Here is a 55,758-nt window from a genome sequence, read left to right on the forward strand (position 1 = left end):
GGTCCGGGCTCAGGGGTGGCGCGCCGCGTGCGCCGGGTGGACGAGGTGCGGGGGCAGGCCGACGGCGGGGGCGCGGCCCGGGCGCGAGGCCAGCCGGGCGGAGACCGTGTCGGCGCACGCGCTGACCGCCCGGGTGGCACGGGCGACGGCCCGACCGGTCATGCGTCGGCCCGGGGCGACGGCCACCGATCCGATCGCGCGGCCGTCCGCACGCAGGACCGGTGCCGCGATCGAGGCCACCGCCAGGTCCGCGGCGGCGTCGAGCTCCGCGTTGGTCACGTCGAGTTCCGACAGCTCCACGAACAGTTCGGACACGCGGTCACGGACCAGGGCACCGATCCCGGACGCCTCGAGGGAGTCGGCCATCCGGAGTAGTTCGCGTCGTGCGGGGGTCAGTCGCTCGATCGACCACCCGCGTCGCGCGATCTGCGGCAGGACAGTCTCGAGTCGATCCCGTGCGGCGGGGGTGAGCCCCGCGGAGTCGGCGAGCCAGCGGCGCTGCTCGAACACGGGGAGGCGGGCCGCCAGTTCGCGGGCGAAGGGCGCACGCACCGGGACCACATGACCGACGGGCATGGCCTCGCGGGAGGCGGTGCGCATACCGGCACCGACCGAGTCGACGACCTCGGCCATCCCGTCGCGGACCTCGAAGACCACGGCCGCGATGCCGGTGGAGTCGACCAGGGCCTCGAGGGGCTCGCGGGCCGCCCGGACCAGATCGACCTCGGCGGCCAGCGCCGTGCCCACCTCGCGCAGTCTCGGCCCGGCACGCCACCCGCCGCCGACCTTCTCCGCCCAGGCCTGGGACTCCATCTCGGAGAGCACCGCGTGGAGGGTCGATCTGCTGGCGCCGGTGACGCGGGCGATCTCGGCCAGGGGCAGGGGAGGGCCGTCTGTCGCCAGGGCCTCGACCACCGAGAGCACCCGACGGGTCGGATCGTGTCGCATAGTCGTCATCCTATGTCAATTAGTCGACAGTTGCCCGTCAGTTGCGCTCTCCGAGATGTAAATTCCTCGATGGCAAGCGCACGATGGTCCGGATGCCCGAGGACAGACAGATCTGTCTGCCCTCAGCCGACCGGGACCCCGGCCGGCCCACGACACTGGAGGTCGCATGACGACGAGGTCGGCGGTGACGCTCTCGCATCTCGACGCGCTCGAGGCAGAGTCCGTCCACATCTTCCGCGAGGTAGCCGCACAGTTCGAACGCCCGGGGATGCTCTTCTCCGGAGGCAAGGACTCGGTGGTGATGTTCCACCTCGCCCGCAAGGCCTTCTGGCCCGCGCCGATGCCGTTCCCGCTCATGCACGTGGACACGGGACACAACTTCGACGAGGTCATCGAGTACCGCGACCGGGTCGTGGCCGAGACCGGCGTCCAGCTGCTCGTCTCCCACGTCCAGGACGACATCGACGCCGGCCGCGTGGTCGAGGAGACCGGACCGGGCACCAGCCGCAACCGCCTCCAGACCACCGCGCTGCTGCGCGGCATCCAGGAGAACCGCTTCGACGCGGTCTTCGGCGGGGCCCGCCGCGACGAGGAGAAGGCCCGGGCCAAGGAGCGCGTCTTCTCGTTCCGTGACGCGTTCGGCGCCTGGGACCCCCGCGCACAGCGCCCCGAGCTGTGGAAGCTCTACAACGGCAACCACCGCAAGGGCGAGCACATCCGCGTCTTCCCGCTGTCCAACTGGACGGAGCTGGACATCTGGCAGTACATCGAGCGCGAGGACATCGACCTGCCGCCGATCTACTACGCCCACGAGCGTGAGGTCATCGAGCGCGACGGCATGCTCCTGGCCAACACCCGGTTCCTCGAGACGCTGCCCGGCGAGGAGGCCCGCACCGAACTGGTCCGCTTCCGCACCGTCGGCGACGCCACCTGCACCGGCTGCGTCGAGTCCGACGCCTCCGACAACGCCGCCGTCGTCGCCGAGGTGGCGGGCACCCGCGTCACCGAGCGCGGCGCCACCCGGGCCGACGACCGGATCTCCGAGGCCGGCATGGAAGACCGCAAGAAAGAGGGCTACTTCTGATGAGCACCCCGACCACCGAGACCCGGCACGCCGCGACCGACCACGGCCACACCGACCACGGCCACACCATGTCCGACCAGGCCCAGTTGCTGCGCATCGCCACCGCCGGCTCCGTCGACGACGGCAAGTCGACCCTGATCGGCCGGCTGCTGTTCGACTCCAAGGGCATCTTCGAGGACCAGCTGGCCTCCATCGAGGCCACCTCCGCCAAGCGGGGCGACGAGTACACCGACCTCGCGCTGCTCACCGACGGGCTCCGGTCCGAGCGGGAGCAGGGCATCACGATCGACGTGGCGTACCGCTACTTCTCGACCCCGCGGCGCAAGTTCATCATCGCCGACACCCCGGGCCACGTGCAGTACACGCGCAACATGGTCACCGGCGCCTCCACCGCCGACGTGGCGATCATCCTCGTCGACGCCCGCAAGGGCGTGCTCGAGCAGACGCGCCGCCACGCGTTCCTCTCCGCACTGCTGGGCATCCCGCGCCTGGTCGTGGCCGTGAACAAGATGGACCTCATCGACTACGACGAGGCCACCTTCGAGGCCATCCGGACCGAGTTCACCGACTTCGCCGCCAAGCTCGAGGTCCACGACGTGACGTTCGTGCCGCTCTCGGCGCTCAAGGGCGACAATGTGGTCGACCGCTCGGAGGCCATGCCCTGGTACACCGGCCCGGCGATGCTCGACCACCTCGAGAACGTGCACATCGCCTCGGACCGCAACCTCACCGACGTCCGGTTCCCGGTCCAGTACGTGATCCGCCCCCAGCGGGCCGACGGACTGGATCACCGCTCGTTCGCCGGCACCGTCGCGGGCGGCATCATCAAGGTCGACGACGACGTGGTGGTCATGCCGTCCGGTCGGCAGTCGACGGTCAAGGCGATCTGGGGCCCGGGCGGGGCGGAGCTGGACGAGGCCGCCGCGCCCGCCGCGGTGACGATCGCACTGAACGACGAGATCGACATCGTCCGCGGCGAGATGATCGCCCGTCCGGGCAACCGTCCGCACCAGGGCACCGAACTCGAGGCGATGGTCTGCTGGTTCGACGACGCCACCACGCTGCAGCAGAACAAGCGCTACGTCATCAAGCACACCACCCGCGACACCAAGGCGATCGTCACGGGGATGGAGTACCGGCTCGACGTCAACACCCTGCACCGCGACCCGGATTCCACAGAACTCGACCTCAACGAGATCGGCCGCATCGGACTGCGCACGCAGACCCCGCTGATGTACGACGCCTACCGGCGCAACCGCGACACCGGTGCGTTCATCATGGTCGACGAGATCACCGGCAACACCGTGGGCGCGGGCATGATCATCGGGCCCGCCACCACGGGGTCCAATGTGGTCTGGCACGCCGGGGCCGTCCAGCGCGGGGACCGGGGGCAGGGCCGCACGCTGTGGCTCACCGGTCTGTCGGGCTCGGGCAAGTCCACGATCGCCTCCGAGGTGGAGCGGCTGCTCATCGAGTCCGGGCACCCCGCCTACATCCTCGACGGCGACAATCTGCGGCACGGCCTCAACGCCGACCTCGGGTTCTCGGCCGCCGATCGCGCCGAGAACATCCGCCGCACCGCGGAGGTCGCGGCGCTGTTCGCGGACGCCGGCGTCGTCGTCGTCTGTTCCCTCATCTCGCCCATGCGCGCCGACCGCGACGCGGCGCGCGAGGTCCACGCCAAGGCCGACCTGCCGTTCACCGAGGTCTTCGTGGACACCCCGCTGGCCGAGTGCGAGGCCCGTGACCCCAAGGGCCTGTACGCCAAGGCCCGGTCCGGTGAGATCCCGGAGTTCACCGGGGTGTCGGCTCCGTACGAGCCGCCGCTGACCCCCGACCTGCACATCCGCCCCGAGGACGGGACCGCGGAAGAGGTCGCGCAGCGGATCCTCAGCTCCATCCTGGGAATCTGAGCCGGTGCCCGAGGCCCTCTGGACCTACGATTCGCTGGGGCTGCTGGTCGTCAGCGCCGTCATCGGCGTGGTGATCGGTCTGACGGGGATGGGCGGCGGCGCCCTGATGACGCCGGCGCTCATCCTCGTGGGCATCCCACCGACGGCGGCGGTCGCCAACGACCTCGTGGTCAACGCGGTCAACAAGGTCATCGGCGCGGGCGTGCACTGGCGGCACGGCAAACCCAATCTCAAGATCGCGTTCTGGCTCATCCTGGGATCCGTGCCGACGGCCTATCTGGGGGCGTGGCTCGTCCACGCGATCGGTGCCGACGACGTGCAGGGCCTGCTCAAGAAGGCCATCGGTGCCACGCTCATCGTGGCCTCGACGGCCTATTTCCTGCGGGCCTTCTTCGAGATGTCCGGGCGCATACGCACCGGTGACGACCCCGACCCGCCCGTCAAGCCGCTCATCACCCTGCTGGTCGGGGTGATCGGCGGCCTGATGGTGGGCATCACCTCGGTGGGCTCGGGCACGGTCATCATGATGTGCATCATGCTGCTGTACCCGACCCTGGCGGCGCTGCGGCTGGTGGGCACCGACCTGGTGCAGGCGGTCCCGCTGGTCATCGCGGCGGCGATCGGGCACGTGATGGTCACCGGCGTCGACTGGAACCTACTGGTCCCGCTGCTGATCGGGGGTGCGGTCGGCACGTTCTTCGGTTCGAAGTTCGCCAGCCGCGTCCCCCAGGGGCTGATCCGTCGAGGTATCACGATCGTGTTGGCCGTGACCGCCTCGGCGATGTTGGGTGCGTCCCCGCCCCTCATCGGCGTCATCACGCTGGTGCTGGTCGTGGCCGGGCCGCTGGTGTGGAGGGTGCTGGTGCGCCGGTTCTCGGTGCACCGCGACGAGCACGCGGAGCCGACGGTCGCCCGCACCTGACGGGGCCGCGACCGCCTCCGCTTCTCGGGAGGGCTCGTGTTCCGGTGGCGCGTCGACCCCCCGTGGGGCCACACTCCTGCGGTGGCCAACACCGACCTCATGTTCGCGGTCATCGGGGCGGCGTTACTCGTCGGCTCACTCCTTCCGCGACTGCTCCGCGAGCGGGTCCTGTCCGCGCCGATCGTCGTGGTGGCCGTGGGCATGCTCATCGGCTGGCTCATGCCCAACGAGTCGCAGCTCGTCGACGTCATCGAGCACGCGGAGCTCGCCGAGCGGATGGCGGAGATCACCGTCATCGTCGCGCTGTTCGGCGTCGGCCTGGCGCTCGACCGTCAACTCACCTTCCGAGGCTGGAGCACCACCTGGCGCCTGCTCGCCATCGGGATGCCGCTGTCCATCGCCGGGGTCGCGGTCCTGGGGTGGTGGGTGCTGGGGGTGACACCCGCGGTCGCGGTGCTGCTCGGTGCCGTACTCGCCCCGACCGATCCGGTGCTGGCCTCCGACGTGCAGGTGGAGGGCCCCGGTCACGGGTCGGGGGAGAAGGTTGACGACGAGCACGACGAGGCGCGCTTCGCCCTCACCTCGGAGGCTGGCCTCAACGACGCGCTGGCGTTCCCGTTCGTCTACCTGGCGATCTTCCTGGCCACCAAGGGCGCGCCGAGCGAGTGGGTCTGGACCTGGCTGGCGTGGGATCTGGTCGGCAAGACCGTCATCGGGGCCGTGGCCGGGTGGGTCATCGGCCGGCTGGTGGGGGCGGCCCTCTACCGGGTCCGCATCGGGGAGCACCGCCTCGTCGGATATGCCGAACCCGCGGCCGCGGTGGCCACGTTGCTCCTGGCATACGGTGTCGGCGAACTCGTGGGCGGATGGGGATTCCTGGCGGTGTTCTGCGCGGCGCTGGGCGTCCGCGCGGCGGAGCGTCACGACGAGAAGCACGCCCGGGCTCACGAGTTCATCGAGTTCACCGAGCATCTGCTCACGCTTCTGATCCTGCTGGTGATCGGGGCGTCGTTCATCTCGGATGCGGTCTTCCGGTTGGAGTGGTCGCACGCCGCGGTGGCGGCCGGGGTCCTGTTCGTGATCAGGCCGCTCACCGCCTGGATCGCTCTGCTGGGCGATCGCAAGCTGCGGCGCCCCGAGCGACTTTTCGTCGCCGCCTTCGGTGTCCGGGGCGTCGGGTCACTGTTCTATCTCTGCTACGCGATGGGCTACTTCTCGAAGGATGACGGCTGGTCACTCTGGCCCGCGGTGTCGCTGGTCATCGTCGCCTCCATCGTCCTGCACGGCGCGGCGGCGTCTCCCGCCGTGGCCTGGCTCGACCGCCACCGCGGGCGCGAGCAGGCGACCTGAGTCCGGCGGGAGCGGACCGGGCGGCGGAACCGGCGTCCGACTAGCGGGGCTCCCACGCGTCGGTGTCGAGGGTCAACTCGTGGACCTCGCCCGGCAGGTGCCCGGCGGCCAGGTCGGCGATCGTCACGGCGTCCATGACCCGGCGCAGGGCCGCGCGCGAGGCGATCCACACGTGCTGCAGGATCGCGGCACGGTCGTTGTAGACCACCGACTCCGGGCGGACGTCGTAGACGCTCACCAGGGGGCCGTCGACGGCTCGCAGGACATCGGCGACCGAGATGTCCCCCGCCTCCCGGCCGAGGAACCATCCGCCCGTCTTGCCCCGGCGACTGGTCACGATCCCGGCCCGCCGCAGATCCGACAGGATCGCCTGGAGGAACCCGTGCGGGATGTCCTGACGCCGCCCCAGCTCTTCGGCGCTCAGCGGATTGTCGCGGGGATCGTCGTCGGGGCTGGCGAGCTGGGCCGCCGCGAGTTCGACGAGTGCGCGCAGCGCATAGTCGGACTTGGCGGTGACCCTCATGCCGACAGTCTCCCAGAGGGGCCGCCTCACCGGGCGTCGGCCCGGATCAGCGCTGCGCCGGGGCGGATTCGGCGGCCGCGGCAGGGGCGGGTCCGGTCCCGCCGGTGCCCACCTCGTCGTCGTCGCCGCCGGAGGCCCTGCGCTCGGCGAGCACGGCCCACGTGACCAGGCCGATCCACACGGTGACCAGGGCCAGCAGGATCGGGGTGGTCGCCGACGAGGGCACCTCGGCCCACACCAGCAGGGTGCGGGAGTTGGTGACGACGATCAGGCCGCCGGCCGCCGTGCCGAGCACCCGGGCAGGCAGGTGCTTGACGAGCCACGCCGCGAGCGGTGCGACGAGCACACCTCCCACCAGCAGCGCCAGCGCGTAACCCCAGTTGATGCCGGCGGCGCCCAGGCCCACGAGGAAGCCGAGCGACCCGCCGACGGCCACCACGAACTCGGAGGTGTCGATGGAGCCCACGACCTTGCGCGGCTCGACCCGGCCCGAGGACAGCAGGGAGGTGGTGCCGACCGGGCCCCAGCCACCGCCGCCGAGGGAGTCGAGGGTGCCGCCGACCAGTCCGAGCGGGACGAGGAACCCGGTGCGGACCCGCCCGCGGAACTCGGGGCGACGGCCGCCGAGTGCGAGGAACCGGTACAGGACGTACAGGCCCAGGCCGAGCAGGATCGCCCCCACGACGGGCTTGGCGACGTCGGCGGGGAGGCTGGACAGCAGGGTGGCGCCGACGAACGCCCCGATTGCGCCCGGCACCGCGAGGATGCGCACGATCCGCCAGTCGACGTTGCCGAGTCGGTGGTGGGAGATGCCGGAGGCGAGGGTGGTGCCGATCTCCGCGAAGTGCACGGACGCCGATGCGGCGGCGGGGGCGATACCGGCCGCGACCAGCAGGGTCGTGGACGTGACGCCGTAGGCCATGCCCAGGGACCCGTCGATGAGTTGGGCGATGGCGCCGACGACGCCGAGCACGATGAGTGTCTTCACGAGCATCCCTCGAGTAGTGAGTCGAGTAAGTAGATCGATACAGTAGACATAAGGAAGGGACGCTGTCTAGACCGACCTGTCCAGTGGGGGCCGGGTGCGATTCGATCGCCCGTCCAGGACTGGATCGGGCATCGCTGAGGTGGGGCGCCGGACGCAGTGATGTTTTCGTTGTCCAGTAGTAAAAATTTATGACACAATAGCGATCTACGTGCCGGCTGGAGGTTGGCGCAGTTTCTCCCGGGGGGAACGATGAACGAGGTCGGACAGCGGCAGTGCTACGTCGAGGAGACGGCCGACGGCGCGGTCTGGGGCTGTCACCGCTGCGACGCCCGCAGCGGTGTCCTGCCGTCCCGGGGCGCGGCCCGGGTCGCGGCCGACGCGCACCGGTGTCCGGACGAGCCCGCCCGCGTCGTCCGCCAGTACGGGAGTGGCCGGCGCCGGGGGCTGCGGTCGCGCCGTCGGTAGGCGTCCCGCGCCGCGCCCGGAGTGCGCCTCCTAGGCTGGGGGCATGACCGCCGCCACACGTACCCCGGACCAGCAACTCGCCGTCGACCTCGCCATCGAGGCCGGGAGACTGCTGGTGGACCTGCGCTCCTCCGGCCCCACCGGACGGGAGCTCGGCGACATCGGCGACCGCCGCGCCAACACGCTGCTCCTCGAACGGCTCGCCGCCGCGCGCCCGGACGACGCGGTCCTGTCGGAGGAGTCCGCCGACGATCTCGCCCGAGTGGACGCCGACCGCGTGTGGATCATCGACCCCGTCGACGGCACCCGCGAGTACGGCCTCGGCGACCGGCCGGACTGGGCCGTCCACGTCGCCCTGTGGGAGCGCGCGGGGGACCCGGCGTTGTCGCGACTCACCGCCGCGGCGGTCGGGCTCCCGGCGCTCGGAGTGGTGCCGGGGGTCGACGACGACGAGGTCTACGCCGCACCCGTGGGCAACGGCGGGGTCGACGGGGGTGGCCTTCTTCCCCCGCGAACGGGCTCCCGACCGCGGATCGTCCTCTCGGCCTCCCGCCCGCCGCGATTCGCGGATGCGGTCGCCGAGGCGGTGGGCGGGGATCTCGTGCCGCTGGGGTCGGCCGGGGCCAAGACGGCGGCCGTCGTCCGCGGTGAGGCGGACGCCTACATCCACGCCGGCGGGCAGTACCAGTGGGACTCCGCGGCGCCGGCCGGGGTGGCGTTGGCCCGCGGGTTCGTCGCGGTGCGGATCGACGGCACCCCGCTGGAGTACAACGTGTCCGACACCTACCTGCCGGACCTCGTCGTGTGCCGCGCCGACCTGGCGGACGCGATCCTCGGTGCCATCGCGGACGAGGGCGCGGCGAAGCGCTAGTTACGACGCGGCGGGCCTGTGCGGGCGGTCGTCAACGGCGGGCCCGCGTCTGTCAGGGGAGGCGCCTGACGTCGACGGGGCCGCCGCGGCGCAGTGAGGCCAGCGCGTCCCGCAGGGTCCGCGGGCGCAGGGGAGGGGACGTTCCTGCCCGTCCGGCGGCGATGGCGTCGACGAGTTCGCGCAGGGCCTCGTCGGCCGCGACCGTGGGGTGCCAGCCGAGCTCCGCGCGGGCCCGGGTGGTGTGCATGAGTGGGACGCCGAACGCGAGGTCCACCCAGCCGATGCTGAGCGGTTGGAGGTGGAGCAGCCAGCTGACGTGCACCAGCCTCCGCAGGATCCCGAACGGGAGCCCGACCGGAACGGCACCGAGCTCGCGGGCGATCATGTCGCGCGTGACGGGCGGTTCGGCCGCGATGTTGAACGCGCCCTGCGCGCCGGTCGTGGCCGCGGCGGCGAGTGCCGAGGCCATGTCGTCGCCGTGGACCAGGGGGACGGTGAGGCGACGGTCCACGGGCAGGACCGGCAGGGCCCGGATCAGCCGGACCGGTGCGAAGGCGGGGCTGAAGTAGCGCACCAGGCCCGAGGCGGCCTCGCCGTGCACGATGAACGCGGCCCGCATGCGGGCGATCGTCGGGGTTCCCGGATGTTCGCGCTCATGCTGGTCGAGCAGGTGCTCGGCGGCGGTCTTGTGGTGGTTGTAGGCGGCGGTCGGAACGCCACCCAGCTCGACGCCCTCACTGACGCGGGTGTCCACGGACACCCCGGGGCCGCCGTCGGACACCGGGGCGTAGGCGCCCACGGAGGACTGGTGCACGAGATGCGGCACTCCCGCCAGGCGGCAGGCGTTGACGACCGCGGCGGTCCCCCCGACGCCCAGTCGGCGGTGGTGGTCGACGTCGCGGGTCGGTTGGAAGCCCCAGGCCAGGTGGATCACCGCGTCCGCGCCGCGGAAGACCTCCACCAGGTCCTCCGCGCGGGCGTACGACAGGTCCACCCGATGCCACCGCGCGCCGTCGTAGGGCGGCGTGGCCGGGGGGATCCGGCGGCACAGTCCCACCACGTCGTGCCCGTCGGAGAGCAGACGCCGCACGAGCGGGGTGCCGACGTTGCCGCTGGCACCGGTGACGACTATCCGCATCCGGCGGGCCGGGGTATCGGATTCCGGGTTCTGCGTCATCGCACCATGGTCGGCGACCCGCGTGGGCCGCGCATCCGGTCCGGGGTGCGTGTGGCAGGTGTCCGCGCGTGTGCCGGGAACGCGCGTGTGCCGGGAACGCGAGCGGCCCGGCCCCGCGTGATGCGGGACCGGGCCGTCGCGCCGGCAGGGCCGGGTGCCGTAGCGCCGGCAGGGCCGGGCGCCGTGGGGGCTCGTGCCCGCCGGCGGGGGAGGCTACCGGTCGGTGACCAGTGCGCCGGCGATGGCGGCCATGAACGCGTCCTTGGCCAGGGACATGCCCTCCTGGCTGGGGCGGATGCCGTCGGCCTCGGTCATGGTGGGGTTGCGGAAGTACATCGCGAGCAGGCCGGCGGAGAAGACGCCGAGGGCGGCGCCGGCGATCTGGCGGGGCACGACCGGGGTGAGGAGGGCGGCGCCGATGCCGATCTCGGAGTAGGCGACGAACTTGCCGAAGGAATCGGGATCCATGTTGTTCACGGCGGGAACTCCCGTCGCGGCGAAGCCCTGTAGACCCTGGGCGGCCTCGGTCGGCATGCCGCGCTTGCTCAGGCCGGAGTTGAGGACGAAGGCCCCGGTGACTCCACGGAGGATGGCGTTGGACAGACTCACTGTGTTTCTCCTTCTGGTGCGGTGACGGTCGAGGAAATCGAAGTTGTTGATACGACACTTTGGTGACGTGACATCAAAGAGGGTAACGCACAGAGCGGCGTCCGTAATCCCGCGGGGGGACGGCCGGGCCGGATGCGGGGGAGGCCCGGTGGTGGAAAGGTGCTTGGTATGAGTACGAGCAGCCGCGACATCACCGACAAGCCCCACACGGATGCCGACCCCGACACCGGCAAGCCCGAGTCGCCCACCAAGCTCACCGGCGGAGCCTGGAAAGTCGGCCTCAAACGCGCCGCAGGGGAGTTCTCCAAGGACAACTGCACCGACCTCGCGGCGTCGCTCACCTACTTCGCCGTTCTCTCGTTGTTCCCGGCGCTTCTCGCCGTGGTCTCGCTGCTCGGTGTGTTCGGCCAGGGGCAGGCCACGGTCGACGCGGTGATGGGCCTCGTCGAGGGTTCGGTACCGGAGCAGACCCTCAACGAACTCCGCGGGCCGATCGAGGGACTGGTCAACACTCCGGCCGCCGGGATCGCCCTGATCACCGGTATTCTCGGCGCGCTCTGGACGGCCTCCGGATACGTGGGCGCCTTCGGTCGCGCCATGAACCGCATCTACGAGGTCGAGGAGGGGCGCCCCTTCTGGAAGCTCAAGCCGCTGATGATCCTGCTCACCGCCGTGCTGCTGATCCTGGTCGCCCTGGCCGGCGTGATGTTGGTCGTCAGCGGGCCGATCGCCGAGTGGGTGGGGGACCTCATCGGTCTCGGCTCGACGGCGGTCACCGTCTGGGGCATCGCCAAGTGGCCGGCGCTGGTCCTCGTCGTCGTCGTCATCCTCGCGGTCCTCTACGGGTTCGCCCCCAACGTGAAGCAGCCCAAGTTCCGCTGGATCTCGCTCGGCGCGGTGGTCGCGCTGGTGGTGTGGGGCCTCGCGACCGTCGGCTTCTTCTTCTACGTGTCCAACTTCGGCAGCTACAACGCGACCTACGGTTCGCTGGCCGGCGTCATCGTCTTCCTGCTCTGGCTGTGGATCACCAACAACGCCTTCCTGTTCGGTGCCGAGGTGGACGCCGAGATGGAGCGCGCCCGTGAGCTCCAGGCGGGCATGCACGCCGAGGAGACCATCCAGCTCCCGCCGCGCGACACCACTGCCAGCGACAAGGCGGCCGAGAAGCAGCAGAAGGCCATCGACGAGGCTGCAGACGTCCGACGCGAGGCCCAGGTCGACCAGGCCCGCCACCGCGACTGACGCCCGCCCGGCCCGACTGGCCTTCGGCCCGGCTAGCCCGGTTTCAGGGGGGCAGGGACGGTGACATCCCGGTGGTAAACCACGCCCAGTGCGAGTTCTTGGTAGCGGTGGACGATCTCCTCGACCGCCAAGTCGCCGTCCGGCTCGTACCAGTGGGCGATCGCGTTGCACATGCCCAGGATGGACCGGTAGGAGTCCTCGGGGAATCGGGTGCAGAACTCGCCGCTCGCGACGCCGTCGGCGACCGCCTGTCGCAGCGGCTCACTGGACTGCCGCTGTCGCTCCCGATAGGCCGCGAGGTGCTTCGGCTCGAGGTTACGGGTTTCGGTTTGGACCAGCTGGGACTGTTCCTGCTCGAGCGTGCGGAACCGGACCAGTGAGGCGACGAAGCCCAGGAGCCGGCCGGTGGGGGTCGAGTCCTTGGCCTCGAACTCCTCGGTCACGCGCCCCTCGAAGGAGTCCATCCCCGCGTTGAGCATGGCCGCCAGCAGCTCCTGCTTACTGGCGTAGTGGTAATACATCGCCGACAGGCTCACCCCGGTCTTCTGTGCGATCGACCGGATCGATGCGCCCCCGTAGCCGTGTTCCACGAACTCCCGGCGGGCGACCGCCAGGAGGTCGTGCTGCACCGTGCCACTGGTCATCGTGTCGGTCCTCTCAGGTCGCCGTCCACCGTGGAGCCCGCTTCTCCTTGAAGGCGAGCGCCCCTTCGCGGGCGTCGTTCGACGACCGGACCGGGAGGTAGATATCTCTCATCTTGTCGAATTCCTCCTCGGAGTTCCACTCGCGCGACCGGGCCATGATCTCTTTGGATGCCCGCACGGCAAGCGGGGCGTTCGCGGCGATCGCTTTGGCCAATTCCACGGCGGCGGCGGTCGCCTCACCCGCCGGGACGAGCCGGTTGACCAGGCCGGCGCCCCGGGCGGTCTCGGCGTCGATCGGTTGGCCGGTCAGGGCGGCTTCCATCGCCAGCTGATACGGAATGCGTCGGGGGAGCCGGAGCAGGCCGCCCGCGCCCGCCAGGAGACCACGCCTGACCTCGGGGAGGCCGAAGGAGGCGTTCTCCGACGCCACGACCAGATCGCAGGACAGGACGATCTCGAAACCGCCGCCCAGCGCCGGACCGTCGACCGCCGCGATGAGCGGTTTTGCCGGGGGCTTCTCCACCAGGCCCGCGAAGCCGAGCTCGGGTAGTGAGACGTTCTCCCCAGCGATGAAGGCCTTCAGGTCCATCCCGGCACAGAAGACGGATCCCGCGCCGGCGATCACTCCGGCGGTGAGGTCGTCACGCCGGTCCAGCTCGGCCATCGCCGCAGCGATCGCCTCCGAGGTGGCCCGGTTGATGGAGTTACGCGCGTGCTGGCGGTCGATGGTCACCACCAGGACGCCGTCGGTCTCCTCGACGTGAACCCGGTCCACCACGGTCGCGCTCACCTGCGGGCCGCTCACTTGGGGGCCATCCGGATCGCGCCGTCGATGCGGATGGTCTCGCCGTTGATCATGGCGTTGTCCACCACGTGCAGGGCGAGCTTGGCGTACTCGTCGGGCTTGCCGAGACGCGAGGGGTGCGGGATCTGCGCGGCCAGACCCTCGACGAGCTCCGCGGGATGGCGGTCGAAGATCGGGGTCTCGAAGATGCCGGGGGCGATCGTGTTGACGCGGATCTGGCGGCGGGCGAGGTCGCGGGCGGCGACGATCGTCATCCCGACGATGCCGGCCTTGGACGCCGAGTAGGGCATCTGCCCGATCTGGCCCTCCCATGCGGCCACGGAGGCGGTCATCACGATCACGCCGCGCTCGCCGTCGGTCGGTTCGTTCTTCGCCATCTCCGCCGCGGCGATCCGCAGGACGTTGAACGAGCCCAGGAGGTTCACGCGGACGACGAGCTCGAAGTCCTCCAGCGAACCCGGCTCGCCCTCGCGGTCCACCACCCGGACGGTCCGGCCGATGCCCGCGCAGTGCACGACCGCGCGCAGGGGGGCGCGCTCGGCTGCACTCCGGACAGCCGCGGTGACCTGCTCGGGATCGGCGACGTCGGCGGGGGCGAACGTGACGAGGTCACCGAACCCGTCGGCCACCTGCTGCCCGTCGGAAGACGGCAGGTCCACCAGGATGGTGGGGACGCCGGCGTCGACGAGACGGGCGACGGTGGCCCGGCCGAGGCCGGAGGCCCCGCCGGTCACCAGGGCGCTCGCATTGGTCAGATTCATCGGTCTTACCTCTCTCTACAAGAAAAGGGGGTCACAAGGAGAAGGCGGTCAGAGCGCTTCGACGACGGTGGCGTTGGCCATGCCGCCGGCCTCGCACATCGTCTGGAGCCCGTAGCGTCCGCCGGTGCGACGCAGGTGGTGGATCATCGTGGTCATGATGCGGATCCCGGAGGCTCCCAGCGGGTGCCCGAGCGCCACCGCGCCGCCGACGGGGTTGAGCTTGGCGTCGTCGGCTCCGAACTCGTACCGCCAGGCCAGGGGTACCGAGGCGAACGCCTCGTTGACCTCGTAGGTGTCGAGGTCGGCGACGGTCATCCCGGCGCGGTCGAGAGCTTTGTGGGTGGCGGGGATCGGGCCGGTCAGCATGAGGACGGGGTCATCGGCGACGACGGCGGAGGCCACGATCCTCGCGATCGGGGTCAGTCCCAGGGACTTCGCGACGTCCTCGTTCATGATGAGCATCGCGGCTGCGCCGTCAGTGATCTGGGAGGAGTTACCGGCCGTGACCTTCCAGTCCACGTCGGGCCGCTCGGCTCGAGCGCTCTCGGAATCGAATGCCGTGCGCAAGCCGGCCAACTTCTCGGAGGTGGTGCCCGGTCGGATCGACTCGTCGGTGTCCACGACTCCCGCCGGCGTGGTCACGGGCACGATCTCGTCGTCGAACCATCCGCCTGACCGCGCGGCGTCCGCGCGCTCATGGGAGCGGGCCGAGTAGTCGTCCAGCTGCTCACGGGACAGCCCCCACTTCCCGGCCACGAGTTCGGCGGCCACGCCCTGATTGGTCAGGCCCGGGTACCGCTCGTGGACGACCGGACCGTAGGGGTCCTTGTCGAGCTTGTTGACCCCCATGGGGACGCGGCTCATCGATTCCAGTCCGGCGGCGATCACCACGTCATAGGCGCCGGCGACCACACCCTGGACGGCGAAGTCCACGGCCTGCTGGCTCGAGCCGCACTTGCGCTCGACGGTGACGCCGGGGACGTGCTCGGGGAAGCCCGCGGCGAGGGCGGCCTGACGTCCGACGGTGCCGGACTGCTCACCGACCTGGCTGACGACGCCCACGATGACGTCCTCGACGAGTGCGGTGTCGAGGCCGGTGCGTTCGGCGAGCCCGGAGAGGATCTGGGCGAGGAGATCGACAGGGTGCAGATCGGCGAGGGCGCCGCCGGCCTTGCCGCGGCCCATGGGGGAGCGGACGGCGTCGATGATGACTGCGTTCGGCACGGAATCTCCGATTCGGATGAGGGTGAGGGTGGGGCGGGCAGGTCAGACGGAGGCGTCGAGGCGCCCCTTGACCAACTTCCCGGTCTGGGTGCGGGGGATGACCTCGGTGAACGCCACCGTGCGAGGGCACTTGTAGCGGGCGATCCGGTCGAGGCAGTGCTGTTTGATGGCGTCGGCCGTCGCATCGGTCGGTTCAACACCCGGGGCGAGCTGGACCACGGCCTTGACGGTCTGTCCCATCACCTCGTCCGGAACGCCGATCACTGCGACGTCGATGACGTCCGGGTGCACGGCGATGCAGTTCTCGATCTCCTGCGGGTAGATGTTGACCCCGCCCGAGATGATGGTGAACTTGGCGCGGTCGGTGAGGTAGAGGAAGCCCTCGTCGTCGACATGTCCGATGTCGCCGAGGGTGGTCCACTCGGGGTGGTCGGGGTGCCGCGTCTCGGCGGTCTTCTCGGGATCGTTGTGGTATTCGAAGGCGTAGTCGTGCCGTTCGAAGTAGATCCAGCCGGTCTCCCCGGCAGGCAGTTCGCGGCCCAGTTCGTCGCAGACGTGGAGGATGGCGGGGGACCCCTTGCCCACGCGGCCGACGCTGCCGGGCTTACGCCGCCACTCCTCGGGGGCGATCGTGGTGGTGCCGTTGGACTCGGTGGAGGAGTAGTACTCGTAGACCACCGGGCCCCACCAGTCCAGCATGGCCTCCTTGACCTCGATCGGGCACGGGGCCGCGGCATGGATGGCCACCTCGAGTGACGAGACATCGTAGGCCTCGCGCACTTCCTCGGGGAGGCGGAGCATGCGGATGAAGTGGGTGGGCACCCACTGGCTGTGGGTGACGCCGTACTTCTCGATGGCGGCCAGGCAGTTCTCGGGGTCGAAGTGGTCCATGAGGATTACGGTGCCGCCGTGTGCCTGGGTTCCGGTGGCGTAGCGCAGCGGGGCCGCGTGGTAGACGGGCGCTGGCGAGAGGTACACCGTGTCCGGGTTGAAGTCGTAGTTGATCTTCATCCGGGCGATGACGTTGGGGCCGGGCTCGTCGCCCACCTGTGCGCCGTCGAGGGCCGGCTTGATGCCCTTGGGGCGTCCGGTTGTGCCCGAGGAGTAGAGCATGTCCGCGCCGCGCGGTTGATCTGCCGGCGGGGTGCTGGGCATGCTTCCCACGGCCGCCTCGTAGTCGAGGTGGCCGGGGATCTCGCCGCCGAAGGCCAGCCGGTGCTCCACGTGGGGCGACTGTTCGACGATCGCCTCGCCGAGCTCGGCCAGTGGTGCGGACACCACGAGGACCCGGGCGCCGCTGTCGCCGACGATGTAGGCGACCTCGTCGGTGGCCAGGTGGGTGTTGACCATCGTGAAGTACAGGCCGCAACGCATCGCGCCCCAGTAGAGCTCAAACACGGTGGCGTCGTTGACCGAGAGCGCGGCGATGTGATCGCCCGGCTTGAGCCCCTGTGCCAGGAGCCAGTTAACGAATCGGGCCGATCGTTCCTCGAGCTGGGCGTAGGTCATCACCCGACCGGTGGCGTCCTCGATGACTGCGGGCTTGTCCGGAGTGGACGCGGCCCATTTTCCTGGATACATAGATGTCCTCCTGTGGTGTCCGCGCGGAGCGTCAGAGCCCGAGGCTCTTGGCGATGATGGTCTTCATGACCTCGCTGGTTCCGCCGTAGATCCGGGAGACGCGGGTGTCCGTGTAGAGGCGGGCGATGGGGTACTCGGTGATGTAGCCGTACCCGCCGTGCAGCTGCAGGCACCGGTCGATCACACGCGCGGCCATCTCGGTGGCGTGGAGCTTGGCCTTGGCGGCGTCCGCCACGGTGAGCTCGCCCCGGTCGAGCAACTCCAGGCAGTGATCCACGTAGACGCGGGCCACCTCGACCTCGGTTGCGCACTCCGCCAGCACGAACTTGGTGTTCTGGAAGCTCGAGACGGGTTTGCCGAAGACGTTGCGTTCACGCGTGTAGTCGGTGGCCAGCCGCAGCGCGGCCTCGGACTGGGAGACCGCGTTGAGCGCGATGCTCAGGCGTTCCTGCGGGAGGTTGTGGGTGAGGTAGGAGAACGCCGCGTCCTTCTCGCCGAGGAGGTTCTCGACCGGCACCTTGACGTCGTTGTACGACAGCTCCGCGGTGTCCTGCTGGCGCAGACCGATCTTGTCGAGCTTGCGGCCCACGGCGAAGCCCTCGGAGTCGGTGGGGACGCAGAGGATGGACAGGCCGTGACGGCGGTTGTCCGGGTCGAACGGTGAGGTACGGCAGACCGTGAGGATCATGTCCGCGGTCACGCCGCCGGTGATGAACGTCTTGGAACCGTTGACGACGTAGTGGGTGCCGTCGGCACTGAGCTTGGCGGTGGTGGAGATGTTCGCCAGGTCCGACCCGGTACCGGGCTCGGTCATGGCGATGGCGGTCATCAGCTCGCCGGAGGCGAAGGCCGGCAGCCACCGCTGCAGCTGCTCGGGCGTCCCGTACTCCATGAGGTACGGCAGGATCAGGCAGCAGTGCACGGTGTACGAGCCGAAGGACACTCCCGCTCGGGCGACCTCCTCGAACACGATCGCGCTGTACTTGAAGCTCGTCTCGCCGCCGCCCCCGAACTCCTCGGGGACCTGGACGCCTAGGATGCCGAGCTCGCCGAGCTTGTGGAAGAACTCGCGCGGGGGCCTGCCGAGCTCGTCCCACTCCTCGCGGTGGGGGGCGACCTCCTTGGCGATGAAGTCACGCACCAATTGGCGGAACTCGTCCTGCTCTCGGGTGAAGATCGTCCGCTGCATGTGTACTCCTGAGGTTCGTGTTGCTGGTGTCTGGTGGTGTCTGGCCGTGGCGTGTGGCGATGACCCGGTCACTCCGCGGCGGAGGAATTGGGCAGCCAGAGGGCGATGTCGGGGAAGAAGATCAGGGCGAGGAGGATCACGGCGCTGGTGGCCACGAACCAGGCCACTCCCTTGAACACGTCGGACAGCCGCACGGTCACCCCCAGGTTGACCTCGGGGTTCGACGCGATCCGGTGAACGATGTAACTGAGCATGCCGATCGGAGGGGTGACCAGCGCGAGCTCGACGAGGATCACCATGAACACGCCGAACCACAGGAGGCTGATGTCGTAGGTGTCGAGCACCGGCATGAGGATCGGGACCGTGAGCAGGATCATCGCCAGGCCGTCCATGAACATGCCCAGGATGAGGAACACGAAGATCAGTCCGACGAGGAACAGGGTCCGGCTCAGTCCCAGCGAGGTGATCGTGTCGGTGAGCCAGTTGGCGACCCCGGACAAGGCCACCACGCGGGTGAGCACGTGCACGCCCATGAGGAGCAGGAAGATCGAGGCGACGCCGGCCGCGGTCTCGCGGAGCGAGGTCAGCACCGTCCGCACGAGGTGTCCGACGGAACGGTCGTCACCGAACAGCCAACCCAGCAGGATTGCCGCGATCGCACCGAAGGCCCCGGCCTCGGTGGGCGTGAAGATTCCGGTGTACATGCCACCGATGATGAGGATGAGGATCAACGCGACCGGGGTGATGTCCCCGAGGGACCGGATCCGCTGGCCCCAGGTGTAGTGGGTGGTCGACCGGGGCGCGAGGGTCGGGTCGATGGTGCACCTGACGACGATGAGGGTCGCGTACGCCATCGCCGTGATCAGTCCCGGGATGAGCGCGGCGAGCAACTGCGGGCCGACGGGCGTCTCGGCGACACCGGCGTAGATCACCAGCACCACACTCGGCGGGATGAGCATTCCCAAGGTGCCGGACATGGCGACCACGCCGGTCGCCAGGGACGGCTTGTATCCGGCACGGAGCATCTCGGGGATGGTCGTGCGGCCCAGGGCGTAGGAGATCGCGATCGAGCTACCGCTCGAGGCCGCCAGTCCGGCGCCGGCGAAGTTGGTCGAGACCGCCAGTCCACCGGGCAGCCGGCCGAGCCAGGCCTGGGCCGAGGTGAACAGTTTTCCGGTCAGGTTGAACCGGCCCATCGCCACGCCCATGAGGATGAACAGCGGGATGACGGACAGGCTCCAGCTGGCGGCGGAGGTGAAGGGGACGTCCTCGAACGTGACTGCGACGGCGCTTGTGCCCGCTAGCTTCCACAGGCCGACCGCACCGGCGCCCATGATCGCGATCCCCACGTGGATACCGGCGACCATGGCGACGATCGACAGCACGATCGTCAGGAGGCCGACCATGAGGTCTGGCAGGTTCGGTGTGAACAGGATGACCGCGGCGATGATCAGCGAGAAGCCGAAGTTGCCCCAGTAGGCCCGGATGAGGTTGCGGTTCGGTTCCGGGGCGCCGAGGTCGTCGTCCGGTTCTAGGCCGGTGTAGTCGGTGGCGAGGGTGGTGTCAGACATGGGACTTCCTCGGACGGTCGTTGGTCAACAGGCTGATGATCGACACCAGGAGCTGGAGGGCGAACAGGGCGAATCCGATTGCGAGGACGATCTTGACCGGCCAGATCGGGATGGTGATCGCCCCGAGGGCGACCTGCTGGACCTCGACGGCGAAGACCGCCGCGGTGATCGAGTAGTAGGTCAGTGCACAGACGAACAGGAACATCAGACCCTTGACGACCAGGTCCGACCACCAACGCGAGACGGGGTCGAGGTACTGGGTGAGGATGGTGGCGTTGATGTGCTCGCCGATCTGCTCCGCGTACCCCATAGCGAGCATCACGATGAGGACCATCGACCAGTTTTGGGTGATTTCGAGCGTGCCGGACAGGGGGGCGCCCGTCAGGTTGCGGGAGCTGACGTCCGCGGCGATGTGCAGCGCCAGGACCAAGGTGGCGATCCCCGCGATCACGGCACACGCGTACAGCACCCGGGAGAGGGCCCGCTGTCCCGGAACGAGTCGCTCCGCAACGGTGGTGGTGGTGTCCATCATGTTCTCCAACCGGTCTGAGGGGGTCACGGTGCGGTGCGGTCGAAGATCTCCGACCGAACCGTCTGCATGTAGGGGTCCAGGTCGATCTCCACGGTTTCGGGATCGTCCGGGATCTCGGCGAGGGCCGGGTCGTCGTATCCCATGTCCTCCAGCCGGGTCTTCCAGTCGGCCATGATCTGGCGGTACCGCTCGACAGTTCCCTCGGGATCCTCTAGGCCCTCTGGTGCGCGGTCCGGCAGGGAACGCAGCGACTCCTCCTGGTAGGCCTCGAGGGTGTCCTGGAGTCCGGGGGCGACGTCGTAGAAGTTCACGCCCATGTCCGCGCCCTCGGCCAGCAGGCGCTGTTGAAGGATGATCCCCTCCTCGCGGAGGTAGCCCTCGAACCACGTCTCCCGGGCCTCGTCGATGACCTGACGGGCGTCCTCGGGGAGCTTGTCCCAGACGTTCTTGTTCATGATCACGTACTGCGTGTAGCTCGAGAACGGGATGTCGACGTAGTGTTTTGCGACCTCCCACAGGCCGAGGGCGATCATGATCTTGCCGTTAGCCAGGGAGCAGTCGATCACCCCGCGCTGCAGGCCCTCGTAGATCTCGCCGGTCGGAAGGGTCACCGGGACCATTCCGAGCGCTTCGATCTCGCCGTAGTTGAAGGCGCCGCCGCTGCGAACCCGCTTGCCGCGGGCCTCCTCGAGGCTGTTGACGGGCTCTTTGCACACGAGGTGGTAGTTGGTCGACGGGGTCCAGGTGAACAGCAGCTTGATGTCCTGGTCCGAGAACTGCTTCTCGATCAGCGGATTGGTGAGCGCGAACTCGCTGCCGCCGGCGAAGGCCTGCATCATGCCGAGCGGGTACTCCGGCTCGACGACGCTGGCCATCTGGGAGGTCCAGTCGGTCATGGGGAACTCTGACGGGTAGTAACTCGGGGTGAACATGCCCATGTCCACGATCCCGCCGCGGACCCCCTGCGCCATGTCGGCGCCCTTGACCAGGCTGCCGCCCCAGTACTCGTCGAAGGTGATCTTCCCGCCGGTCTCTTCCTCGACCTGCGCGGCGAAGTCGCGGAAGGGGCCAGCCGAGGAGACGGTCGTGTAGTCGCCGTAGCGCAGTGTGATCGGCTCCATCGTCTCGATGCTGTCGCCGGTGATGCGGTGGCCGCCGGTGCAGCCCGTGGCGACGAGCGATCCGATCATCGTCAGGGCGAGCGCTGCGCGTCGGGCCACGCGGCTTCGGGTGCTGGTGGGCATCGGGGATCCTTCTGGTTCCGGGCCGGGCGCTCGAAGGGGCGTCCGGGGTCCTGATGGATGGCCTGAGGGGGCGGGTCGAACTGGTCGATCAGCTGCGAAAGCGATGTAATCCAGGTCACGTTTCGAACGTTCGTTAAGTTAATCGGGCGTTGACGTCTTGTCAAGACAATCATTGTCATGGATTGCGCATTGCGGCACGCAGCACGCAGCACCAGGCACTCAGATGCCCAGGCGGATGGTCGTGGTGGGCGCGGCGTGTGGCGCGCCCACGCGGGATGAGCGCCGACAGCAGTCACAATCGGGACATGACGACATCCGGAGGGCCCGCGGCGACTGCCCGCAGAGGATTGCGGACCGTCCGAATGGTACTCGTGCGGTCCGTGGGGGAGTTCCTGCGCGACCGCGGCCCCGATCTCGCGGGCTCGCTCACCTTCTACGGCGTGCTCTCGCTCTTCCCGGCGATCCTGGTGGTGATCTCGCTGCTCGGCGTGTTCGGCCAGGGGAACCGGACCGTCGACGCCGTCATGGACATGCTCTCCGACGTCGCGCCGCCCGACGTGCTCGACCCGGTCCGCGGGCCGATCGAGGCGTTGGTGACCACGCCGGCCGCCGGGACAGCACTCCTCGTGGGCACGGTCGTGGCGCTGTGGTCGGCCTCACGCTATGTGTGGGCGCTGGGCCGCGCGATGAACGCCGTGTACGGGGTCGAGGAGGGGCGGCCCATCTGGCGGCTGATGCCCGCCGGGGCGCTGCTTACGGCATTGCTCATCGCGTTGGTGGTCGTCGGCGGTCTGGCCCTGGTGTTCACCGGCCCCGTCGCAGAGACGGTCGGCGGGTGGATCGGCCTCGGTGACACCGCACTGGCCGTATGGGAGATCGCCAAGTGGCCGGCCGGGATGGTGTCGGCGGTTCTCGCGCTGGCGATCCTCTACCGGTTCGCCCCCAATGTGTCGGGACGCAGGTTCAGCTGGGTGTCCCTCGGAGCGGCGGCGGCGCTGGTGATCATCGGCGTGGCCACCGCCGGATTCAACTTCTTCGTCTCTAGGTTCGGAAACTTCAACGAGGTGTACGGATCTCTCGCGGGGGTGATCGTCTTCCTGCTGTGGCTGTGGTTGGTGAACATGGCGGTGGTCTACGGCGTCCGGCTGGATGCGGAGGTGCTGCGTGTGCGGCAGTTGCGCGCGGGGATCTCCGCGGAGGAGGCGGTACTGGTGACCCCGCGGGTGACGGCCGCGAGCGAGCGCCAGGCCCGGCGACGGGAGGAGATGCTCGCCGCCTATCGGGAGCTGCTCCGCGTGCCCGACGACCACACACTCGATGACCGCGCACTCGGCTCCTCGGACCACTCGGCAGCGGGCATCACCGGGGAGGCGGCCGAGGCGGATCGTTCGCGGCGGTAGGGTTGGGTGCATGCGCCTCGTCGTCACCGGGGGAGCCGGGTTCATCGGCGCCAACTTCGTCCACACCGCGGTCCGCGAGTACCCGGACGCCCACGTCACGGTGCTGGATTCCATGACGTACGCCGCCAACCGCGCCAATCTGGACGGACTGCCCGACGAGCGGGTGGAGTTGGTCGAGGCGGACTGCGCGGACCCGGCGGTCACCGACCGGCTGGTCTCCGAGCTGACGGGGCCGGACGATGCCGTGGTGCACTTCGCCGCGGAGAGCCACAACGACAATTCGCTGGCCACCCCGTGGCCCTTCCTGCACTCCAACATCGTCGGCACCTACGCCGTGCTCGAGGCGTGTCGGCGGCATGACGTGCGCCTGCACCACGTGTCGACGGACGAGGTCTACGGGGACCTGCAGCTCGACGATCCGGCCAAGTTCACCCCGGACACGGCGTACAACCCGTCGAGCCCGTATTCGGCCACCAAGGCCGGGGCCGACATGCTCGTGCGCGCGTGGGTCCGCAGTTTCGGGGTGCGGGCCACCATCAGCAACTGCTCGAACAACTACGGCCCGTTCCAGCACGTCGAGAAGTTCATCCCGCGTCAGATCACCAACATCCTCGACGGTCGCCGGCCCCGCCTCTACGGCAGTGGGGCCAACGTGCGGGACTGGATCCATGTCGACGACCACAACGCGGCGGTCCTGCGCATCCTGGCCGCGGGCGAGCCGGGCCGGACGTACCTCATCGGCGCGGACGGTGAGCACTCGAACCTGCAGGTGATGCAGATGATCTGCGAGCTCATGGGGGTGGCTGGCGGCGTTGGGGGAAACGGGGCCGGCACCGGGGGCGACCCGGGTTTCGACCATGTCACCGACCGGCCGGGCCACGACCTGCGCTACGCCATCGACGCCACCGCCACCCGGCAGGAACTGGGCTGGGAGCCGAGGCACACCGACCTGCGCGAGGGCCTGCAGCAAACGATCGAGTGGTATGCCACCCATCGCGACTGGTGGGAGCCGGTCAAGGAGCGCGTCGAGGCGAAGTACGCGCGGACGGAACACGTGCTGGACCCGGGGGCCACGCGGTGAAGGGGATCGTCCTGGCCGGCGGCAGCGGCACCCGGTTGAGCCCGCTCACCCTGGCGACGAGCAAGCAGTTGATGCCGGTGTACGACAAGCCGATGATCTACTACCCGCTGTCGACGCTCATGCTGGCGGGGATCCGGGACATCCTCATCATCACGACCCCCCAGGACGCTCCGCAGTTCCGCCGGTTGCTGGGTGACGGCAGCCAGTTCGGCATCGCCCTGAGCTATGTGGAGCAGGCGGCGCCGGAGGGGCTGGCGCAGGCGTTCGTGCTGGGTGCCGAGCACATCGGCGACGAGCCGGTGGCCCTCATCCTGGGCGACAACATCTTCTACGGGCCGGGGATGGGTACGCAGCTGCGGCGCTTCGCCGAGCCCGAGGGCGGCGCCGTGTTCGCCTACCGCGTCTCCAATCCGAGCGAGTACGGGGTGATCGACTTCGACGCCGACGGTCGGGCGATCAGCCTGGAGGAGAAGCCCGAGGACCCGTCCTCCGATTTCGCCGTCCCCGGCCTCTACTTCTATAGCGCCGACGTGGTGGACGTGGCGCGCGGCCTCGGAAAGTCCGCCCGGGGCGAATACGAGATCACCGACATCAACCGGCACTACCTGCGCGAGGGCCGACTGCAGGTGGAGGTGCTGCCGCGGGGCACGGCGTGGCTGGACACGGGTACGCACGACTCCCTGCTCGACGCGGGCAACTACGTGCGCACGATCGAGGACCGGCAGGGCCTGAAGATCGGCTGCCCGGAGGAGGTGGCATGGCGTATGGGATATATCGACGACGACGAGCTCACCGTCCTCGCCCACGACCTGCGCAAATCCGGGTACGGCCTGTACCTTCTGGACATCCTGCGCCGCGAGAAGGGGCGCAGCCTGTGACCGCCGGCCGGTGGCCGCGGATCCTCGCGACGGGCGGCCGCGGACAGCTCGGGCACTACCTGGACAGGCAATCGAGGCGTCAGCTCGGCGGTGGCGCGGTCGCGGTGGGCCGCGACGAGCTCGACCTCACCGACCCGGCCTCGATCGCCTCCGCCCTGGACCGTCACGCACCGGAGGTCGTGATCAACACGGCCGCGTACACGGACGTCGACGGCGCGGAGGCCGACGAGGTCACCGCGCACGCGGTCAACGCCGACGGCGTGGAATCGCTGGCCGTGGCGTGCCGCGACCGCGGGATCCGGCTGGTCCACATCAGCACCGACTACGTCTTCTCGGGCGAGGTCCCCGGCGGGGGCGACCCGGCCACCGCTCCGGCGCTCGAGCCGCACGACCCGACCGCGCCGGTGACCGCGTACGGGCGCACCAAACTCGCGGGGGAACGGGCGGCGTTGGCGGTGTACCCCGAGACGACGATCGTCCGCACCGCGTGGGTGTACACCGGCCCCGTGCGCCACGGGCAGGGGCTGCGCGGTTCGGACTTCGTCGACACCATGGTCCGCCTCGAGCGCGAGCGGGACACGCTCTCGGTGGTGGACGACCAGTGGGGTTCGCCCACCTACACGGCGCCGCTGGCCGATCAACTGCTCGGCCTCGTCGGCGGGGAGGCCTGGGGCGGTTTCGACGCGCGGGGCCTGACCCTGCACCTGGCAGGGGGAGGCCGCGCGACGTGGTTCGACCTCGCCCGGGCGGTGTTCACGTGGTTCGGGGCTGATCCCGAGCGGGTGCGACCCTGCACCAGTGAGGAGTTCGCGCGCCCCGCTCCGAGGCCGGCCTTCTCCGTGCTCTCCGATGCCTCGTGGCGTGCCGTCGGGCTGGAGCCGATGGACGACTGGACGCAGGATCTCGTCCGCGCGATCGCCCACGAGGGCTGGATCGCCCAGCGACAGCGGGAGCGGGGCGACCTCCCGGGACCCGGGTCGTGAACCGGACCCGCCACGGAGTGCTCGCGGCCGGGAGCGCCGCCGCGGTGGCGGCCGCCGCCGTCGCCGCGCTCGCTCTCACGGCGTGGGGCGCGTTCCTGCTTCAGCCGCGCGCCGACGAGCCCGTTCACGCCGACGCCGTGGTGATGCTCGCCGGCGCCGACGACGGTCGCCACCTGTACGCCCGGGACCTCGTGGAAGCCGGGTATGCCGACACGCTGCTCGTGAGCAACCCCGGCGGCACTTCCGAGACGGTGGCCCGGCGGCTGTGCACCGGAATCGCCCGACCCGCGGGCGCCGAGGTCGTGTGCTTCTCGCCCGACCCGCGCACCACCTGGGGCGAGGCGCAGACGGTCGCGTCGATCGCGCGGGTGCGCGGGTGGGACCGGATCCTGGTGGTGACCAACCGGCCCCACACCCTCCGGGCGGGGACATGGATGCGCACCGCCACCGGTCTGGACGTGCGGATGGTGCCCGTCGAGCGGCTCGACCGTGGGATGCTGCCGGTTCATCTGGTGTGGGAGGCCGCCGGATGGATCAAGGGCCGCGTCAACGGCCACTGGTGACCCCGGGCGGCCGGGGTGTTACGCGCGAGGCGGGGCTCAGGCGGTCCGGGCCCGCATCGCCGACGGGGCCGCGATGGGCGCCCGGGTCGTGAGCCGCGGCGAGGACAGGCCCTGGTGCGCCTTGGTGATCCTCCCGAACACTGCCGCGCGGTCCATCGGACGGTGCGGGAGATCCAGCGCGCGGCGCACCTCCGACGGCACCAGGCTCGCCGCGGCGTCCACGACCGTCGTGCACGACCGGTGCGCGATCACCGAGTTCTCCGTGACCCCGGGGCAGGCGCGGGAGTCCTCACGGAGCTTCCTCGCCGCGCGGCGACCGGCATCGGTGGGCCGGGCGCGGCCGCGGGACCTGCGCAGGAGCTGCTCGAGTTCGCGGACGGTCGAGGGGAAGCTGCGGGCACCGTGGAGCCGCGCGAGGCCCGCCCACTGGTGGACGTACCGGTCGGATTCGGCGGGGGACAGGGGACGCCCCGAGAAGCGCTGGAAGGCGACGAGCAGGGCCCACGTCATGGCGGCCTGCGACCACTGGATCAGCCCGGGGTCGGAGCCATAGAAGTAGTCGCCGTACTCGGTGGTGCCGGAGAACGAATTGTGGTCACGACGGGCGTGCTCGATGGTCACCATGGCGTCATCGACCGTGCCGAAGGTCGAGATCTCCACGAGGTCGTGCAGGTAGTCGTCCATCGTCCACGGCTCGGCGTCCGCACCGCACGCGACCATCACGGCGGAGTAGGCGGGGTCGGCGGCGAGCATGAGCAGACCGGTCGTGATGCCGATCGGGGTGGACACGTCGCCGTGGACCCGCCAGATGGGATCGCTCGCCGTGAACCACCGCGGGCCCGGGATATCGAGGATCGAGCACACGGGTGAGTCCGCGCCAGCGCGTGGAATTAGTGGTGACATGCACACACCCCGGGGTAGTGGAGCCGCCCGAGGGGGCGGCCGGATGGGACCTGTCACGAACTCTAGCGCCCGGCGGCGCCGTAGTGAAGGAAAGCCGGAGGGTCCGCTGAGGAGATGCCGTGAGGCCCCGGCGCGGCCTGGCACACCGACACGGCCTCTAGGCTGGGCGACGCACGCCAGACGCATTCCGACCCTCGCAAGGAGACGGCCGTGACCGCTACCCCCCTGCCCGCCCCCCTGCCTCTTCTCCCCCTCTCCGCGCCCCCGAGACGCGTAGTCCCCCCGGACCGGCCCCGTCGTCCCGGACCGCTTCGCCGGCCGCACCGCGCTCGTCACCGGCGCGAGCCGCGGGATCGGCCTGGGCATCGCCCGTCGCCTGCTCGCGGAAGGCGCGTCGGTGGTCATCACGGCGCGCGGCCAGGAGGGGCTCGACGACGCCGTCGCCGACCTCGGCACACCGGAGCGGGTGCTGGCGGTGGCGGGCAAGAGCGACGACGAGGACCACCAGCGTGAGGTCGTGGCCCGGGCCGAAGAGTCGTTCGGGCCCATCGACCTGCTGGTCAACAACACGGGGATCAACCCGGCATTCGGCCGCACGGTGGACATCGACCTCGCCGCGGCCCGCAAGATCACCGAGGTCAACGCCCTCGGCACCCTGTCCTGGACGCAGAAGGTCTACCACTCGGGCCTCGGCGAGCGCGGCGGCGCCGTCGTCAACATCGCCTCCATCGCCGGCCTGGCACCGTCGCCGGGGATCGGCTGGTACGGCGCCACCAAGGCGTTGGTCATGCGGCTGACCCAGGAGCTCGCCGTAGAGGTCGGACCCGCCGTGCGCGTCAACGCCGTCGCCCCGGGCGTGGTCAAGACCAGGTTCGCCGAGGCGCTGTATTCCGGCCGCGAGGAGGCCATGTCCGCGGCGCTGCCAGCCGGGCGACTGGGGGTGCCCGACGACATCGCCGGCCCCGTGGCGTTCCTGCTATCCGATGACGCGCACTGGATGACCGGGCAGACCCTGGTCGTCGACGGTGGCGCGCACATCGTCGGCGCGGGACTACAGGGCTGACGGGGCGCGGGGACCCGGACATGACCTCTATCCAGGAGTACTGCGCGTCGACCGGTCGCATTCTCGAGGCGAGCCCACCGATGGCCGTGGCCGCACAGCCGCTGACCTGGGTGGACAGCCCGCCGTGGCAGCGCATCGAATCGCCCGAGCCGTCCGCGGTGATCTACGTGGACCCGGGTGCGCACCGTGACGGGTTCTCACCCAACGCGGTGGCCACCTGCGCCCGTGTCGCGCCCGCGATGGACACCGAGCAGGCGGTCGAGATGATCGTCGCCACCGCCGACGCACTGCCCGACTGGACACTGCTCGAGCAGGTCGCCGGTGAAGGGGACGAGTCCGCCGGCGCCGTCCGCAGCGTCTACCGCTACCTGCGGGGCACCTACACCGCCGAGCCGGGCCGGATGGCGACCTCGAGTCTGATCGTGGGATGGAGCGACGACTAGGCCACCTACATCTTCCAGTTCGTCGTCACCGGATGGGACGAGGACGCCTCCGTCCACGACGACGCCATGGGTTGTCTGCTGATCGGCGAGTGGACGGCAGCGCAGATCGTGGACGCCATGCGCGGCTAGGGTGGTCGTGACCCGGGCGCCGGGGGCGACCGGGATCGATAGACAACGGGAAGGCGGGACCGGAGTGCAACTACGCGAGCTCAGCGTGTCGGGGGCGTGGGAGATCACCCCCCGGCAGATCTCTGACGACCGCGGGGTGTTCCACGAGGCGTTCACCGACGAGACCTTCCGTCGGATGACCGGCCACCGTTTCGATCTCGCGCAGGTCAACGTGTCGGTCTCGGGGGAGGGGGTCCTGCGCGGCCTGCACTTCGCCGAGGTCCCGCCCGGTCAGGCCAAGTACGTGCTGTGCCCGTCCGGCACGGTCTTCGACGTGGTCGTGGACGTCCGCGTGGGCTCGCCGACCTTCGGTGAGTGGGCCGGGGTCATCCTGGACTCCGTTGAGCAGCGGGCGATCTACATCCCCGAGGGCGTGGCGCACGGCTTCCTGACCCTCGAGCCGCAATCCACGGTGATGTACTTCTGTTCGGAGGGCTGGCGGCCCGGGGCCGAGCACGTCATCGACGCCTTCGATCCCAAGATCGCGATCGACTGGCCCGGATCGGCCCTCGACGGCACCTCGATCGAGCACGTCATGAGCGAGCGCGACCGCGACGCCCCGAGCCTGCTCGACGTCGCCGCCGCGGGCCGGCTCCCGCAGTGGGAGGAGTGTCAGGCGCACGTCGAACGACTGCGTGAGGCCACGCCCAGGGTCGACGCCGAGTGGCGGCCGGACGAGAACTGACATACCCTTACGGGTATACCCCCTAGGGTATGACGTCGGATCTGAGGAGATTCTTATGTGTTACCCCGTCACCTGCCCCGTCTGCGGCAAGACCACGTGGGACGGCTGCGGTCAGCATGTCGACCAGGTCAAGGACACCGTCCCCGCCGAGCAGTGGTGCGACGGCACGCACGAGGCCGCCGCGAACTGACCCGGCCCGGGGCCCGGGGTGACCGGAGGGGAGTGCCACGCGCCTCGCCACGCCCCGGCGGGGGCGCCCCGGCCCCGTCCCGGCCCGTCGACGGGCGCCGCGGGGTAGAACCAGGGGAGGATAGCTCCTCATCCCCTCCGGAGGCCCCATGAGCACCCCCTTCGTCCTCGTCGAGCGCAGCGGCCCGATCGCCCGCGTCACACTCGATCGGCCCGAGCGTCGCAACCCGCTCTCCCTGCAGATGATGCGGGAGGCGACGGCGGCGATCCGCGACCTCGGTGACGACCCCGACTGCGGGGTCGTCGTGCTCACCGGGTCCGGCCCCGCGCTGTCCGCCGGGCACGAGATCAGTGAAATGGTCGACCGCACCCTCACGCAGGAGCGCGAGGTCTTCACCACGTGCGTGCAGCTCATGGAGACCATCCAGGCGATCCGGCAGCCGGTCATCGCCGAGGTGCAGGGCCACGCGATCGCCGCCGGCTGTCAGCTCGTCGCCACCTGCGATCTGGCCGTGGCGGTCGACACCGCGCGTTTCGGCACCCCGGGCGTGAAGATCGGCCTGTTCTGCTCGACCCCCATGGTGGCGGTCTCCCGCTCCATCGGCCGTAAGCGGGCCATGCAGATGCTGCTGACCGGTGAGACGATCGACGCCGCCACCGCGGTGGACTGGGGGCTGATCAACGAGGCGGTGCCCGGGGACCACCTGCGTTCCCGGGTCGATGAGCTGGCGCTGCAGATCGCCCACTCCAGCCCGCTGACGTTGGAGATCGGCAAGCAGGCCTTCTACCGGCAGATCGATCTGCCCCAGGACGAGGCGTACCGGGAGATGGCCGAGACCATGGCCACCAACGCCGTCACCTGCGACGCCCAGGAGGGCATGTCCGCGTTCCTCGAGAAGCGCGCCCCGCAGTGGCGCGGGGAGTGACGCGCAGCGCGCACTAGGATCGTCGCCATGGCGATCTCGGTGATGACGGTGTGTACGGGCAACATGTGTCGGTCGCCGCTGGCCGAGCGTCTGTTGGCCGCGCGAGCCACGGCAGCCGGACTCGATGTGTCGGTCGACTCCGCGGGGACGCGGGCGGCCAATGGCGTGGAGATCCACCGCGAGACCCTACGGGTGCTGCAGGGGTACGGGGGAGACGGCGGGGGCTTCGCGTCGCGACTGCTCACCGCCCGGTTGCTGACAGGACGCGACCTCGTCCTCACCGCGACCCGGGCGCACCGCGATGCCGTGCAGGAACTGGCGCCGTTGCTGTGGAAGAAGACCTACACGATCCTGGAGGCCGCCCGGCTCGCCGACTCCGACGAGTCCGTCACGCTCGCGGGCCTGTCGCGGGCGAGGTTGAGTATCGACACCGACGATCCCGCGCTCGACGTGGAGGATCCGATCGGCCGGGAACCGGAGGTGTTCGACCGCACGGGGGCGCAGATCAGCGACGCCGTGGACTCCATCGTCCGCCTGCTGTCACGCAGCTGACCCGGCCGGCGATACCTGGCAGGGCAGAGCTGCATCGGGCAGGGCTGCGCTCGGACCCGTGCGCAGCCGACGTCAGGGGTCCAGCGGTTTGCGACGGTCCAGATCCCGTAGGAAATCAGGGTCGTCGTCCGGGGCGATCACCCGTGGGGGAGCCGGCCGTGACCCGGGCCCGAAGGCCCGCCACAGCAGGATCGCCACGGTCACCACTCCGATGAGTGCGAACAGCCAGATCACTCGAACCTCCTTCCCACCACGATACGTATCCTGGGGACCATGAGCGAGCGAGACGAGACAACACACCCCGCGGAGGGGACGGCCAGCCCGGCGGCCACACCGGAGGGGTCCGCGCCCGGAGCGCGACTGGCCCGCAACATGGTCGTCTACACCGTCGTCCGACTCCTGCTGGTGGTGGCGTTGACGCTGCTCATCATCGGGATCGGCAGCCTGGCGGGTGTGCAGGTCCCGGTGCTCGTCGCCGCGATCATCTCCGTGTTGATCGCGTTGCCCCTGTCGATGGTGCTGTTCAGTCGGATGCGCGCGCAGATCAACTCCGACATCGCGGCGGTCGACGCCGGACGACGGGAGAAGCGCGAGGACCTGCGCCGTCGGATGAACGAGGCCTGACGCTCGTCACACCAGACCGGCGCGGTTTCCGGTCGGGCGTCACACCAGGCCGGGCGTCACGCCCGGCCGGACGTCACGCCCGGCCGGAGTTCACACCCGGTCGGAGGGCATGCCGTCGGAAGGTCAGCCCTGCGGGCCGCCCGGCCAGAACGATCCGGGCCAGCGGAACGCGGGGAGCCCCACTGACGTCCCCGACTCGGTGGGGGTCTGTGACCCCGTGGGGCCGACCGAGCCGGACGGGGCGGCGGACATCACGGATGTCAGCGGGCCCGGCTGCGGTTCCTGCGGCGCCTCGGTCACGGTGGGCACCGTCGTCGGCTCGGACGAGCCGGTCCCCGTGGGGGTGGTGTCGCCGGGTTCGGTGGTGCCGGGAGTGCTGGTCCCGGGAGTGGTCGGATCCGTCACGCCGGGCTCGGTGCTGCCCGGCTCGGTCGTGGGCGGCGTCGTGGGCGAGGTGGGCGAGGTGGGGGAGGTGCCGTCGGTCGGGGTCGTCGGGGCATCCGGATCGTCCGTGTCGGGATCCTCGGTGCCCGGCTCCTCCGGGTTCTCGGTCGTCTCCCCGTCGCCGAGGAGCTCCTGGTCGTCCTCGAACCCGATATCGGTTCGCGGCTGGGCGGGCGTCCACTGTTCGCCCGTCGTCTCGACGGGTGCGGTCTCGCTGGGAGGCGCGTAGGTACCGGCCTCCTCGTCGGGGACGTACAGCGCCCCGGGGGCGGGCTGGACCCCGATGTAGTACCTGCTCAGGCAGTGGTCGGTGACGTTCTGCGATCCGTCGGTGAAGATGGTGAGGCCGGGCGTCCCGCCGTCGGCCTCGGTCGCACATCGCGCGATGAACTTCCCGGGCTGCTCGTCACGCTCGGTGGTGGTCGGCGACGTGATCTCCGTCGCGGACGCAGAGCGCGGAGCCTCGGAGAGCACCTGTGGCTCCGGCTGCGCGCAGGACGCGGCCACCAGCGCTGTTGCGCCGGCGGCGAGGAGCACCCGAGTTCTCATAACGATAGTGTCTCAGTTCTGTCAAAGGATGGCTACCGGACGGACGGGGTGGAATCTTTTTCACCCCGGAGGACGGTCGGGAAGCGCGAGCATCTAGTCCGATGCGACCCGGGATCGGACCGCCCCGACGGAGGCGACGGCGGCGGCGAGGACAGCCGCGAGGGCGCCCCCGAACCCCACCTTCACCAGATCGGCCACGGGTACACCATCGTTACCGACCCCACCGAGGTCACTGAAGATGCCTCCCGCGCCGGAACCGGTCCCCGTGAGCGCGGCCGCCCCGGCCGTGCCGAAGGCCGCCCCCAGCAGCACGCCGAGGGCTGCGGCGCAGGCGGCCACCAACGCGGTCTCGAGGACAAGCATGAGCCACACGCCGGTGCGGGTGACCCCGACGCCTCTGAGCAGGGTGATCTCCCGGGTCCGTTCCCGGACGGCCAGCGTGAGCGTGTTGGCGACCCCCACCAGGGCCAGTGCGACCGCCACCGCCAGCAGCAGCGAGCTGGAGGTGAGGACGGTCCGGACGGAGGTGGCGATCTGCTCGCGGGAGGCGAAGCTCTCGGTGACGGCAGCGTCGGGAGCGGCGTCCACGACGGCGGAACGCACGCCCTGCAGTGCCGACTCGAGTTGCTGACCGGCCAGGGAGTCATCCATGCGCAGCCAGACCTCGGTGCGTGGGACGAACTGGGTGGGCACCTCCACGTCGTCCGGCCACGGGGACCCGTCGGGCAACTGCGCCACGGGCCAGGCGGGCACGCTCCCGGGCGCGGCCAGGGCCCACTGATCGCTCGTCCGACGCACGACCAGGTCGCGACCGTCGGCATCGGAGAAGAAGGTGAACCGGACGGTCTCGCCGTCGCGGGCACCGGCGGCCACGGGGGAGGACTCCGGGAGCACGATCTCCCCGGGCCCGGGCAATACGACGTCGCGGCGCATCACGTCGCCGACCCGCTCCGGGTCGGCGACCCTGAGGACCGTGCGCTTTCCCCCGGGGCCCTCCGCGTACATGTCGGTCACGACCAGGGACTCGTCCACGCCCGGGAGCTCCGCCAGCGTCCACGGCAGTCCCTCGGGCAGGGTGTCACCGCTCGATGCGGTCACGGCGATGTCCAGCGGGACGCGGTCGACGAGCCGTGCCTGGATGGCCGGTCCGAGCAGGGCGATGCCGGTCACCATCGTCGCGGTGAGAGTCACGCCCACCAGTACGGCCGCCGAGGTGGCGGCGGTGCGGCGCGGACTGCGGGCGATGTTCCGTGCGCCGAGCAGACCCACCGGGCCGAGCAGCACCCCCACCACGCTGCCGAGCGCCCCGAGCAGGGTGGGCAGGGCACCGGCGACCACGGCCAGGATCCCCAGGAACGCGAGAACGCCCCACGCGCCGGCCTCGACGACGGCCCCCGCCTCGACGGCCGCCGACATCGAGTGCCAGCCGAAGGCGCCCACCACGGCACCCACCGCGACCATAGCCAGCCGCCGCCACCACGGGTCGGGCCGTACATCGGCCGGGCGCAGCGCCTCCAGTGGGCTGCCGGAGGTGGCGCGCCACAGGGGCGGGAGAGCGGTGACGAGGGTGACGCCCACGCCCACCGCGGCGGCGAGCAGATAGGCGGATCCGGGGACGCTGACCTCCTGCAGGGGAATCGTCACGCCGAGTCGGGGGGCCTCCCGGGCCGCGAGTGAGACCGCGAACCGACCCAACGCCAACCCCGCGGCGGTCGCCACGGCGCCGACGACCAGGGCTTCGGCCATCCCGGACAGTCGCAACTGCAGCCGCGAGGCGCCCAGGCAGCGCAACAGTGCCGTCTCCCGGACGCGCGCGGCGAACACCACCGCGAAGGTCGTGCCGATGACCAGGGCGGCCACCGCGACGGCCAGCACGGTGAAGGCCAGCAGGGCCCGGGTGTAGACGTCGCGGCTGCCGATGAAGGACTCCGCGAGAGCGTCCGCCTCGGCCGCGCCGGTGGACACCTCGACGGCGGACGTGCCCGGGATCCGGTCCAGGCGCTGCTCGATCTCCGCCGCCAGCGCCTCGTCCGACACCGTGCCGTCGCCGGCCACACGGATATCGCCCCCGGCCCCGTTCGGCGCCCACTGCTGTACCTGCTCGTCGACGGTGTAGAGGGGGAACGCCGAGTTCATGTCCGGTTGCCCTGCAAGGTCGAACAGCCCCACCACCGTGACGGGGACGGGATCACCGGCGCCGCTCGGCAGCACCTCGAACGTGGCGCCCAGCGGGAGGTCCGCGTCACTGCGGATCGCCACCTCACCGGGAGCGGCGGGGAGCCGCCCGTCGGCCAGCGGTTGCCAGCGCAGACCGTCGTCGGTGGCGAGCGCCGTCGTCGTCGTCACCTGTTGGGCGCGTCCCTCGGCGCGGACCCGCACGTAGGTCTGGGCGTCCACGGTGACGGCCCGCACCCCGGGGGTGGCGGCGATGGCCTCCAGGCCGAGCCGCTGGGCCTCGGCCGCCTCCTCGCGCGCGGCGTCGGTGCCGGCGGAGGTGCGGTCGCCGAGGTTCTGCACGAGCACGGCGGTGCCCGAGTACCGCATCCCGAAGGTCGCGTCGGCGCTGGCGGTCATCGTGCGGAGTACGCCCACCGAGGCCAGGACGAAGCCGACGGCCACGGCGATCGCCAGGATGGTGCCGAGGTAGCGGCCCGCGTGTGCGCGCAGCTGACCCAGGACCAGGTGGGGGCTCACGCGGTGGCCGGCCGGCGGCCGGTGAGCGAGCGCATGGCCGTGTGGACGGCCTCGGGGGTGGGGGAGGGGACCTCGTCGGCGATCCGTCCGTCCGCCAGTACCACCACGGTGTCGGTGTGGGCGGCGGCGTGCGCGTCGTGGGTGACCATGACGACGGTCTGGCCGGCCTCGCGGACACACGCGCCGAGCAGTCCCAGCACCGACTCGCCGGACTCGGAGTCGAGGTTGCCGGTCGGCTCGTCGGCGAACACCACGTCCGGGCGCGGCAGGAGGGCGCGGGCGATGGCCACCCGCTGCTGCTGGCCGCCGGACAGCTCGTGCGGGCGCCGCTTCAGCAGGTCGCCGATCCCGAGCTCGCCGACCAGCGAGTCGAGGCGCGACCGGTCCGGGCGACGCAGCGCCATCCGCACGGGGAGCGCGATGTTCTCGCGTACCGAGAGCGCCGGCACGAGGTTGAAGGACTGGAACACGAAGCCCACCCGGGTGCGCCGCAGCCGGGTGCGTCCCGCGTCACCGAGGCGGGTGATCTCGGTCGATCCGATCGATACCGTGCCGTGGTCGGGCGTGTCCAGGCCGGCCAGGCAGTGCATGAGGGTGGATTTGCCGCTGCCGGACGGGCCCATGACGGCGGTCCAGCGCCCCTTGTCGATCGCCACGTCCACGCCGTCCAGTGCGCGTACCTTCACCCGTCCGTGGGAATAGGTCTTGCGCAGGCCGTGGGCCCGGATCGCGATCTCGGGGGGTGGGGTCACGTGGGTCCTTCCGTCGCGGCGTGGCGTCCGGAGGTGAGTGTAGGGACCCCGGTTGCGGAGACCCGGTCCGACACGACACCGCACCTGTGGCCCATGTGACTGATGTGACGTATGGTACATGTGTGACTGGGCCGGACCCGGTCGTGCCCAGCTCCCGGACGACAAGGTGACCTCATGTTCCAGCGACGCTCGCACCGCACCGCCCCCCGTTCCCGTTCCCTCGCCCTCGGCGGAGCCCTGGCCGCGCTCGCCGTGGTCGGCGGTGGCACCGTCGCCGCGGTGGGCGCGCCCGCCGCCGTCGACGCCGGCGACATCCAGCTGACCCAGAACGCGACCGGCCAGGCCGGTGCGCAGGAGCTCCCGCTCGGTACGGCGGTCAACCTCGACCTCGAGCCCGTGGTCGCCCAGGCCGCCGGCGGCACCATCGCGCCCGGGACGACGGTGCAGGTCACCGGCCTGCCCGACGGTCTGACCCAGAACGGCTGGGTCATCTCCGGCACGCCCACCCGCGCGGGCGAGTACGAGGTGCTCGTCACCGTCTCCAACTCGGGGATCTCGCAGTCGGAGAAGGTCGCCATCACCGTCACCGACGGCGCGGGTGCCCCGTCGGAGGACGAGGAGGCGACGACGAGCCCGGCCATCACGAGCCCGGCCGCAACCACGGCGAACACCACGGACGAGACCGCGACGACCGAGACCACGACGACCGCCACGCAGTCCGACCCCACGCTCTCGGCGGTCCCCGGTGATCCGACCGCTGAGGACGACGCCCTCGCCGGCGATGAGGGTGACGGAACGGGCGCCGGCGACGGTGAGACGACCGGGGACGACGACGAGGTCGGCGCCACCCCGGATCTGTGCGCGGTCGTCGGGGACGGGCAGATGGACGGTGCCTCGCTGGCCCAGCTGCTGCCCCTGGTGACCGGTGGCGACGACGCCGAATCGGCCGGTCTCGTGATGGTTCTGCTCAACACGGTCGTCAACCTGCTCCCGTCCGTGCTCGGCGAGGGCGGGTCGGTCGAGAGCCTCGGCTCGGTGGGGCAGATCCTCTGCACGATCTCTCCGTCGCTGCTCGGCGGCCTGGCCGGTGGCGAGACCGCGACGGGCGGTGCGACGACCTCCGCGGGCGGCGACGCCACCACGGGCGGGGCGACCATCGGTGCCGCCGTCACGGACGCCGGCCCCGCCGCGCTGCTGGGTCTGCTCACGACCGGCGCGGGCAGCCTCGGGCAGTGACCCTCCCCGCGCCCCCGGGCAATGTCCCCACGGGGCGCGGGTCGGGGCGATAGAGTCCCCCTGTCGACCTCGGGCGGCCCGGAGGGGCGCAGTGGCTCGATTACGTCCGTCGCCGTCGAAGAGGGTCCATCACACATGTTCACCCGCAAGGTCGTCACCGCCTCCGCCGCCGCACTCACGCTGGTCGCCCTGTCCGTCCCCGTCGTCAACGCGCAGGACGACGACGCCCTCCCCGGTGAGACCGCGTCCGGCAGCATCTCGCTCGGCAGTCTCGAAGGGGGCGACCCCCACGCGTCCAGCCTCGCCGGAGGGTCCGGGGAGGCCTCCGACGACGCCACCGACGACGCCTCCGGCGCGGACGGAGCCGACGGTGAGGGTGCCGACGCGGGCTCCCTCGGTGGCGGTTCGCTGGGCAGTCTCGAGTCCGGCAGCCTCGACTCCGCCAGCGGGGACGACACGAGCGTCGGCGACCTGGTGCCCGAGACCGACGCGGCCTGCGAGTTGCCCGCCCTGGGCGGTTCGGTCGCCAAGTTCTCCCCGCTGCTGGGGATCGACGGCGTCCCCACCGGCGTCATGGATCTGATCACCTCGGCGCTGGATTCCTTCCCGAACCTGCTCGACATGGTCGCGGGGGAGGGGCGCGGGTCGGCGCTGGTCGGCGAGGCCGGCTCGCTCAGCGAGGGCCTGTGCACGCTGGTCTTCGGCGGCGAGATGGTCCCGCCGCCGGTCACGGTGATCGTCGACGGTGACGGCAATCCTGTCAGCACGGTCACCGGCACGGCCACCGCCAGCTCCACCACGTCCTCCCCGGCCACCACCACGACCTCCGTCGACGACGCTGGAACCGGAACTTCGATCTCCGCCTCCGACGACGCGAGCACCGACGGTGCGAACCGGGACGGTGTCGACTCGGACGACGCGGATGCCGGTGAGGCGGCGCTCGCGACCTCCGTCCCGGTCCCCGGCGCCTGACCCCGCCTCTCGGTCTCCTGCGGCCCGGCCCCGACACGGGGGCCGGGCCGCCGTGATTTTCCCGCGGTCGTCTCCCTGCGGCGCAGCTCATGCCGAAGCAATGAGCGCGGATCCACGTGCGCGAATATACCCGGGGGGTGTGTTACTGGTGTGGCTCATGAGAACTATGTGACTTATGTGACAGGAGTAGACAGTTGGTGTGTATGTGGTTAGAGTGGCACTCGTAATGGTCTGCCCTCCCGTTCCGCGGAGTGAGCGATCTGAACCCCTCCGGAAGGAACCAGCCGATGCGTGCTCGCCTCGCCCGTCCTCGTCGTATCGTCCGGGGTCGCCTTGCCGCCCCCGTCGCAGCCGCAGCAGCGGTCGCGCTCGTGGGCGGAATGGTCATCGCCGCTCCCGATGCGCCCACCGTCCGTGACGACATCCAGACCGTCGCCGTGGCCGCCCCCTCGTTCGACGCCGGGGCGGAGTTCTCCTTCAACGCAGGAGCGCTCGTCCAGGCCACTCAGTCGGCCGGGTTCGTCGTCGAAGACGTCACCGGGCTTCCGGAAGGGCTGGAGTACGACGGCAACGGTGGCATCTCGGGCACTGTGACCACTCCGGGCGTGTACACCATCCAGGTGACCGGGCGTGGTATCGGCGGAGTCGTCACGATTCCCGTCACCCTGACGATCAACAATGCCGACGGCTCCGCGCCGACCGGCGTCTCAGGTGAGGGAACGGCCGCCGTGGACGGCAGCCTCGGCGGCGAGGCGCAGGCCGGTGGCCAGATCACCACGGGCTCCGACGGAACGGACGCGATCCTCGGCGCCGTGGCGGGTATCGTCTCCTCGCTCGGTGGAGACGCCGGTTCCGTCTCCGAGCTCGCCGCCGGTTCGACCGGACAGGGCGGGGTCACCCCCGAGAGCCCGGACGCCCCGGATGCGCCGACCGGCCCGCTCGGCAGCGCGGCCAACGGTGAGCTCGGCCTCGGCAGCCTGTCGAACGGCGCGCCGGAGACCCCAGACGTGCCGGACACCGACGCCCCCGGCACCGAGACCCCGGTCAACGGCTCGCTCGGCACCCCGGGCTCCACCGCCACCGGGGAGGCGACCGGCGATGCCACCGGCGGCCTGGACACCCAGAGCCTGGGCCCGTTGGCCCCGCTCGGTTCCCTGATCGACTCGGGCGCCCAGACCGGCTCGACCACAAACGGCGACACCGAGACGACCGGCTCCACGCTCCCCGGCTCCACCACCCCAGGCGGAACCCAGACCGGCGCCGAGATCGTCACCGGAGGGGATCTGACCGGTGGCGGCGAGATCACCGTCCCGGGTTCCTCCTTCCCGGCGGACACCGGTTCCCTCGGGGCGCTGGCCCCCGGGCTGGCGCTGACGGGCGCCGCGCTCCTCGGCATCGCCGGGCTCAGCCTCGCGCTGGGCGGCGGCTCCTCGATCCCGGGCTCCACCGCGATCCTGCCTGCCCTTCCCGGTTCGACCACCACGGGCGGCACCACCACCGGCGGATCGAGCGACACCGGCAACGGTGGCTCCTCCGGGTCGGTCGCCCCGACCGTGGCCGCTGGTGCGCCGACTGTCGCCGCCGGCGCCCCGAACAGGGTCCAGGCCCCCGGGCCGACGGTCGCCAACGGTCGCGGCTGATCGACAGGCTCCCGGCGGCCGGGTAGGCCGCCGGTGACCACCTCCACCCCGGGGTCGTCTCACTTCGTGAGATGGCCCCGGGGTGTGGTGCATTCCTGGGTTACCGTGGGGCGGTCGCGATCTCGCGGCGGTAACCACCGAAAGGCGTATATGCGTATCTCCCGTCCTGTCGTCGCCTCCTCCCTCGCACTCGCCGCCATGGCCGCGGTCGGGGTCGCGTCCGGCCAGACGGAGGCGCCCGACCACGCGCCCCTGGTCGTCGAGGCCACCGACGTGGCACCCGCGGCCCTGCCGTCCCTGACGCTGCGCGTCGGCGAGTACATGGAGCGGCGGGTCAGCGACTACGTCACCCCGCCCCCCGGCGCCTCGATCCAGTTCCGAGGCCTGCCGCCCGGGCTGTCCTACGATCCGGCCACCACCGCGATCAGGGGCACCCCCACCGTCGCGGGCGTGTACGAGCCCGTGGCGACCGCCTTCATCTTCGGCGTCCCGGTACGCACCGAGACGACCACGGTCACCGTCACCGGCGGTGCGGGCGGGACCACCGGCGGTACCGGTGGCGGCGGCGCCCCGGCACCGCGTCCCGCCCCGGCCCCGGCTCCGGCGCCCGTGGCCGAGCCGGTGGCCCCTCCGGCGCCCGGCACGATCACCATCGCCGACATCGACACGCTGCCGGTGCCCGAGCAGGTCAAGGACGCCCTCCGCGGTGCCGCCCTGGCCCTCAACAACGGGATCCAGTCCGCCTGGAACGCCGTGCCCGAGGGCTCACTCGGCAAGTAGCCCACCCGGCATTCAGTACATCCGGCACTCAGTACATCCGGCAGGTAGTCCGCACGTACATCGACGGCGGCCGGTCCCCGAGGTGGGGGCCGGCCGCTGTCGTCTGTACCGCGCCGGGCGCGGGGGGCTCGTCGCCGGGCCTCCGCGGACCGCCGGGGTGAACGCGCACCGCCGTGTCACAGCGAGGCGATCACGAACCCGGCGCTGACCAGCACGCTCCACGCGAGCATTGCCATCCCGGCCATCGTCAGCGCGGGGATGAGTCCGGCACCCGTCGCCCGTGCGCGCACCGGCGCGTTGGCCTTCCACGCCACCGGCAACGACAGCAGCCCCAGCAGCGCCCAGGGCGTCGCCGGGATCAGTGCGAGCGTCGCCAACAGCGGCACCAGCAGTTCCAGGACCGCGTGCAGGCCGCGGGTCCGCGAGTCGCCCAGGCGCACGGCCAGCGTGATCTTGCCGGACTCGGCGTCCGAGGGGATGTCCCGCAGGTTGTTGGTGAGGTTCACCGCGCAGGAGAAGCTCCCCACCGCCACGGCCGCGACCACCGCGTACCAGGTGACCGACCCGAGCTGCGTGAACTGCGTACCGATCACGGCGACCAGGCCGAAGAACACGAACACCGCGACCTCGCCGAACCCGCGGTACCCGTACGGGGTCCTGCTGCCCGTGTAGAACCAGGCCGCCAGGATGCAGGCCACCCCGACCAGGATCAGCCACGGTGCCGACGTCGCACTGAGCACCAGCCCGGCGAGTCCGCCCAGTCCGAGGAACCCGAACGCGGCGCGCTTGACCGTCGTCGGCCGGGCCAGTCCCGAGCCCACCAGTCGCAGCGGGCCCACGCGGTCGTCGTCGGTGCCGCGGATGCCGTCCGAGTAGTCGTTGGCGTAGTTGACCCCCACGATGAACGACCACGCCACCACGAGCGCCAGGAGCGCCTGCCACCACACGAACCCGCCCGCGAGCGCCGCGGCCGCCGAGCCGACGAGCACTGGGGCGAACGCGTTGGGCCAGGTGCGGGGGCGGGCGCCCTCGAGCCAGTGGGAGAGCGTGGCGCCTCCGGGCTCGGTGAGGGCGGCGTCGGTGGCGGGAGGGGTCTCGCGGTGGGTGACGGGATCGGTCTCGCGGCTCATGCCCCGATTGTCCCATCGATGACGCCCGCCGCGACGCCGCGTCGGTCCACCTTGCCGCCCGGCAGCATGGGCAACGCGTCCAGCACGGCGACGATCGCAGGGGCCGAGTGCGCCCCCAGAGACGCGGCCACGTGTGCGCGCAGGTCGTCCGGCGACGCGGAGGAGCGGAGCGTGACCGCCGCGACGGGCCTGGTCCCGAGCCGTTCGTCCGGGATCCCGACGACGACGACGTCGACCACCGCAGGATGCGTGCGGAGCGCATCCTCCACGGTCTGCGGGAGGAGAGTGAGCCCACCGACGCTCAACGCCTCGTCGAGCCTGCCGAGGATCCGGAGCCTGCCCCCGGGGTCGAGCGTCCCGGCATCGTCGGTGCGGAACCATCCCGCCCGGGCGAACGCGGGGTGATCCGGTGCGTTCCTGTACCCCGACGCGAGCTGCGGGCCGGCCAGCCAGACGCGGCCCTCGTCGTCGTCGACCTCCACCGTCACCCCGGGGAGCGGGGCGCCGTCGTACACACATCCGCCCGCGGTCTCGCTCATGCCGTAGGTCCGGACCACCCGGATGCCGGCGTCGGCGGCGCGGGCGAGCAGCTCCGGCGCGGCCGCGGCCCCGCCGAGCAGGACCGCGTCGAGCTCGGCCAGTGCGGCGATGGCGTCGGGCAGGCCGTCGTCGAGGACCTTGGCCAGCTGGCCCGGGACGAACGAGGTGTAGGCGCGGTCCGCCACCGAGCTGTTGCCCCCGGCCGCGGACTCTCCCGTCCCGGCGCGGGAGCTGCTCCCCGCCCGGCATGCGGCCACCGCGTCGGGCAGGGACGCGGGGTCGAACCCGCGGGTCACGTCCATCACGACCGGCTCGTGCCCGGCGCGCAGCGACCGCAGGATCACCTGCAGCCCGGCGATGTGATGCGCGGGCAGCGCGAGCAGCCACCGGCCGGGCCCGCCGAGGGCGGTGTCGGTCGATTCGGCGGAGGTGGCGAGCGCGGCGGCGGAGAGCATCGCCCCCTTGGGCGTGCCCGTCGACCCGGACGTGCTCACCACCAGCGCGGTGCGGTCGTCGATCGGGTCACCGGGGCGTTGGCTGTCGGTGAGGATCCGGGTGCGCGTCGGGTCGTCGGCCGGCACCGGCAGCAGCGCCGGTCCGTGGTCGTCGAGCATCTGCGCCAGCGCAGGGAACACCTCGGCGACCGCCGCGCCGCCGGGGACGGGCAGGGTGCGCAGTTCTCGGGTGGCGGCCATGGCCGGTAGGCCCCCGACCGTCAGTAGTAGTACGGGTAGTCGTCCCAGTTGGGCTCGCGCTTCTCCAGGAACGCGTCGCGGCCCTCCACCGCCTCGTCGGTCATGTACGCCAGCCGCGTGGCCTCACCGGCGAACACCTGCTGGCCCATGAGTCCGTCGTCGGTGAGGTTGAACGCGAACTTGAGCATCCGCTGCGCGGTGGGCGACTTGCCGTTGATCTGCCGCGCCCACTCGATGGCGGTGTTCTCCAGCTCGGCGTGGTCCACCACCCGGTTGACGGCACCCATGTGGAACATCTCCTCGGCCGTGTACGCCTGACCGAGGAAGAAGATCTCGCGCGCGAACTTCTGGCCCACCTGCTTGGCCAGGTAGGCGCTGCCGTAGCCGGCGTCGAAGGAGCCCACGTCGGCGTCGGTCTGCTTGAACCGGGCGTGCTCGCGGGAGGCCAGGGTCAGGTCGCTCACCACGTGCAGTGAGTGCCCACCGCCGGCCGCCCACCCGTTGACCAGGCAGATCACGACCTTCGGCATGGTGCGGATGAGCCGCTGCACCTCGAGGATGTGCAGCCGCCCGCCCTCGGCCTTGACGCGCGCCTCGTCGACTTTGTCGGCCGTGGCGCCGGCGACGTCCGAGTCGTGCTCGGTCGAGTACTGGTATCCGGACCGGCCACGGATCCGTTGGTCGCCACCCGAGCAGAACGCCCACCCGCCGTCGCGAGTGCTGGGCCCGTTGCCGGTGAACAGGATGGTGCCGACGTCGGGGGAGCGGCGCGCGTGGTCGAAGACGCGGTACAGCTCGTCCACGGTGTGCGGGCGGAACGCGTTGCGCACGTCGGGCCGGTCGAACGCGATCCGCACGATCCCGTTGACCCGGCCCTCGCCCGCGTGGCGGTGGTAGGTCAGGTCGGTCAGGTCCTCCCCGTTCCGGAAGCCCTCGACCTCCCGCCACTGCGACGGGTCGAACGGGTTTCCGGTGGTCTGGTCCTGCGGTGCGCTGCTCTCGGTCATGGGTTCGACGTTAGCGTGGAGCCATGACATCCGTACCGGGCCCCGAGTCGATCGACGATCTGCTCGCCCGCGTGCACGTGGTGGCACTGCCGATGCGGGTGCGTTTCCGCGGCGTCACCGAACGTGAGGTCGCGCTGATCGAGGGCCCCGCCGGGTGGGGCGAGTTCGGTCCGTTCGGAGAGTACGACGATCTCGAGTCCGCCCACTGGCTGGCCTCCGCGCTGGAGATGGCGTGGCAGGGCCCGCCGCTGGCGCTGCGTTCCCGGGTCCCGGTCAACGCCACGGTCCCGGCGGTCGCGGCCGGGGACGTCGCGGCGATCCTCGACCGCTTCCCGGGCTGTATGACGGTCAAGGTCAAGGTGGCCGAGCCCGGGCAGCAGCTCGTCGACGACGTCGCCCGCGTCGCCGCCGTCCTCCAGGCCCGCCCCGGCGTTCGCGTGCGGGTGGACGCCAACGGGGCGTGGTCGGTCGCCGAGGCCGCCCACGCGATCCGGGTACTGGACCAGGCGGTGCGCGCGGACGACGTCGCGCGGGCCCCCGGCACCGGCCCGGTCTCACTGGACGGGCCGGGCCTGGAGTACGCCGAGCAGCCCTGCGCCACCGTCGAGGAGCTGGTGCAATTGCGGGAGCGCCTGGCCGCCGACGGGGTGCACGTGGACGTCGCCGCCGACGAGTCCATCCGCCGCGCCGAGGACCCGCTGCGGGTGGTGCGCGCGGGCGGCGCCGACCGGGCGGTGGTCAAGGTCGCGCCGCTGGGCGGGCCGCGGCGCCTGCTCGCGGTGGCCGCAGAGCTCGGGGTGCCGGTCACCGTGTCCAGCGCTCTCGACTCGGCGGTGGGGGTCGCCGCGGGTGTCGCCGCCGCAGCGGCGCTGCCCGGTGGTGCCGGGCGTGGCCGTCCCGGACCCGACGACGACGACAACGCGATCCCCGCCGCAGGTCTGGGCACCGGCGGGTTCTTCGTCGAGGACGTGGTCGAACCGGGCACGTTCGCCCTCGAGGACGGCTGTCTCCCGGTCCGCCCGGTGGCGCCGGACCCGGCGAGGCTGGAGGGTCTGCGCGTGGGCGGTGAGGTCCGCGACTGGTGGCTGGACCGGATCCGCCGCTGCTACGAACTCCTCTGAGCGGCCCCGCCGCAGCTGCCCCGCCGCTCCGCCACAGCACGCTGCGCGGCCCGGGCCCCGTCCGAGAGAATCCTGGATCCTCATCGCCTCGCGGATGATGGGCACGATCCTGCCGCGCAGATAGTCCTCCCACTGCCAACGCCGGAAGATGTTGCCCAGTGCTTCGATGTTGTTCTGCCGCTTCTTCTCGTCGCGCAGCTTCTGGCGGACGGACCCCTCGCCGTCGTCGATCCCGTACTTCCCCGACCCGTCGGCCTCGCCGACGAGCCCCCATGCTTCCCAGTACATGTCCACGAAGGTCGAGGTCCCGTCCGGGAGGACGAATTCCCGCTGGAGTTGCGGCATCGGCAGACCGGCGCGGCTGATGGTGACCCTGCTGACCGATTCGAGGACAGACTGGGCGCCCGGGTCGGCGAACGCCACCACGGCCCGGGCCCTCGCGACGCCGACCCTGCCGGCAGCGGCCTCGAGCTCGAACGCCAGATCGCCCGGGCTGCACAGCTTACGACGCAACGCCTCGTCCGCCGCACACACCGCGCCGGTGAAGGGACTCGACCGCGCGACGTCGACGATCGTCCGCGCCGGGGTCGTCACCGGGATCCCGTCCACCTCGGTCACGACGTCGGCGAGATCGAGATTGTGGCAGATCGAGCTCTTCCTGCGCCTGCTCCCGCTCCCGGGGCGGTGCCTGGTGGTGGTGACCCGCCGGGTATCCATTCCGTGGACGGGGAGGCCGTGCAACACGAGGGCTGACGTGTGGGACATCGCAGTCCCCGGGCTGATGCTCCCCGCCGCGGCCCGCGAGCGCATCTCGAGGATCGCCTCGGCCTGGTCGGGTCCGGTGGGGACGTCCGATGCGAGCGCGTAGACGCCGTGGCGAACGCGGTGGAGCTGACCCGTTCGTTCGGCGTGTTCTCGTGCTCGGCGGCTATACCCGCGCGCGAGGAGTTCGGCTGCGGACATGACGACTGGGCGGGAGTGATCGGTGCTCATGTCAAGGCAGTATTGCGCTGGGGGAGGCGGGGATCGCCGCAGCGGGGGCCGCTTCCGGCTCGGCTTGTGGAGACGGCCGGGGTTGTGGATTCCGGGGCACGGGCGGTCGTGTGCAGGCGCGTCGGAAAGAGCTCGACGGACTGTCGTCTACTTGACGGACTGCCGGCTACTTGACCGGCTATGCACCGCCCGCGCCCCAGCCGCGCGGCCCAGCCGCGTGCCACCATGGCGTCCCGCCCACACCGCGGTGCACGCGAGACGCCATGGTCAGGGGCGGCTGCAACAGGGGCAGCTGCGGCAGAGCTACTGCGACAGGGCTAGTGCGACTGGGGCGGGCGCCGCAAGGGCGGCCGACGCACGGGCTGCTGCTGGAGGCGCGGCCGGACGCGCGGCCGGACGCGGGGCCGGTCACCTCCGGGACCCACTCACCTCCTCGGCCGGGGCAGTTCGCGCGTGCGCGGGGCGTACCCCCACTGGTGGCGGCCCAACCGCGACGGCGGCAGCAGTGACCCGAAGTCGGGCAGACCGTCGTCGGCGAGCATCTCGTCATCGATCGTCACGCTCACCACGCGTCCGAGCAGCATCGCGCTGGTGCCCAGGTCGATCACGTCGTGACGCACGCACTCGAACGCGATCGGCGCTTCTGCGACCCGCGGCGGCGCGACGACGTCCGAGAGGTCGGCGGTCAGCCCCTGCATCTCGAACTCGTCGACCTCCGGGCCGACGGGCGCCGAGGTGGCGTTCATGACCTCCATCAGCGACTCGGTGCCGATGTTCACCACGAACTCGCCCGTGTCCACGACATTGCGGTAGGTGTCCTTTCGTCCGATCGAGGTCACGGACAGGATCGCCGGGTCGGCGCAGGCGACGGTGAAGAAAGAATACGGCGCGAGGTTGGGCACCCCGTCGACCGAGATCGTCGACACCCACGCGATCGGGCGCGGTGTGATCGAGGCGGTGAGCAGGGCGTACATGCCCTTGGCCGGGGGATCATCCGGGGTGTGAACGATGCGCATCCGCCCATTGTGCCGCCGTCTGCGTCGCCGCTTCGGTCATAGCCCGGTGGGGCATGTCAACGCTGCTCTAGCGTGGGGACGAATCGACGGGTGCAAGAGCGAGCGGTCGGCGGTGAGTGGTCGGCGGTGAGTGGTCGACGAGCGAGAGGAGCCGGGACGATGGCGGCGAACGACGGGATCCGGATCCCCCTGCGCGACCAGCTGTGGCTGCTCATGGACCGCCCGGACAACCTCATGTACATCAACTGTCTGGTGTGGTTCGCCGAGATCCCCGACTGGGATGAGGTCACCCGGGCCATCCAGACGCGGATGGTCGAGGCCCACCCGGTGTTCCACCGCATCCCGGTCCGCCGGGGCCGCCGCTGGTACTGGGTCGACGACCCCGACTACGACATCTCGAACCACCTCGTGCGCAGCCGGCTTCCCCAGCCGGGCGGTCGCGCCGAGGCCGAGGCCTACATCGCCGAGCAGATGGCGGTGCAGCTACCGAAGGGGCAACCGTTGTGGCGGGCCGAGTACATCGAGGGCTACCACGGGCACGAGGGCGAGCAGGAGGGGGCGCTGATCCTGTTCCGCGTCCAGCACGGCGTCGTCGACGGGATCCGGCTCACCCAGCTCGTGCTGGGTCTGTGCGACCACGAGGACGACTCGTCCCTGCCCAGCGTCGGCCGGGATCTTTCGCCCTCCGGCGGCGGCATCCTCGGGGCGGTCACCGGCGCGGGTGCCGGACTGGCCAAGGACTCGTGGGGGATCGCCCGGGGCGTGACCGGAGCCACACTCCGGTTCCCGCTGACGCTGGCCCGCCTGGCGCGGGACGTCGCGGCCCCCGGCCGGTCACTGACGCGGGTCCCGACGCGCGTCGTGGAGTCGTTGACGGACAACATCAACGCGGAGAACCGGACCGCCAACACCTACCGGGGCGTCTTCCGTCTGCTGTTCGAGCCGCGATCCTCGGAGCTGTCCTGGAGCGGAAAGGCGCACGCGGAGAAGAAGGTCTCCTGGATCGCGGGGCTCGACCTGGCGGCGGTCAAGCGGGTGGCGAAAGTGCACGACACGACCGTCACCACCGTGATGCTGGCCGCCGTGTCCAAGGCGCTCACCGAGTACCTCGACACCCAGGGCGACCGGCGGGTCTCCGACATCAATCTCATGGTGCCGATGGCGGTCTCCCCGGTCGGTGACGAGTTGCCGGAGGAACTGGGTAACCACATCACGCTCATCCTCATGAGACTCCCGTTGTGGGTCGACGACACCGACGAGCTCATCGAGGCGATCACCACGTCGATGACGCGGGTGCGCTATTCCCTCGAGCCGCACGTCAACTTCGCCACCATGCTCACCGTGGCCGTCACGCCCGGCCCGGTGGCGCACGCGGTGATCGACCTGTTCGCCAACAAGACCGTCGGCCAGCTGACCTCGGTGCCCGGGCCCGTCTCCACCGTGTCGCTGGCCGGCACGCCGGTGTCGGGGATGCTCGGATGGGTGCCGATGAGCGGCGACCAGGCGCTGGGGATCTGCATCTTCAGCTACGACGGCACGGTGTCCGTGGGCATCGCCACCGACGCCGAGCTCATCCCCGAACCGGGAGCGGTCGCCGGGATGATCGAGGGCCAGTTCACCACGTTCGAGGGTTGGTACGACGAGGACTGAGCCCGCCGCCGGCCACCACCTCGCCGGCCACCACCCCGCCCGTCACCACTGCGGGGCCGGCACCTCCGGGTGCGCGGCGAACCAGGCTCCGATGTAGGACATGTCGATGCCCTGGTCCTCGGCGATCAACTCGTACATCGTCCGGCTGTCGATCGCCTCGCGCAGGATGTCCGCGTGTCCGGAGTGGCGGGCGATCTCGTTCAGCGCGTGCATCGCCGCCCAGCGTCCGTTGAACGCCGGCTGGCCGGGCGGGAACCACGGCATCTCGGCGGGTACCGGCACCGGGGCGTCGAGGTCGCACGTCCGGAGGTTGTCGAGCGCGGCGGAGTGCCGCCGGTCGAATTCGGCGAGGATCTCCTCGACGGTGGCGTCGGGGTCGACCCGGTTGACGGTCTCGGCCCAGGCGAACGCCTCCGGCAGCGACCGCCCGGTCGCGGGCGCGTCGGGCGCGGCGGCGGCGCGGGCCGTCCAGCTCTCGGCGACCTCGCCGATGTGCAGGATGAGCCAGCCCAGCGTCAGTTCGCTCGACGGCACGGGGCAGGCGCGCAGCTGGTCGCCGGTGAGGCCGTGGACGATCGACCGGGCGTTGACCAGTTCGGCGTCGATCCATTCGAGCAGGTTCTCTCGCTCGGTGTTGCGGGTGGCGGGGAACAGGGGCATGACGACTCCTCGTGTGTCGGGTGTTCGTGGCGGGCAGCAGGACGACGGCGTCGGTCGGGAACGACGGCGGCGCCGCCGTGTCAGTGGGTGTGGGCGTACAGGTCGCGGAGCAGGCACATCTCGGCACCGTGGTGGATGACCTCACGGTTGATGTGCAGGACCAGGGCAGCCATGGAGTACTCGGCCCACGGGCCCTCGGCCTCGCCCACGGGGGCGGCCAGGGCCTCGGCGTCGAGCGCCCGCACGCCCTCCATCCAGCCCGCGTAGGTGCGATCGAGTTGGGCGAGTCCGCCCGCGGCGTCACCGGCGTAGGTGTGGGTCATGTAGTCGTGGGGCGGTCCGCCGAAGTGGGAGTGCCACCGGGCGCCGAGGACGCCGACGACGACGTGGCCGATCCGCCACGCGATGGTCGTCAGCGGGGCGGGCACCGGCTCCGGGAACTCGAAGTCGATGGTGTACTCGCCCTCGCCGCCCTGCATGGGCGCGGTGCCGGCCCCACGGGGTCGGACGTCCCAGGTGCGCTCGTCGGCGGCGGGGGAGAAGTGGTATTCGTCGTCGGTCATGCCCTCCAGGCGAGGCCGCAGTTGGCCGTTCCAGTGGAAGTCGAGTTGGTCGACGAGCTGGGCTGTCCAGTCGATGGGGCGGGTCGTGGCGGTCACGGTGATCTCCTGACGATGGTGGTGTCCGCCCAGCGTGTCAGACCATCCGGACAGGATCGGTCCGCTGAGGGTGGGACACTACTGGCATGACCGAGGACAGGATGCCCACCACCCAGCGCGTGCTGGGCCTGCTCGACCTGCTGCAGCGGCGATCGGTGTGGACGGGCGACGAGCTGGCGGCCGAGCTGGGGGTGACCACGCGGTCCATCCGCCGTGATGTCGACCGGCTCCGTGACCTGGGGTATCCGGTGGAATCTGAGCGGGGCGCGGGTGGCGGGTACAGGTTGGGCTCGGGCCAACGACTGCCGCCGCTGTTGCTCGACGACCGCGAGGCCGTGGCGGTGGCGATCGCCCTGCGGCTGGCCGCGGGCGGCGCCGTGGCGGGCGTCGGCGAACACGCGCTGCGCGCCCTGACCAAACTGGACCAGGTCATGCCCGGCCGGTTGCGCGAGCGGGTCGCCGACGTCACCGAGTCGATGGTCGCGGTCCCCGGCTCGGACACCCCGGTGGAGCCGGAGCTGCTCATCGACCTGGGCCACGCGGTCCGCGGCACCGAGCAGGTGCGACTGGAGTACCGCGACCGCGCGGGCCGCGACACCGAGCGTCGGGTGGAGCCGTACCGGATCGTCGTGCTGGGCCGGCGCTGGTACCTGCTGTCCTACGACCTCGACCGCGCGGACTGGCGCACCTTCCGGCTCGACCGCATCCGGGCCGTCCACCGCAGCCGCTGGCGCTTCACCCCCCGCCCCGACGTGCCCGATCCGGCCGCGCACGTGCAGCACGCGGTGACCGCGGCGCCGTACCAACACCTGGCCCGGGTGGTGGTGTTCGCACCCGCGGCGGAGGTGGTCGAGCAGTTCCCGCCCACCTACGGCACGGTCACCGAGCTGCGCGCCGAGGACCATCCGGACGGCCCGGCCTGCCGGCTGGAGACCGGGGCCGCCGACCTCGACGCGCTGGCCTGGTACCTCGCCAGGTTGCCGGGCCCGTTCGCCGTGGAGTCGCCGGACGGGCTGCGGGAGCGGCTGGCGGGGTTGGCCGGGCGGCTCGCGCATGCGGCCGACCCGGGCACCTCCCCCGACTAGGCTGGGGGGCGATGAACCCCACCGTGAGCAACCCGAGCACCGCGCAGGCCCGTGTCCTCGTCGACGAGTTGATCCGCCACGGGATCACCGACGTGGTCCTGTGCCCGGGATCGCGCAGCGCCCCGTTGGCCCTGGCGTTGGCCGCCGCCGAGCGGTCCGGCCGGCTCGCCCTGCACGTGCGGATCGACGAACGCGCCGCCGGGTTCACCGCGCTGGGGCTCGCGCTGGGGTCGAGGCGGCCGGTCCCCGTCGTCGTCACCTCCGGCACCGCGGTGGCCAACCTCCATCCGGCGATGGTGGAGGCGGCCCACTCGGGCGTGCCGATCCTCGCGCTCACGGCCAACCGGCCGCCCGAACTGCGCGGTACGGGTGCCAATCAGACCATCGACCAGGTGGGATTGTTCGGCCCGCACGCGCGCGCGGTCGTCGAGCTCGGCGCGGCCGGGGACCCCGAGTCCGAGCACCGGCACTGGCGCAGCGCGATCGGCCGGGCCATCCTCACCGCCACCGCGGCGGCCGACCCGGGTCCGGTGCAGGTCGACATCGCGTTCCGCGAGCCGCTCGTGCCGGGCGAGGGCGACGAGGATTTCACCCTCGCGGGAGACGCACCGGGGTACGACGACGACGAGGTCGGCGGCGGCCCGGAGACCGGTCGTCTGCCGGAGGGGCGTGCGGACGGTCGTCCGTGGGTGCAGCGAGCGGGGGCGGGGGTCGACTCGGCGCCCGCCGATTCGGCCGTGGCGGTGGATCTCACGCGGCCCACGTTGGTCGTCTCGGGGGTCGGGGCGGCACCGGTGTCGGGGCTGGTGGCGGTGCCGACGGTGGCCGAGCCCGGCGCCCCCGTCCCGCTGCACCCGGTGCACCCGCTGGCGATCCCGGCGCTGCGGCCCGAGCAGGTGGTGGTCACCGGCCGGCCGACGCTGCACCGCGCCGTCACGCGGTTGCTGGCGGACCCGGACGTCGACCTCGTGATCCTCGACGCCGGCCCGCGCTCGCCCAACCCCACCGGTAGCGCCGCCGAGCTCGCCGACTCCGTCCTCACCGGGTGGGGCGTGGACCCCGAATGGACCGAGACCACGGCCCGCGCCGACGCCCACGCCCGCGCCGCCGTGGACCGGCTGCTGGACCGGCATCTCGAGACCGGCGCGCCGACGGGACTGCACGTGGCGCGTGCCGTGGCCCGCGGCGTCCGGGCCGGGGACAACCTCGTGGTGGGTGCCTCCAATGCCGTGCGGGACCTGTCGTTCGTGGGCCCGCTCGACCCGGACGTGGCGATGTACGCCAACCGCGGGGCGTCGGGGATCGACGGCACGGTCTCCACCGCGATCGGGGTCGCGTTGTCGGCGCCGGGGCGGACCGTCGCGTTGCTGGGCGACCTGACCTTCCTGCACGACGTGTCCGGCCTACTGCTCGGGCCGCGGGAGCGCCACCCCGACGACCTGACGATCGTCGTGGCCGACGACGACGGTGGTGGCATCTTCTCCCTGCTCGAACAGGGGGACCCCCGCCTGGCCGCCGACTTCGAGCGCGTCTTCGGCACCCCGCACGGCGCCGACCTGGGCGCCCTGTGCGCGGGCGCCGGGGTGCCCTTCACCGACACCGACCCGGCCGGACTCGAGGCCCTGCTCGCGCAGCCCGCGTTCCCGAACGGGCACCGCGACATCGTGCCCGAGGGTCTGCGGGTGGTGCGCGTCGCGACCGACCGGCAGGGATTGCGCGACCTCCACGCGGCCCTGCGCTCGGAAGCCGTGGCGGACGGGTGACCGCGACGGCCCCGGTCTCTGCCCGGCAGATCCGTCGCGCTCGCCGTATCCGGTGGGGCGTGCGGGTGGTGGCCGTGACCGCGGGAGTGTTCTCACTGCTCACAGCCGTGCTCCTCGTGCTGGCGTGCTTCATCAACGACCAGCGGATCGACCGGGACATGGGCAGCGCCACCGCCTTCGTCACCGAGGTCACCGACCGGCGGGCCGCCGTGGAGTTCGACGCCGGCGGCGGCCGGACCGTCCGACCGGTGACCGGCGTGTTCTACCCGACCGGGCTCGTCGAGGGGCAGCGGGTGCAGGTCGAGTTCCGGCGCGCGAACCCGGATCTGGTGCGGGTCTCGGGACGCAGCTGGACCGTCGCCGTCGTGCCCGCCCTGTCCGTGCCCGCCGTGGTCGTCCCGTTGGCGGCGCTCGCCTACGCCGCCGCGTCACCGAGGGTTCACCGGGCGGCACCACGAGTTCGACGCACCGTTTCTCGCTGATCACCGGCCCGTGTCCCGGCCCGGCGACAGTGGGGTCGTGCGCGTAGCCATCGTCACCGAATCGTTCTTGCCGAACGTCAACGGCGTCACCAATTCCGTCCTGCGCGTGCTGGAGTACGCGCGTCGGCACGGGCACGACTGTCTGGTGGTGGCCCCCTCCGGACAGGTCGGCTTCTGGCAGGGCGCCGCCGGTGCCGTCCGGGCGCACCCGCTGGTCAGTGCGGTCGCACCACTGCTCGGCGGGTACGGGGCAGACGCGAGCGGCCCCGACCACCACCTGGGCTATCCCGTCCACCGGGTCACCGCGGTGAGGGTGCCGGTGGTGTCCTCCCTGCCGGTCGGCGCACCCAGCCCGAGCGTGTTCGGCGCCCTGCGCGACTTCGGCCCCGACGTGGTGCACCTGGCGTCGCCGTTCGTGCTCGGTGCCGCCGGTGCCGCCGCGGCCCGCGCCCTGGACGTGCCCTCGGTGGCCGTCTACCAGACCGACGTGGCCGGGTTCGCCGATGCCTACGGGATCGGTGTCGTCGCCGATGCGGCCTGGACCTGGACCCGGGCCATCCACGCGAGCTGCGACCGCACCCTCGCCCCGTCGACCGCCGCGATGGAGGATCTCGCGGCCCACGGGATCCCGCGCCTGTACCGGTGGGGGCGGGGCGTCGACACCGAGCGCTTCTCGCCCTCCCGGCGCAGTGCGGCCCTGCACGCGCTGTGGTCCCCGCAGGGGCGGCCCGTCGTGGGATTCGTCGGCAGGCTCGCCCCGGAAAAGCACGTCGAGCGCCTTCAGTCGCTGGCCGACCGGTCGGGCCCGGGGGGAGACCTCCACCTCGTCGTCGTCGGAGACGGCCCCGACCGCCCCGCACTCCAGGCCGCCATGCCCCACGCGATCTTCACCGGCGAACTCCACGGCGACCGGCTCGGGCAGGCCTACGCCACGATGGACGTGTTCTGCCACCCCGGTGAGTTCGAGACGTTCTGCCAGTCCATCCAGGAGGCGCAGGCGTCCGGCGTGCCCGTCGTCGGCCCGGACCAGGGCGGGCCCCGCGACCTCGTGCAGACCGGGGTCAACGGCGTCCTGCTCGACCCGCGCCGGTACGCCGCCGAGGTGTCGCCGGCCGTGGACGCGGTGCTCGCCGACCACGAGCGACTGGCCGCCGGCGCCCGCGCCACCGTCCTCGGTCGCACCTGGGACGCGATCTGCGCCCAACTCTTCGACCACTACGCGGCGGCGGGCGCCCGGTCCGATTCGGGCAGGGTCGGCGTGGGCAGGGGTGGCATGGGCAGGGTCGGCGTGGGCAGGGGTGGCGCGCGCACGATCGGGGTCGACCGGACCAACGCGCGTGGTGTGGGCGGGAGCCGAGCCCCACGTGTGGTGGCCTGATCGGCCACGCGCGCCGGGGGCGGGTAGCGTCGACGGCGTGTCCCGCGCCAATCTCGACAAGCAGCCCCGCGACGTCGCGTCGATGTTCGACGGTGTCGCCAAGCGCTACGACCTGACCAACACCGTCCTCTCCGGGGGCATGGACCGCGTGTGGCGGCGGCGGGCCCGCTCGTTGCTCGCGCCGCGCCCCGGGGAGCGGATCCTCGACCTGGCCGCCGGCACCGCCGTGTCGACCGTCGAGCTCGCCAAGTCCGGCGCGTGGTGCGTGGCCGCGGACTTCTCGCTGGGAATGCTGCGGGCGGGCGCCGGCCGGGACGTGCCCAAGGTCGCGGGCGACGCCATGAAGCTGCCGTTCGCCGACGACTCCTTCGACGCCGCCACCATCAGCTTCGGGCTGCGCAACGTGCAGGA

At 71.3% G+C, this 55,758-nt stretch carries 55 protein-coding genes and 1 pseudogene (1 of these 56 running past the window's edge); 31 read left to right on the forward strand and 25 right to left on the reverse strand.

The genetic code is table 11. The features are described from left to right. Positions 1–9 precede the first annotated feature (9 nt). Positions 10–948 carry a helix-turn-helix domain-containing protein gene (locus tag J1M64_RS15795; protein ID WP_206474812.1) on the reverse strand — a complete coding sequence of 313 codons (939 nt, stop codon included), beginning with the start codon at positions 946–948 and terminating at the stop codon, positions 10–12. Positions 949–1,114: 166 nt separating this feature from the next. Here J1M64_RS15795 and cysD point away from each other — a divergent pair, with 166 nt between their 5' ends. From cysD to J1M64_RS15815, 4 genes are all read left to right on the forward strand, one after another. Then, the gene (cysD, locus tag J1M64_RS15800; RefSeq protein ID WP_206474813.1) at positions 1,115–2,032 is read left to right on the forward strand and encodes a sulfate adenylyltransferase subunit CysD; all 918 of its coding nucleotides are present in this window, start codon (positions 1,115–1,117) and stop codon (positions 2,030–2,032) included. Next, positions 2,032–3,945 (forward strand): sulfate adenylyltransferase subunit CysN, encoded by a 1,914-nt coding sequence (gene cysN, locus J1M64_RS15805; RefSeq protein WP_206474814.1) that lies wholly within the window; start codon positions 2,032–2,034, stop codon positions 3,943–3,945. The genes cysD and cysN overlap by 1 nt, the downstream gene beginning before the upstream one ends. Positions 3,946–3,949: 4 nt before the next feature. Next, complete coding sequence (locus J1M64_RS15810) at positions 3,950–4,867, forward strand: sulfite exporter TauE/SafE family protein (protein WP_206474815.1); 918 nt, start codon at positions 3,950–3,952, stop codon at positions 4,865–4,867. Positions 4,868–4,948: 81 nt separating this feature from the next. Then, positions 4,949–6,217 (forward strand): sodium:proton antiporter, encoded by a 1,269-nt coding sequence (locus J1M64_RS15815; RefSeq protein WP_271799434.1) that lies wholly within the window; start codon positions 4,949–4,951, stop codon positions 6,215–6,217. A gap of 40 nt (positions 6,218–6,257) precedes the next feature. Here the strand turns inward: J1M64_RS15815 and J1M64_RS15820 are convergent, their stop codons facing one another. After that, positions 6,258–6,740, reverse strand: a complete 483-nt coding sequence (locus J1M64_RS15820) for an Rrf2 family transcriptional regulator (protein WP_163375533.1) — start codon at positions 6,738–6,740, stop codon at positions 6,258–6,260. Between the two features lie 46 nt (positions 6,741–6,786). Further along, positions 6,787–7,728 (reverse strand): sulfite exporter TauE/SafE family protein, encoded by a 942-nt coding sequence (locus tag J1M64_RS15825; protein WP_206475013.1) that lies wholly within the window; start codon positions 7,726–7,728, stop codon positions 6,787–6,789. 249 nt (positions 7,729–7,977) lie between these two features. Here J1M64_RS15825 and J1M64_RS15830 point away from each other — a divergent pair, with 249 nt between their 5' ends. Both J1M64_RS15830 and J1M64_RS15835 read left to right on the forward strand, forming a co-directional pair. Continuing rightward, the gene (locus J1M64_RS15830) at positions 7,978–8,193 is read left to right on the forward strand and encodes a hypothetical protein (protein WP_067716955.1); all 216 of its coding nucleotides are present in this window, start codon (positions 7,978–7,980) and stop codon (positions 8,191–8,193) included. A gap of 43 nt (positions 8,194–8,236) precedes the next feature. Further along, positions 8,237–9,064, forward strand: coding sequence for a 3'(2'),5'-bisphosphate nucleotidase CysQ (locus J1M64_RS15835; RefSeq protein WP_206474816.1), 828 nt, complete (start codon positions 8,237–8,239; stop codon positions 9,062–9,064). Positions 9,065–9,116: 52 nt separating this feature from the next. On the opposite strand, the gene J1M64_RS15840 is transcribed toward J1M64_RS15835, so the two are convergent. After that, positions 9,117–10,241, reverse strand: a complete 1,125-nt coding sequence (locus J1M64_RS15840; protein ID WP_241261653.1) for an NAD-dependent epimerase/dehydratase family protein — start codon at positions 10,239–10,241, stop codon at positions 9,117–9,119. A 213-nt stretch (positions 10,242–10,454) separates the two neighbouring features. Then, positions 10,455–10,850, reverse strand: a complete 396-nt coding sequence (locus J1M64_RS15845) for a hypothetical protein (RefSeq protein WP_119192591.1) — start codon at positions 10,848–10,850, stop codon at positions 10,455–10,457. Positions 10,851–11,018: 168 nt separating this feature from the next. Between J1M64_RS15845 and J1M64_RS15850 the strand changes: the two genes are divergently transcribed. Then, positions 11,019–12,092 (forward strand): YihY/virulence factor BrkB family protein, encoded by a 1,074-nt coding sequence (locus J1M64_RS15850; RefSeq protein WP_182636011.1) that lies wholly within the window; start codon positions 11,019–11,021, stop codon positions 12,090–12,092. Positions 12,093–12,124: 32 nt separating this feature from the next. Here the strand turns inward: J1M64_RS15850 and J1M64_RS15855 are convergent, their stop codons facing one another. From J1M64_RS15855 to J1M64_RS15895, 9 genes are all read right to left on the reverse strand, one after another. Beyond that, complete coding sequence (locus tag J1M64_RS15855; RefSeq protein ID WP_154830560.1) at positions 12,125–12,736, reverse strand: TetR/AcrR family transcriptional regulator; 612 nt, start codon at positions 12,734–12,736, stop codon at positions 12,125–12,127. A gap of 13 nt (positions 12,737–12,749) precedes the next feature. After that, positions 12,750–13,526 carry a crotonase/enoyl-CoA hydratase family protein gene (locus tag J1M64_RS15860; protein ID WP_374210697.1) on the reverse strand — a complete coding sequence of 259 codons (777 nt, stop codon included), beginning with the start codon at positions 13,524–13,526 and terminating at the stop codon, positions 12,750–12,752. Between the two features lie 11 nt (positions 13,527–13,537). Then, positions 13,538–14,302 (reverse strand): SDR family NAD(P)-dependent oxidoreductase, encoded by a 765-nt coding sequence (locus J1M64_RS15865; RefSeq protein ID WP_185950724.1) that lies wholly within the window; start codon positions 14,300–14,302, stop codon positions 13,538–13,540. Between the two features lie 48 nt (positions 14,303–14,350). After that, the gene (locus J1M64_RS15870) at positions 14,351–15,526 is read right to left on the reverse strand and encodes a thiolase family protein (RefSeq protein WP_120284236.1); all 1,176 of its coding nucleotides are present in this window, start codon (positions 15,524–15,526) and stop codon (positions 14,351–14,353) included. A 42-nt stretch (positions 15,527–15,568) separates the two neighbouring features. Next, positions 15,569–17,107: an acyl-CoA synthetase gene (locus J1M64_RS15875; protein ID WP_154830562.1), complete on the reverse strand. Its 1,539-nt coding sequence runs from the start codon at positions 17,105–17,107 to the stop codon at positions 15,569–15,571. 31 nt (positions 17,108–17,138) lie between these two features. Next, positions 17,139–18,296 carry an acyl-CoA dehydrogenase family protein gene (locus J1M64_RS15880; protein WP_120284232.1) on the reverse strand — a complete coding sequence of 386 codons (1,158 nt, stop codon included), beginning with the start codon at positions 18,294–18,296 and terminating at the stop codon, positions 17,139–17,141. A gap of 68 nt (positions 18,297–18,364) precedes the next feature. Continuing rightward, positions 18,365–19,867, reverse strand: coding sequence for a TRAP transporter large permease (locus J1M64_RS15885; protein WP_120284230.1), 1,503 nt, complete (start codon positions 19,865–19,867; stop codon positions 18,365–18,367). Further along, complete coding sequence (locus tag J1M64_RS15890; RefSeq protein WP_120284228.1) at positions 19,860–20,426, reverse strand: TRAP transporter small permease subunit; 567 nt, start codon at positions 20,424–20,426, stop codon at positions 19,860–19,862. The genes J1M64_RS15885 and J1M64_RS15890 overlap by 8 nt, the downstream gene beginning before the upstream one ends. After that, the gene (locus tag J1M64_RS15895; protein WP_206474817.1) at positions 20,423–21,643 is read right to left on the reverse strand and encodes a C4-dicarboxylate TRAP transporter substrate-binding protein; all 1,221 of its coding nucleotides are present in this window, start codon (positions 21,641–21,643) and stop codon (positions 20,423–20,425) included. The genes J1M64_RS15890 and J1M64_RS15895 overlap by 4 nt, the downstream gene beginning before the upstream one ends. 305 nt (positions 21,644–21,948) lie before the next feature. On the opposite strand from J1M64_RS15895, the gene J1M64_RS15900 reads away from it, so the two are divergent. The 5 genes from J1M64_RS15900 to J1M64_RS15920 are packed head-to-tail and all read left to right on the forward strand — an operon-like array spanning position 21,949 to position 26,548. Continuing rightward, complete coding sequence (locus J1M64_RS15900; protein ID WP_154830564.1) at positions 21,949–23,043, forward strand: YihY/virulence factor BrkB family protein; 1,095 nt, start codon at positions 21,949–21,951, stop codon at positions 23,041–23,043. Positions 23,044–23,053: 10 nt separating this feature from the next. Further along, entirely contained in the window at positions 23,054–24,124 is a 1,071-nt protein-coding gene (rfbB, locus tag J1M64_RS15905; RefSeq protein WP_206474818.1) for a dTDP-glucose 4,6-dehydratase, read from the forward strand. After that, complete coding sequence (gene rfbA / locus J1M64_RS15910) at positions 24,121–25,002, forward strand: glucose-1-phosphate thymidylyltransferase RfbA (RefSeq protein WP_206474819.1); 882 nt, start codon at positions 24,121–24,123, stop codon at positions 25,000–25,002. The genes rfbB and rfbA overlap by 4 nt, the downstream gene beginning before the upstream one ends. Then, a complete protein-coding gene (gene rfbD / locus J1M64_RS15915) occupies positions 24,999–25,985 on the forward strand; it encodes a dTDP-4-dehydrorhamnose reductase (protein WP_206475051.1) in 987 nt (328 codons plus the stop codon). Before rfbA ends, rfbD begins: the two co-directional genes overlap by 4 nt. Beyond that, positions 25,982–26,548, forward strand: coding sequence for a YdcF family protein (locus tag J1M64_RS15920; RefSeq protein WP_256820322.1), 567 nt, complete (start codon positions 25,982–25,984; stop codon positions 26,546–26,548). Before rfbD ends, J1M64_RS15920 begins: the two co-directional genes overlap by 4 nt. 36 nt (positions 26,549–26,584) lie before the next feature. On the opposite strand, the gene J1M64_RS15925 is transcribed toward J1M64_RS15920, so the two are convergent. Continuing rightward, a complete protein-coding gene (locus tag J1M64_RS15925) occupies positions 26,585–27,451 on the reverse strand; it encodes an oxygenase MpaB family protein (protein WP_241261654.1) in 867 nt (288 codons plus the stop codon). A 307-nt stretch (positions 27,452–27,758) separates the two neighbouring features. Here J1M64_RS15925 and J1M64_RS15930 point away from each other — a divergent pair. From J1M64_RS15930 to J1M64_RS15950, 6 genes and pseudogenes are all read left to right on the forward strand, one after another. Continuing rightward, positions 27,759–28,514: pseudogene (locus J1M64_RS15930) on the forward strand (SDR family oxidoreductase); the annotation flags it as partial. 20 nt (positions 28,515–28,534) lie between these two features. Next, the gene (locus tag J1M64_RS15935; RefSeq protein ID WP_241261655.1) at positions 28,535–28,957 is read left to right on the forward strand and encodes a hypothetical protein; all 423 of its coding nucleotides are present in this window, start codon (positions 28,535–28,537) and stop codon (positions 28,955–28,957) included. 193 nt (positions 28,958–29,150) lie between these two features. Beyond that, a complete protein-coding gene (gene rfbC / locus J1M64_RS15940) occupies positions 29,151–29,810 on the forward strand; it encodes a dTDP-4-dehydrorhamnose 3,5-epimerase (protein WP_206475018.1) in 660 nt (219 codons plus the stop codon). Between the two features lie 55 nt (positions 29,811–29,865). Next, on the forward strand, positions 29,866–30,000 hold the full coding sequence (locus J1M64_RS20245) for a hypothetical protein (RefSeq protein WP_256385633.1): 135 nt from the start codon (positions 29,866–29,868) through the stop codon (positions 29,998–30,000). Positions 30,001–30,148: 148 nt separating this feature from the next. Further along, positions 30,149–30,925, forward strand: coding sequence for an enoyl-CoA hydratase (locus J1M64_RS15945; protein ID WP_206474820.1), 777 nt, complete (start codon positions 30,149–30,151; stop codon positions 30,923–30,925). Positions 30,926–30,952: 27 nt separating this feature from the next. After that, positions 30,953–31,477, forward strand: a complete 525-nt coding sequence (locus J1M64_RS15950) for a protein-tyrosine-phosphatase (protein ID WP_182635516.1) — start codon at positions 30,953–30,955, stop codon at positions 31,475–31,477. Positions 31,478–31,549: 72 nt separating this feature from the next. Here the strand turns inward: J1M64_RS15950 and J1M64_RS15955 are convergent, their stop codons facing one another. Further along, on the reverse strand, positions 31,550–31,711 hold the full coding sequence (locus J1M64_RS15955) for a hypothetical protein (protein WP_167457827.1): 162 nt from the start codon (positions 31,709–31,711) through the stop codon (positions 31,550–31,552). 39 nt (positions 31,712–31,750) lie between these two features. Between J1M64_RS15955 and J1M64_RS15960 the strand changes: the two genes are divergently transcribed. After that, on the forward strand, positions 31,751–32,101 hold the full coding sequence (locus tag J1M64_RS15960) for a DUF4229 domain-containing protein (protein WP_120284207.1): 351 nt from the start codon (positions 31,751–31,753) through the stop codon (positions 32,099–32,101). 123 nt (positions 32,102–32,224) lie between these two features. Here the strand turns inward: J1M64_RS15960 and J1M64_RS15965 are convergent, their stop codons facing one another. From J1M64_RS15965 to J1M64_RS15975, 3 genes are all read right to left on the reverse strand, one after another. Beyond that, complete coding sequence (locus tag J1M64_RS15965; RefSeq protein ID WP_241261656.1) at positions 32,225–33,094, reverse strand: hypothetical protein; 870 nt, start codon at positions 33,092–33,094, stop codon at positions 32,225–32,227. A gap of 93 nt (positions 33,095–33,187) precedes the next feature. Beyond that, entirely contained in the window at positions 33,188–35,788 is a 2,601-nt protein-coding gene (locus J1M64_RS15970; RefSeq protein WP_206474821.1) for an ABC transporter permease, read from the reverse strand. After that, positions 35,785–36,540 (reverse strand): ABC transporter ATP-binding protein, encoded by a 756-nt coding sequence (locus J1M64_RS15975; RefSeq protein ID WP_206474822.1) that lies wholly within the window; start codon positions 36,538–36,540, stop codon positions 35,785–35,787. The genes J1M64_RS15970 and J1M64_RS15975 overlap by 4 nt, the downstream gene beginning before the upstream one ends. 174 nt (positions 36,541–36,714) lie before the next feature. Between J1M64_RS15975 and J1M64_RS15980 the strand changes: the two genes are divergently transcribed. The 4 genes from J1M64_RS15980 to J1M64_RS15995 all read left to right on the forward strand — a co-directional run bounded on the left by J1M64_RS15980 (position 36,715) and on the right by J1M64_RS15995 (position 41,168). Then, positions 36,715–37,776 (forward strand): hypothetical protein, encoded by a 1,062-nt coding sequence (locus J1M64_RS15980; RefSeq protein ID WP_206474823.1) that lies wholly within the window; start codon positions 36,715–36,717, stop codon positions 37,774–37,776. Between the two features lie 135 nt (positions 37,777–37,911). Continuing rightward, on the forward strand, positions 37,912–38,748 hold the full coding sequence (locus J1M64_RS15985) for a hypothetical protein (protein WP_206474824.1): 837 nt from the start codon (positions 37,912–37,914) through the stop codon (positions 38,746–38,748). Between the two features lie 287 nt (positions 38,749–39,035). Further along, positions 39,036–40,388 (forward strand): hypothetical protein, encoded by a 1,353-nt coding sequence (locus tag J1M64_RS15990; RefSeq protein WP_206474825.1) that lies wholly within the window; start codon positions 39,036–39,038, stop codon positions 40,386–40,388. A gap of 150 nt (positions 40,389–40,538) precedes the next feature. Further along, positions 40,539–41,168: a hypothetical protein gene (locus J1M64_RS15995; protein ID WP_206474826.1), complete on the forward strand. Its 630-nt coding sequence runs from the start codon at positions 40,539–40,541 to the stop codon at positions 41,166–41,168. A 176-nt stretch (positions 41,169–41,344) separates the two neighbouring features. Here the strand turns inward: J1M64_RS15995 and J1M64_RS16000 are convergent, their stop codons facing one another. Genes J1M64_RS16000 through J1M64_RS16010 form a run of 3 tightly spaced genes read right to left on the reverse strand, consistent with a single transcriptional unit; the run spans position 41,345 to position 44,540 of the window. Further along, a complete protein-coding gene (locus J1M64_RS16000) occupies positions 41,345–42,298 on the reverse strand; it encodes a 1,4-dihydroxy-2-naphthoate polyprenyltransferase (RefSeq protein WP_206474827.1) in 954 nt (317 codons plus the stop codon). After that, a complete protein-coding gene (gene menE / locus J1M64_RS16005) occupies positions 42,295–43,533 on the reverse strand; it encodes an o-succinylbenzoate--CoA ligase (protein ID WP_206474828.1) in 1,239 nt (412 codons plus the stop codon). The genes J1M64_RS16000 and menE overlap by 4 nt, the downstream gene beginning before the upstream one ends. 20 nt (positions 43,534–43,553) lie before the next feature. Next, positions 43,554–44,540 carry a 1,4-dihydroxy-2-naphthoyl-CoA synthase gene (locus J1M64_RS16010; protein ID WP_206474829.1) on the reverse strand — a complete coding sequence of 329 codons (987 nt, stop codon included), beginning with the start codon at positions 44,538–44,540 and terminating at the stop codon, positions 43,554–43,556. Positions 44,541–44,563: 23 nt separating this feature from the next. Here J1M64_RS16010 and J1M64_RS16015 point away from each other — a divergent pair, with 23 nt between their 5' ends. After that, complete coding sequence (locus tag J1M64_RS16015; protein WP_206474830.1) at positions 44,564–45,661, forward strand: o-succinylbenzoate synthase; 1,098 nt, start codon at positions 44,564–44,566, stop codon at positions 45,659–45,661. A gap of 148 nt (positions 45,662–45,809) precedes the next feature. Further along, complete coding sequence (locus J1M64_RS16020; protein WP_206474831.1) at positions 45,810–46,529, forward strand: hypothetical protein; 720 nt, start codon at positions 45,810–45,812, stop codon at positions 46,527–46,529. A gap of 550 nt (positions 46,530–47,079) precedes the next feature. Here J1M64_RS16020 and J1M64_RS16025 read toward each other — a convergent pair. Continuing rightward, positions 47,080–47,670 (reverse strand): flavin reductase family protein, encoded by a 591-nt coding sequence (locus J1M64_RS16025; RefSeq protein WP_132063063.1) that lies wholly within the window; start codon positions 47,668–47,670, stop codon positions 47,080–47,082. Positions 47,671–47,829: 159 nt separating this feature from the next. Between J1M64_RS16025 and J1M64_RS16030 the strand changes: the two genes are divergently transcribed. Then, a complete protein-coding gene (locus J1M64_RS16030) occupies positions 47,830–49,320 on the forward strand; it encodes a WS/DGAT domain-containing protein (protein WP_241261657.1) in 1,491 nt (496 codons plus the stop codon). Between the two features lie 42 nt (positions 49,321–49,362). Here the strand turns inward: J1M64_RS16030 and J1M64_RS16035 are convergent, their stop codons facing one another. Together J1M64_RS16035 and J1M64_RS16040 are read right to left on the reverse strand one after the other, a co-directional pair. Beyond that, the gene (locus J1M64_RS16035; RefSeq protein WP_206474832.1) at positions 49,363–49,980 is read right to left on the reverse strand and encodes a DUF664 domain-containing protein; all 618 of its coding nucleotides are present in this window, start codon (positions 49,978–49,980) and stop codon (positions 49,363–49,365) included. Positions 49,981–50,060: 80 nt separating this feature from the next. Beyond that, entirely contained in the window at positions 50,061–50,618 is a 558-nt protein-coding gene (locus J1M64_RS16040; protein WP_206475021.1) for a DinB family protein, read from the reverse strand. 107 nt (positions 50,619–50,725) lie between these two features. Between J1M64_RS16040 and J1M64_RS16045 the strand changes: the two genes are divergently transcribed. The 5 genes in view from J1M64_RS16045 to J1M64_RS16065 are tightly spaced (at most 37 nt apart) and all read left to right on the forward strand, a layout consistent with a single transcriptional unit that may run on beyond the window. After that, complete coding sequence (locus J1M64_RS16045) at positions 50,726–51,724, forward strand: YafY family protein (protein ID WP_206474833.1); 999 nt, start codon at positions 50,726–50,728, stop codon at positions 51,722–51,724. Between the two features lie 11 nt (positions 51,725–51,735). Beyond that, positions 51,736–53,487, forward strand: coding sequence for a 2-succinyl-5-enolpyruvyl-6-hydroxy-3-cyclohexene-1-carboxylic-acid synthase (gene menD, locus J1M64_RS16050; RefSeq protein WP_206474834.1), 1,752 nt, complete (start codon positions 51,736–51,738; stop codon positions 53,485–53,487). Beyond that, positions 53,484–53,969, forward strand: coding sequence for a DUF3592 domain-containing protein (locus J1M64_RS16055; RefSeq protein WP_120284180.1), 486 nt, complete (start codon positions 53,484–53,486; stop codon positions 53,967–53,969). The genes menD and J1M64_RS16055 overlap by 4 nt, the downstream gene beginning before the upstream one ends. Positions 53,970–54,006: 37 nt before the next feature. Next, entirely contained in the window at positions 54,007–55,347 is a 1,341-nt protein-coding gene (locus tag J1M64_RS16060; protein ID WP_163375551.1) for a glycosyltransferase family 1 protein, read from the forward strand. Between the two features lie 37 nt (positions 55,348–55,384). Beyond that, positions 55,385–55,758, forward strand: partial view of a demethylmenaquinone methyltransferase gene (locus tag J1M64_RS16065; protein WP_163375552.1) — the 5' portion only. 316 nt of this gene lie beyond the right edge of the window; the window shows 374 of its 690 coding nt (coding positions 1–374); the start codon lies at positions 55,385–55,387; its stop codon lies beyond the right edge, outside the window.

This window comes from Dietzia sp. KRD202, assembly GCF_017168155.1.
In the GTDB taxonomy this organism is placed as follows: Bacteria; Actinomycetota; Actinomycetes; order Mycobacteriales; family Mycobacteriaceae; genus Dietzia; species Dietzia kunjamensis.

Excerpts from the sequence above, each read along its gene's own strand:
- J1M64_RS15795 (WP_206474812.1), bottom strand. The coding sequence starts at position 948 with ATGCGACACGATCCGACCCGTCGGGTGCTCTCGGTGGTCGAGGCCCTG.
- cysD (WP_206474813.1), top strand. The coding sequence starts at position 1,115 with ATGACGACGAGGTCGGCGGTGACGCTCTCGCATCTCGACGCGCTCGAG.
- cysN (WP_206474814.1), top strand. The coding sequence starts at position 2,032 with ATGAGCACCCCGACCACCGAGACCCGGCACGCCGCGACCGACCACGGC.
- J1M64_RS15820 (WP_163375533.1), bottom strand. The coding sequence starts at position 6,740 with ATGAGGGTCACCGCCAAGTCCGACTATGCGCTGCGCGCACTCGTCGAA.
- J1M64_RS15830 (WP_067716955.1), top strand. The coding sequence starts at position 7,978 with ATGAACGAGGTCGGACAGCGGCAGTGCTACGTCGAGGAGACGGCCGAC.
- J1M64_RS15835 (WP_206474816.1), top strand. The coding sequence starts at position 8,237 with ATGACCGCCGCCACACGTACCCCGGACCAGCAACTCGCCGTCGACCTC.
- J1M64_RS15840 (WP_241261653.1), bottom strand. The coding sequence starts at position 10,241 with ATGACGCAGAACCCGGAATCCGATACCCCGGCCCGCCGGATGCGGATA.
- J1M64_RS15850 (WP_182636011.1), top strand. The coding sequence starts at position 11,019 with ATGAGTACGAGCAGCCGCGACATCACCGACAAGCCCCACACGGATGCC.
- J1M64_RS15855 (WP_154830560.1), bottom strand. The coding sequence starts at position 12,736 with ATGACCAGTGGCACGGTGCAGCACGACCTCCTGGCGGTCGCCCGCCGG.
- J1M64_RS15865 (WP_185950724.1), bottom strand. The coding sequence starts at position 14,302 with ATGAATCTGACCAATGCGAGCGCCCTGGTGACCGGCGGGGCCTCCGGC.
- J1M64_RS15875 (WP_154830562.1), bottom strand. The coding sequence starts at position 17,107 with ATGTATCCAGGAAAATGGGCCGCGTCCACTCCGGACAAGCCCGCAGTC.
- J1M64_RS15880 (WP_120284232.1), bottom strand. The coding sequence starts at position 18,296 with ATGCAGCGGACGATCTTCACCCGAGAGCAGGACGAGTTCCGCCAATTG.
- J1M64_RS15885 (WP_120284230.1), bottom strand. The coding sequence starts at position 19,867 with ATGTCTGACACCACCCTCGCCACCGACTACACCGGCCTAGAACCGGAC.
- J1M64_RS15895 (WP_206474817.1), bottom strand. The coding sequence starts at position 21,643 with ATGCCCACCAGCACCCGAAGCCGCGTGGCCCGACGCGCAGCGCTCGCC.
- J1M64_RS15900 (WP_154830564.1), top strand. The coding sequence starts at position 21,949 with ATGACGACATCCGGAGGGCCCGCGGCGACTGCCCGCAGAGGATTGCGG.
- rfbB (WP_206474818.1), top strand. The coding sequence starts at position 23,054 with ATGCGCCTCGTCGTCACCGGGGGAGCCGGGTTCATCGGCGCCAACTTC.
- J1M64_RS15925 (WP_241261654.1), bottom strand. The coding sequence starts at position 27,451 with ATGTCACCACTAATTCCACGCGCTGGCGCGGACTCACCCGTGTGCTCG.
- J1M64_RS15935 (WP_241261655.1), top strand. The coding sequence starts at position 28,535 with ATGACCTCTATCCAGGAGTACTGCGCGTCGACCGGTCGCATTCTCGAG.
- J1M64_RS20245 (WP_256385633.1), top strand. The coding sequence starts at position 29,866 with ATGTGTTACCCCGTCACCTGCCCCGTCTGCGGCAAGACCACGTGGGAC.
- J1M64_RS15945 (WP_206474820.1), top strand. The coding sequence starts at position 30,149 with ATGAGCACCCCCTTCGTCCTCGTCGAGCGCAGCGGCCCGATCGCCCGC.
- J1M64_RS15950 (WP_182635516.1), top strand. The coding sequence starts at position 30,953 with ATGGCGATCTCGGTGATGACGGTGTGTACGGGCAACATGTGTCGGTCG.
- J1M64_RS15960 (WP_120284207.1), top strand. The coding sequence starts at position 31,751 with ATGAGCGAGCGAGACGAGACAACACACCCCGCGGAGGGGACGGCCAGC.
- J1M64_RS15965 (WP_241261656.1), bottom strand. The coding sequence starts at position 33,094 with ATGAGAACTCGGGTGCTCCTCGCCGCCGGCGCAACAGCGCTGGTGGCC.
- J1M64_RS15980 (WP_206474823.1), top strand. The coding sequence starts at position 36,715 with ATGTTCCAGCGACGCTCGCACCGCACCGCCCCCCGTTCCCGTTCCCTC.
- J1M64_RS15985 (WP_206474824.1), top strand. The coding sequence starts at position 37,912 with ATGTTCACCCGCAAGGTCGTCACCGCCTCCGCCGCCGCACTCACGCTG.
- J1M64_RS15990 (WP_206474825.1), top strand. The coding sequence starts at position 39,036 with ATGCGTGCTCGCCTCGCCCGTCCTCGTCGTATCGTCCGGGGTCGCCTT.
- J1M64_RS15995 (WP_206474826.1), top strand. The coding sequence starts at position 40,539 with ATGCGTATCTCCCGTCCTGTCGTCGCCTCCTCCCTCGCACTCGCCGCC.
- J1M64_RS16000 (WP_206474827.1), bottom strand. The coding sequence starts at position 42,298 with ATGAGCCGCGAGACCGATCCCGTCACCCACCGCGAGACCCCTCCCGCC.
- menE (WP_206474828.1), bottom strand. The coding sequence starts at position 43,533 with ATGGCCGCCACCCGAGAACTGCGCACCCTGCCCGTCCCCGGCGGCGCG.
- J1M64_RS16010 (WP_206474829.1), bottom strand. The coding sequence starts at position 44,540 with ATGACCGAGAGCAGCGCACCGCAGGACCAGACCACCGGAAACCCGTTC.
- J1M64_RS16015 (WP_206474830.1), top strand. The coding sequence starts at position 44,564 with ATGACATCCGTACCGGGCCCCGAGTCGATCGACGATCTGCTCGCCCGC.
- J1M64_RS16020 (WP_206474831.1), top strand. The coding sequence starts at position 45,810 with ATGTTGCCCAGTGCTTCGATGTTGTTCTGCCGCTTCTTCTCGTCGCGC.
- J1M64_RS16025 (WP_132063063.1), bottom strand. The coding sequence starts at position 47,670 with ATGCGCATCGTTCACACCCCGGATGATCCCCCGGCCAAGGGCATGTAC.
- J1M64_RS16030 (WP_241261657.1), top strand. The coding sequence starts at position 47,830 with ATGGCGGCGAACGACGGGATCCGGATCCCCCTGCGCGACCAGCTGTGG.
- J1M64_RS16035 (WP_206474832.1), bottom strand. The coding sequence starts at position 49,980 with ATGCCCCTGTTCCCCGCCACCCGCAACACCGAGCGAGAGAACCTGCTC.
- J1M64_RS16045 (WP_206474833.1), top strand. The coding sequence starts at position 50,726 with ATGACCGAGGACAGGATGCCCACCACCCAGCGCGTGCTGGGCCTGCTC.
- menD (WP_206474834.1), top strand. The coding sequence starts at position 51,736 with ATGAACCCCACCGTGAGCAACCCGAGCACCGCGCAGGCCCGTGTCCTC.